Source organism: Acidobacteriota bacterium, assembly GCA_030697165.1.
GTDB lineage: Bacteria > Acidobacteriota > Vicinamibacteria > Vicinamibacterales > UBA2999 > 12-FULL-67-14b.
Genome location: JAUYQQ010000008.1, coordinates 351,030 through 408,700, shown reverse-complemented (window position 1 = coordinate 408,700; position 57,671 = coordinate 351,030). Strand labels below are relative to the sequence as shown.

General features: G+C 63.9%; 51 protein-coding genes and 2 pseudogenes (2 of these 53 cut by a window edge). 13 read left to right on the top strand and 40 right to left on the bottom strand.

All coding sequences use genetic code 11. The annotated features are described in order from the left end of the window. Positions 1–943 carry the 3' portion of a response regulator gene (locus Q8T13_08125; GenBank protein ID MDP3717712.1) on the top strand. 611 nt of this gene lie to the left of the window's left edge, so the window shows 943 of its 1,554 coding nt (coding positions 612–1,554); its start codon lies beyond the left edge, outside the window; the stop codon is at positions 941–943. 257 nt (positions 944–1,200) lie between these two features. On the opposite strand, the pseudogene Q8T13_08120 reads toward Q8T13_08125, so the two are convergent. The 3 genes and pseudogenes from Q8T13_08120 to Q8T13_08110 form a co-directional block, all read right to left on the bottom strand. Then, positions 1,201–1,902, bottom strand: a pseudogene (locus tag Q8T13_08120) (FliA/WhiG family RNA polymerase sigma factor). Between the two features lie 410 nt (positions 1,903–2,312). Beyond that, positions 2,313–2,510, bottom strand: a complete 198-nt coding sequence (locus tag Q8T13_08115) for a hypothetical protein (protein MDP3717711.1) — start codon at positions 2,508–2,510, stop codon at positions 2,313–2,315. 53 nt (positions 2,511–2,563) lie between these two features. Beyond that, positions 2,564–2,761 (bottom strand): helix-turn-helix domain-containing protein, encoded by a 198-nt coding sequence (locus tag Q8T13_08110; GenBank protein MDP3717710.1) that lies wholly within the window; start codon positions 2,759–2,761, stop codon positions 2,564–2,566. Between the two features lie 100 nt (positions 2,762–2,861). On the opposite strand from Q8T13_08110, the gene Q8T13_08105 reads away from it, so the two are divergent. Beyond that, entirely contained in the window at positions 2,862–4,301 is a 1,440-nt protein-coding gene (locus Q8T13_08105; protein ID MDP3717709.1) for a sigma-54 dependent transcriptional regulator, read from the top strand. 403 nt (positions 4,302–4,704) lie between these two features. On the opposite strand, the gene pgl is transcribed toward Q8T13_08105, so the two are convergent. Continuing rightward, positions 4,705–5,451, bottom strand: a complete 747-nt coding sequence (gene pgl / locus Q8T13_08100) for a 6-phosphogluconolactonase (protein ID MDP3717708.1) — start codon at positions 5,449–5,451, stop codon at positions 4,705–4,707. Positions 5,452–5,570: 119 nt separating this feature from the next. Between pgl and Q8T13_08095 the strand changes: the two genes are divergently transcribed. Both Q8T13_08095 and Q8T13_08090 read left to right on the top strand, forming a co-directional pair. Further along, positions 5,571–6,740, top strand: coding sequence for a hypothetical protein (locus Q8T13_08095; protein MDP3717707.1), 1,170 nt, complete (start codon positions 5,571–5,573; stop codon positions 6,738–6,740). Then, positions 6,740–7,081, top strand: coding sequence for a Dabb family protein (locus Q8T13_08090; GenBank protein ID MDP3717706.1), 342 nt, complete (start codon positions 6,740–6,742; stop codon positions 7,079–7,081). Before Q8T13_08095 ends, Q8T13_08090 begins: the two co-directional genes overlap by 1 nt. Positions 7,082–7,329: 248 nt before the next feature. Here Q8T13_08090 and Q8T13_08085 read toward each other — a convergent pair. The 5 genes and pseudogenes from Q8T13_08085 to Q8T13_08065 form a co-directional block, all read right to left on the bottom strand. After that, positions 7,330–7,521: pseudogene (locus tag Q8T13_08085) on the bottom strand (UDP-N-acetylglucosamine 2-epimerase). 43 nt (positions 7,522–7,564) lie between these two features. Then, positions 7,565–8,299, bottom strand: a complete 735-nt coding sequence (locus Q8T13_08080; GenBank protein ID MDP3717705.1) for a hypothetical protein — start codon at positions 8,297–8,299, stop codon at positions 7,565–7,567. A gap of 58 nt (positions 8,300–8,357) precedes the next feature. After that, complete coding sequence (locus Q8T13_08075; protein MDP3717704.1) at positions 8,358–9,323, bottom strand: GDP-L-fucose synthase; 966 nt, start codon at positions 9,321–9,323, stop codon at positions 8,358–8,360. Between the two features lie 11 nt (positions 9,324–9,334). Beyond that, positions 9,335–9,673 carry a type II toxin-antitoxin system PemK/MazF family toxin gene (locus Q8T13_08070; protein ID MDP3717703.1) on the bottom strand — a complete coding sequence of 113 codons (339 nt, stop codon included), beginning with the start codon at positions 9,671–9,673 and terminating at the stop codon, positions 9,335–9,337. Beyond that, positions 9,663–9,893 (bottom strand): AbrB/MazE/SpoVT family DNA-binding domain-containing protein, encoded by a 231-nt coding sequence (locus Q8T13_08065; GenBank protein ID MDP3717702.1) that lies wholly within the window; start codon positions 9,891–9,893, stop codon positions 9,663–9,665. The genes Q8T13_08070 and Q8T13_08065 overlap by 11 nt, the downstream gene beginning before the upstream one ends. A gap of 77 nt (positions 9,894–9,970) precedes the next feature. Here Q8T13_08065 and Q8T13_08060 point away from each other — a divergent pair, with 77 nt between their 5' ends. After that, positions 9,971–10,126 (top strand): hypothetical protein, encoded by a 156-nt coding sequence (locus Q8T13_08060; protein ID MDP3717701.1) that lies wholly within the window; start codon positions 9,971–9,973, stop codon positions 10,124–10,126. On the opposite strand, the gene Q8T13_08055 is transcribed toward Q8T13_08060, so the two are convergent. The 26 genes from Q8T13_08055 to rpmH form a co-directional block, all read right to left on the bottom strand. Then, entirely contained in the window at positions 10,123–11,160 is a 1,038-nt protein-coding gene (locus Q8T13_08055; GenBank protein MDP3717700.1) for an N-acetylneuraminate synthase family protein, read from the bottom strand. The genes Q8T13_08060 and Q8T13_08055 overlap by 4 nt on opposite strands. Positions 11,161–11,610: 450 nt before the next feature. Next, positions 11,611–12,645 (bottom strand): tRNA dihydrouridine synthase DusB, encoded by a 1,035-nt coding sequence (gene dusB, locus Q8T13_08050; GenBank protein MDP3717699.1) that lies wholly within the window; start codon positions 12,643–12,645, stop codon positions 11,611–11,613. A 93-nt stretch (positions 12,646–12,738) separates the two neighbouring features. Beyond that, positions 12,739–13,230 carry a UpxY family transcription antiterminator gene (locus tag Q8T13_08045; GenBank protein MDP3717698.1) on the bottom strand — a complete coding sequence of 164 codons (492 nt, stop codon included), beginning with the start codon at positions 13,228–13,230 and terminating at the stop codon, positions 12,739–12,741. Position 13,231: 1 nt separating this feature from the next. Next, positions 13,232–14,311 carry a peptidyl-prolyl cis-trans isomerase gene (locus Q8T13_08040; GenBank protein ID MDP3717697.1) on the bottom strand — a complete coding sequence of 360 codons (1,080 nt, stop codon included), beginning with the start codon at positions 14,309–14,311 and terminating at the stop codon, positions 13,232–13,234. 46 nt (positions 14,312–14,357) lie between these two features. Continuing rightward, positions 14,358–17,975, bottom strand: a complete 3,618-nt coding sequence (gene mfd, locus Q8T13_08035) for a transcription-repair coupling factor (GenBank protein ID MDP3717696.1) — start codon at positions 17,973–17,975, stop codon at positions 14,358–14,360. Positions 17,976–18,176: 201 nt separating this feature from the next. Beyond that, positions 18,177–18,635 (bottom strand): D-glycero-beta-D-manno-heptose 1-phosphate adenylyltransferase, encoded by a 459-nt coding sequence (gene rfaE2 / locus Q8T13_08030; protein ID MDP3717695.1) that lies wholly within the window; start codon positions 18,633–18,635, stop codon positions 18,177–18,179. 105 nt (positions 18,636–18,740) lie between these two features. Then, the gene (locus Q8T13_08025) at positions 18,741–20,111 is read right to left on the bottom strand and encodes an ABC transporter ATP-binding protein (GenBank protein MDP3717694.1); all 1,371 of its coding nucleotides are present in this window, start codon (positions 20,109–20,111) and stop codon (positions 18,741–18,743) included. A 119-nt stretch (positions 20,112–20,230) separates the two neighbouring features. Further along, entirely contained in the window at positions 20,231–21,025 is a 795-nt protein-coding gene (locus Q8T13_08020; GenBank protein MDP3717693.1) for an ABC transporter permease, read from the bottom strand. Positions 21,026–21,130: 105 nt separating this feature from the next. After that, entirely contained in the window at positions 21,131–21,544 is a 414-nt protein-coding gene (locus tag Q8T13_08015) for a F0F1 ATP synthase subunit epsilon (GenBank protein MDP3717692.1), read from the bottom strand. A gap of 82 nt (positions 21,545–21,626) precedes the next feature. Continuing rightward, the gene (atpD, locus tag Q8T13_08010) at positions 21,627–23,081 is read right to left on the bottom strand and encodes a F0F1 ATP synthase subunit beta (GenBank protein ID MDP3717691.1); all 1,455 of its coding nucleotides are present in this window, start codon (positions 23,079–23,081) and stop codon (positions 21,627–21,629) included. A gap of 95 nt (positions 23,082–23,176) precedes the next feature. Continuing rightward, positions 23,177–24,052 (bottom strand): ATP synthase F1 subunit gamma, encoded by an 876-nt coding sequence (gene atpG, locus Q8T13_08005; GenBank protein ID MDP3717690.1) that lies wholly within the window; start codon positions 24,050–24,052, stop codon positions 23,177–23,179. Positions 24,053–24,144: 92 nt separating this feature from the next. Next, the gene (atpA, locus tag Q8T13_08000) at positions 24,145–25,677 is read right to left on the bottom strand and encodes a F0F1 ATP synthase subunit alpha (GenBank protein MDP3717689.1); all 1,533 of its coding nucleotides are present in this window, start codon (positions 25,675–25,677) and stop codon (positions 24,145–24,147) included. Between the two features lie 85 nt (positions 25,678–25,762). Continuing rightward, entirely contained in the window at positions 25,763–26,308 is a 546-nt protein-coding gene (gene atpH, locus Q8T13_07995) for an ATP synthase F1 subunit delta (protein ID MDP3717688.1), read from the bottom strand. Next, the gene (locus tag Q8T13_07990) at positions 26,305–26,847 is read right to left on the bottom strand and encodes a hypothetical protein (protein MDP3717687.1); all 543 of its coding nucleotides are present in this window, start codon (positions 26,845–26,847) and stop codon (positions 26,305–26,307) included. Before Q8T13_07990 ends, atpH begins: the two co-directional genes overlap by 4 nt. A 130-nt stretch (positions 26,848–26,977) precedes the next feature. Continuing rightward, positions 26,978–27,403, bottom strand: coding sequence for an ATP synthase F0 subunit B (locus tag Q8T13_07985; GenBank protein MDP3717686.1), 426 nt, complete (start codon positions 27,401–27,403; stop codon positions 26,978–26,980). Positions 27,404–27,556: 153 nt separating this feature from the next. Beyond that, positions 27,557–28,603 (bottom strand): selenide, water dikinase SelD, encoded by a 1,047-nt coding sequence (selD, locus tag Q8T13_07980; GenBank protein ID MDP3717685.1) that lies wholly within the window; start codon positions 28,601–28,603, stop codon positions 27,557–27,559. Between the two features lie 113 nt (positions 28,604–28,716). Then, positions 28,717–29,607 (bottom strand): ParB/RepB/Spo0J family partition protein, encoded by an 891-nt coding sequence (locus Q8T13_07975; protein ID MDP3717684.1) that lies wholly within the window; start codon positions 29,605–29,607, stop codon positions 28,717–28,719. A gap of 30 nt (positions 29,608–29,637) precedes the next feature. Beyond that, on the bottom strand, positions 29,638–30,423 hold the full coding sequence (locus tag Q8T13_07970; protein ID MDP3717683.1) for a ParA family protein: 786 nt from the start codon (positions 30,421–30,423) through the stop codon (positions 29,638–29,640). A gap of 170 nt (positions 30,424–30,593) precedes the next feature. Further along, positions 30,594–31,253, bottom strand: coding sequence for a class I SAM-dependent methyltransferase (locus Q8T13_07965; GenBank protein MDP3717682.1), 660 nt, complete (start codon positions 31,251–31,253; stop codon positions 30,594–30,596). A 66-nt stretch (positions 31,254–31,319) separates the two neighbouring features. Beyond that, entirely contained in the window at positions 31,320–33,164 is a 1,845-nt protein-coding gene (mnmG, locus tag Q8T13_07960) for a tRNA uridine-5-carboxymethylaminomethyl(34) synthesis enzyme MnmG (GenBank protein ID MDP3717681.1), read from the bottom strand. Between the two features lie 201 nt (positions 33,165–33,365). Next, the gene (mnmE, locus tag Q8T13_07955; protein MDP3717680.1) at positions 33,366–34,763 is read right to left on the bottom strand and encodes a tRNA uridine-5-carboxymethylaminomethyl(34) synthesis GTPase MnmE; all 1,398 of its coding nucleotides are present in this window, start codon (positions 34,761–34,763) and stop codon (positions 33,366–33,368) included. An 80-nt stretch (positions 34,764–34,843) separates the two neighbouring features. Then, positions 34,844–35,287: a KH domain-containing protein gene (locus Q8T13_07950; protein MDP3717679.1), complete on the bottom strand. Its 444-nt coding sequence runs from the start codon at positions 35,285–35,287 to the stop codon at positions 34,844–34,846. Between the two features lie 10 nt (positions 35,288–35,297). After that, a complete protein-coding gene (gene yidC, locus Q8T13_07945; protein ID MDP3717678.1) occupies positions 35,298–37,067 on the bottom strand; it encodes a membrane protein insertase YidC in 1,770 nt (589 codons plus the stop codon). Between the two features lie 47 nt (positions 37,068–37,114). Next, complete coding sequence (gene yidD, locus Q8T13_07940) at positions 37,115–37,336, bottom strand: membrane protein insertion efficiency factor YidD (GenBank protein MDP3717677.1); 222 nt, start codon at positions 37,334–37,336, stop codon at positions 37,115–37,117. Next, positions 37,333–37,719 carry a ribonuclease P protein component gene (gene rnpA, locus Q8T13_07935; protein MDP3717676.1) on the bottom strand — a complete coding sequence of 129 codons (387 nt, stop codon included), beginning with the start codon at positions 37,717–37,719 and terminating at the stop codon, positions 37,333–37,335. Before rnpA ends, yidD begins: the two co-directional genes overlap by 4 nt. 75 nt (positions 37,720–37,794) lie before the next feature. Continuing rightward, entirely contained in the window at positions 37,795–37,959 is a 165-nt protein-coding gene (gene rpmH, locus Q8T13_07930; GenBank protein ID MDP3717675.1) for a 50S ribosomal protein L34, read from the bottom strand. Between the two features lie 251 nt (positions 37,960–38,210). Between rpmH and dnaA the strand changes: the two genes are divergently transcribed. The 5 genes from dnaA to Q8T13_07905 all read left to right on the top strand — a co-directional run bounded on the left by dnaA (position 38,211) and on the right by Q8T13_07905 (position 47,017). Next, entirely contained in the window at positions 38,211–39,620 is a 1,410-nt protein-coding gene (gene dnaA / locus Q8T13_07925) for a chromosomal replication initiator protein DnaA (GenBank protein MDP3717674.1), read from the top strand. 302 nt (positions 39,621–39,922) lie between these two features. Then, on the top strand, positions 39,923–41,032 hold the full coding sequence (gene dnaN / locus Q8T13_07920; protein MDP3717673.1) for a DNA polymerase III subunit beta: 1,110 nt from the start codon (positions 39,923–39,925) through the stop codon (positions 41,030–41,032). Between the two features lie 94 nt (positions 41,033–41,126). Next, positions 41,127–43,727, top strand: coding sequence for a DNA topoisomerase (ATP-hydrolyzing) subunit B (gyrB, locus tag Q8T13_07915; GenBank protein ID MDP3717672.1), 2,601 nt, complete (start codon positions 41,127–41,129; stop codon positions 43,725–43,727). A 66-nt stretch (positions 43,728–43,793) separates the two neighbouring features. Further along, positions 43,794–46,325, top strand: coding sequence for a DNA gyrase subunit A (gene gyrA / locus Q8T13_07910; protein ID MDP3717671.1), 2,532 nt, complete (start codon positions 43,794–43,796; stop codon positions 46,323–46,325). Beyond that, positions 46,322–47,017 (top strand): hypothetical protein, encoded by a 696-nt coding sequence (locus tag Q8T13_07905; GenBank protein ID MDP3717670.1) that lies wholly within the window; start codon positions 46,322–46,324, stop codon positions 47,015–47,017. Before gyrA ends, Q8T13_07905 begins: the two co-directional genes overlap by 4 nt. Here Q8T13_07905 and Q8T13_07900 read toward each other — a convergent pair. The 4 genes from Q8T13_07900 to rsmI are packed head-to-tail and all read right to left on the bottom strand — an operon-like array spanning position 47,004 to position 53,542. Then, on the bottom strand, positions 47,004–49,307 hold the full coding sequence (locus Q8T13_07900; GenBank protein ID MDP3717669.1) for a UvrD-helicase domain-containing protein: 2,304 nt from the start codon (positions 49,305–49,307) through the stop codon (positions 47,004–47,006). The two genes, Q8T13_07905 and Q8T13_07900, sit on opposite strands and share 14 nt — an antisense overlap. A 5-nt stretch (positions 49,308–49,312) precedes the next feature. Beyond that, entirely contained in the window at positions 49,313–51,154 is a 1,842-nt protein-coding gene (gene glmS, locus Q8T13_07895) for a glutamine--fructose-6-phosphate transaminase (isomerizing) (protein ID MDP3717668.1), read from the bottom strand. Between the two features lie 56 nt (positions 51,155–51,210). Further along, the gene (gene glmU, locus Q8T13_07890) at positions 51,211–52,644 is read right to left on the bottom strand and encodes a bifunctional UDP-N-acetylglucosamine diphosphorylase/glucosamine-1-phosphate N-acetyltransferase GlmU (protein MDP3717667.1); all 1,434 of its coding nucleotides are present in this window, start codon (positions 52,642–52,644) and stop codon (positions 51,211–51,213) included. Continuing rightward, a complete protein-coding gene (gene rsmI, locus Q8T13_07885) occupies positions 52,637–53,542 on the bottom strand; it encodes a 16S rRNA (cytidine(1402)-2'-O)-methyltransferase (protein ID MDP3717666.1) in 906 nt (301 codons plus the stop codon). Before rsmI ends, glmU begins: the two co-directional genes overlap by 8 nt. 158 nt (positions 53,543–53,700) lie before the next feature. On the opposite strand from rsmI, the gene Q8T13_07880 reads away from it, so the two are divergent. Further along, positions 53,701–55,359 carry a DUF885 domain-containing protein gene (locus tag Q8T13_07880; protein ID MDP3717665.1) on the top strand — a complete coding sequence of 553 codons (1,659 nt, stop codon included), beginning with the start codon at positions 53,701–53,703 and terminating at the stop codon, positions 55,357–55,359. A 3-nt stretch (positions 55,360–55,362) separates the two neighbouring features. Further along, the gene (locus Q8T13_07875; GenBank protein MDP3717664.1) at positions 55,363–55,701 is read left to right on the top strand and encodes a zinc ribbon domain-containing protein; all 339 of its coding nucleotides are present in this window, start codon (positions 55,363–55,365) and stop codon (positions 55,699–55,701) included. 43 nt (positions 55,702–55,744) lie between these two features. Here the strand turns inward: Q8T13_07875 and galU are convergent, their stop codons facing one another. Continuing rightward, complete coding sequence (galU, locus tag Q8T13_07870) at positions 55,745–56,629, bottom strand: UTP--glucose-1-phosphate uridylyltransferase GalU (GenBank protein MDP3717663.1); 885 nt, start codon at positions 56,627–56,629, stop codon at positions 55,745–55,747. Between the two features lie 50 nt (positions 56,630–56,679). On the opposite strand from galU, the gene serS reads away from it, so the two are divergent. Beyond that, positions 56,680–57,671, top strand: partial view of a serine--tRNA ligase gene (gene serS / locus Q8T13_07865; GenBank protein MDP3717662.1) — the 5' portion only. It continues 295 nt past the right edge of the window; 992 of the gene's 1,287 nt are visible here — the first part of the coding sequence; the start codon lies at positions 56,680–56,682; its stop codon lies off the right edge, out of view.

The window sequence follows — 57,671 nt, the reverse complement described above, 5'->3', positions numbered from 1 at the left end:
ACGCGCCGCCCGCATTGTGCGCAACCTGCTGACCTTCGCGCGCAAGCGCCAGACCACGCGCGCCATGGTGGACCTGAACCAGGTGGTGCGCGAAACGCTGGCGCTGCGCGCCTACGAACAGAAGGTCAACAACATCCAGGTGGTCGAAGCGCTGGCGAGCGGCTTGCCCGACGTGTTTGCCGACGGCCACCAGATCAAGCAGGTGCTGCTCAACCTCCTCATCAACGCCGAGCAGGCCTGCCTCGGCGCCCACGGCCGCGGCACCATCGTCGTGCGCACCTCGCACGATGCCGATCGCGGCTCCGCCGTGCTCGAGGTGAATGACGATGGGCCGGGGATTGCGGAAGAGCGGCAGGGACGGGTGTTCGACCCGTTTTTTACGACGAAGGAGGTGGGACAGGGCACCGGCCTTGGGTTGACCGTCGCCTACGCGATTGTCAACGAACACAGCGGCCGCATCTGGCTCAGCTCAAGCGGCGTGGGTACCTCGTTCTTCGTGGAGCTGCCGGTGAGCGGCCAGCACCTGAACGCGCCGGCCGCGCGCGCGGCGCAGCAGCCGATCTCGCTCGAAGCGTTCAAGGGCTTGCGCGTGCTGGTGGTGGAAGACGAGCCGGCGCTGGCCGTGGCCGTGTCTGAAGCGCTGGAGGATGCCGGGTTCACCGTCGATCGCGCCGGCGACGGCGAAGAGGGCCTGACCCGCCTCACCGAAGCCAGTTACGACCTGATCGTGTGCGACCTGAAGATGCCGCGCATCGACGGCATGCAGTTCTATCGCGCGATGGCGGCGGCGACGCCGGCGCTGGCGCGGCGCGTCATTTTCGTGACCGGCGATGTCGCCGGCACCGACGCGGAGCGTTTTCTCGAAGAGACCGCGTGCCGCTGGCTCTCCAAGCCTTTCAGGTTGGGCGACTTGCTGCGCGCCGCCCGCGACACGTTGTCCTGATCGACGACCAATACCAATCCCGCTCGCTTCTGAGCCGCATGCGACACGCGCGTATCGGATTCGGGTAAAGAGGCTTTTGCCATTTTGGGTTTCATGATCGCGGCAGCCCCGATCCCTGATCCCTGATCCCCGATCCTTGATCCCTGATCCCCGATCCCTGATCCCTGATCCCCGATCCCTGCCTCGAACGCGGCAAACGCCGCCTTGAGCGCCGCCGAGGCCGCGATCGGCGTGCTCTCGGCGCCCAGGGCGTCGCGCAACCGCTTGATGGCGCGCGCGTGCAACTGCGACACCCGCGATTCGTTGACGCCGAGCTCGGCGCCAATGTCCTTCATGGTCGCTTCGTTGTAGTAGTAGAGCGCGATCACGCGCTGCTCGCGTGCCGGCAGCGTGGCTATGGCGTTGCGGACGCGGCCCTTTACTTCGTCGCGCTCGTACTGCAGGTCGGGGCGCTCGGGTTCGGCCGGCACCATCACCGCGGGCAGTTGCGATTCGTCCACGTTCTCGGCGCTCGAGAAGGGCGAGGTCGATTCAATGGTGTTGATGCGCACGATCGTCTTGCCCAGGCGCTTTTCGTCGGAGCCGATCTCGTTGGCCAGGTCGGCCAGCGAGGGCTCGTGACCAAGCGTCTTGCGCAGCTTCTCGCGCGCGGCCTCGAGCTCGCGCCGCACCCGGCGCACCCCGCGTGGCCAGGCGTCCTTGCGTAGCGCGTCGATCATGGCGCCACGAATACGCCGTTCGGCGAACGTCTCGAACTTGATGCCCCGCGAGTCGTCAAACCGGTGGGCCGCGTCGATCAGGCCGATCACGCCGTCCTGGACCAGGTCGCTCAAGTCGATCGAGTGCGGCATGGTGGCGGCCATGCGCCGGGCCAGGGCTTCCACAAAGGGGATGCCGGCTTCGACGCGCGGATTGGCTTGGCCCGCCGTAGGATTTGCGAGGGCGGATGGGTCAGTCATCGGGGTCATCTCAAGAATCTCCGTTGCCTGCCCTAAGGCAAAGGTGATGCCTGAGCTGTGTCAGGGTGGTCAGCAGCGTGCAGGCTGCCAGCGCTACCGTGCTAAAGACCTTTAATTGCAGTGACTTACACGCATCTGCCCAAGCCGGCATTGTCGAAACTGCGTCTGGTTACACTGCGATCGGCGCCAAAATAATGGCGTTTTACCCGAGCAGTCGGTCATAGAATTGGCGGGCAAAATTTATTTGGTACAGGCACTTACGGTTTTGGTGGATTTGACGAATTTGGGAAGTTGGGTCCAGCAGCGGCTGGACCTCTGAGGGAAGCTCCGGCTTCCGCCTTCGCCAAAGGCTACGGCGGGACAAGAAAGCCGGAGGCTACATCGGAAGGCTACTGGCTACTGGCTACTGGCTATTTGGGATCGGCGACCGTCTGGCGCAGCTCGCGCGAGACGGCCATGGCCTGGAGCGCGGCGCTCACGACCTGCGACGCGCGCGCCTTCTGCGCCGCGTCCTGCGCCTTGGTCTCGAGCAACTCGGCGTGCGCGAGTATCACGCCGAGCTGATTGTTCAGCCGGTGGAGGAGTTCACGAGAATCTTCTCCTGCCATTGCTTGCCTTTGCTCTATCAGGGGCGTTTCGTAGAGGCGCACGTCAGTGCGCCCTACGCCACGGCATTCGGGCTGTTCGGATGCTTGGTGCCATCCGGCTCGCGCCACAACGTATCCACGAAAATCCGGATGCTGCCGCCGGCGGTTCGCAGGTACTCGACCTTGTTCGCCGCGATCCAGTTGTAGATCGTGCGCCGGCTGACACCGACCATCTCGCACGCCTTCATGATGCTGACTGTTTGCCGTTCCACTGGGGTTGCCTCCACAGGGTTGTATCGGACCTTGCCAGCGTGAGATTAGGCGCGCAGCCCTTGACACCTGCGTGCAACCCCGTCAATATTCTGACAATCCATGGCGCACCTGCTGCTCGTCGATGACGAAGAATCGCTGAGAAGTGTTGTAGCAGAACGACTTACGGACCACGGCTTCGACGTCGTCCAGGCCGCCGACGGCGAGTCGGCCCTCAAGGCGCTCGACGGCTTTGCCTTCGACGTCATCGTGTCGGACATGCGCCTGCCGGGCGTGGACGGCCGCCAGGTCATCGACGCCGCCCTCACCCGCTACCCCGGCATCGTCGCCATCGTCGTCACCGGTTACGGGACGGTGAAGGACGCGGTGGACGTCATCAAGCGCGGCGCCGCTGACTTCATCTCCAAGCCGTTCCAGTTCGATGAGTTGTTGCACGTGCTGACCAACGCGCTCGAACAGAAGCGGTTGAAGAGCGAGAACGCGTACCTGCATCGGCAGTTGGACGAGCGGTTCGGGCTGGGGTCGATGGTGGGCAGGAGCGCGGCCATGCGCGCGCTGTTTCAGCTGATCGAGACGGTCGCGCCGACCGCGGCCACTATCTTGATCAACGGCGAAACGGGAACCGGTAAGGAGATGGTCGCGCGGGCGATTCACCAGACCAGCCCGCGGCATCGCGAGCGGTTCGTCGCCATCAACGTCAGCGCGATTCCCGAGGCGCTGCTCGACGCCGAGTTGTTCGGCCACGTGCGCGGCGCGTTCACGGGCGCCGTGGCCATGCGGCAGGGCCGGCTCGAGCAGGCCGACAAGGGCACGCTGTTCCTGGATGAAGTGGGCACCATGCCCATGGCGCTGCAGATGAAGATGCTGCGCGTGCTGCAGGAGCGCGAGTTCGAGCGCATTGGCGACAACCGTACCGTCAAGGTGGATGTTCGCATTGTCGCGGCGACGAATGCGGACCTGCTGAAGATGGTGAAGGACGGGACGTTCCGCGAGGACCTGTACTACCGCCTGAACGTGATCGCCGTGCAACTGACGCCGCTACGCGAACGCCCTGACGACATCCCGCCTCTGGTGCAAAACTTCCTGCGGAAGTTTTCTGATCGGGAACCGGGAACCGGGAACCGGGAGTCGGGCGGTTCGCGACTCCCGACTCCCACCTCCGCTAAAGCTTCGGCGGACAGGCCCGACTCCCGACTCCCGACCGTCTCTCAAGAAGCCATGAGACGTCTAATGGCTCATCCCTGGCCCGGCAACGTGCGCCAACTCGAAAACGCCATCGAGCGGGCGCTGGCCATGCTGGGCGGCCGCACGCAGATCGAGGTGGCCGACCTGCCGCCCGACCTGCAACTGGCGGAGCCGGAAACCGTCACGCCGTCGGTCGACCTGCCCGAGGGCGGCATCGACCTGCCGGCGATGATCGCGCAGATCGAGAAGGGCCTGATCGATCGCGCCCTGGCCCGCACGGCGCAAAATCGCGGCGCCGCCGCCCGTTTGCTCGGACTCAAGCGAACAACCCTCGTCGAAAAACTCAAGCGCATGTAGAGGCGGGTCTTCAGATGTGGCGTCCGGCTTTCTTGTCCGCCGAAGCCTTGGCGAAGGCGGAAGCCGGACCATTGAGCACACAAAGTGAGGGCATCGCCGGCGGCGGCCGCTCGTCATTCGCTTCCGTGCTCTCTTCGCGACGGCTATCAACTCGCAGCTCAGGGCGGGCTACGTTCCCCTTCGCAGCGAGTTGTCAGTAAGTAACCTGTCCGCCGGGCTCTGCCCGGCTCTCGCCGGCTACGTTCGCACTCCAGCGAACGACGAGCGGCCGCCTCCGGTAGGCGGTGAGCATCACGCAGCGAGGGCGTCGCTGCGAAAAAAGAGTACTGACGGTGCGTTTTATTGAGCGCTACCCAGCGAATTTTTTCGCAGCGATGCCCTCGCTGCGTGTGCGAACTGATGCTCAGCTGCGTCGGATCACCTGGTCCGTGAATACCGTCACATCCTTCGCCTGCTGCAGCAACAAATCCACCGGCGTCGTGCGCTGTGTGCGCGACAACGCGGCTTGCAGCACGGGCAGCTTGCGCGGACCGACGGCGATCAGCCAGACCTTCTTGGTGCGCAGCACGAACGGCAGCGACAAGGTGAGCCGGCGCGGTGGGGGCTTAGGCGCGTCTTCGACGGCGACCACGCGCAGGTCGTCGACCATCAGGGCGCGATGGCCTGGGAAGAGCGAGCAGATGTGGCCGTCTTCGCCGACGCCCAGCAGCGCCAGGTCGAGGCCGCCGCTCTTCAGCTCGCGCGCGAGGACGGCGTCGTACTTCATGGCGGCGGTGCCCAGGCTCGACATGCCGGGGCGGTCGAGCGAGGCATCAAAGGCCATCCGAAACGCTTTCGGGGCCTTGTCGCCGAGCGGGTCCAGCAGCATCCGCTGGGCGACGCCGTAGTTACTGTCGGGGTCTTCGGGCGGCACGGCGCGCTCGTCCGCCCAGAACAGCGAGATGCGCGACCAGTCCACGTTGGCGTTTTTCAGGGCGCCCAGGAAGATCAGCGCGGTGGTCCCACCAGATAGAGCGCACGTGCGCGTGGCACCCCCCACATCTTCCTTGTCCGCCGTAGCGCCCTGCGCGGAGGTGGAACCAGCCCAGCGTTCGAACGCCTCGGTCAGACGCGGGCGCAACTCGTCGATCCGGGCGACCACCAACTCCATTCCGAGTTAGCATACTTCGTAGATCATTCGATCGGTCACCCGTTCACCAGATCGCGAGATCGCAAGATTCGATCGTCAAATCACCAAATCACCAAATCACCAGATCGCGAGATCACCCCATGCCCCCCCGCTACGTCTACTGGACCATCATCGTTGACGGCCAGCCAACCGCCTTCCGGTCCGGTTCCCTCGAAGACATCATGCCGACCTTCAACCGCTTGAAGGAGAAGCAGCCGAACGCCGAGCTCAAGTGGTTCCAGAATGGCCAGCTCTGGCCGTCGCGCCACGACGCGCAGGACTTCATGCGCGCGCGCGGCGAGCGCGGCCGCGCCAAGGATCCGCGGCAGTCCGCCTCCGCTGAAGAACGCCCCTGGAACGCCAAGCCGGAGTGGAAGACCCGCTCGACGTTCTCAGCGAAATCCGACAAGCCGCGCGTGAATCGCGACACTCCCGCTGGTGAGCGCCCCGCGTGGGTCCCGAAGAGCGCTGCACCGAAGAAAGATGTAGCCTCCGGCTTTCCTGTCCGCCGTAGCCTTGGCGAAGGTGGAAGCCGGAGTTCGGGCGACAAGCCGGCGCCCCGAGCCTCAAGCTGGGGCGAGGGCGAAGACAGGCCCGCCGGCCAGGCCCGTAGCGACCGCAAACCCGAGTGGAAGCCCAAGGGCGCGTTCAAGCCCAAGGAGGCCGGTCATGCCTCCGGCTGGGGCGAGAAGCCTGGTTGGAAACCGAAGGGCGACGCGGGCGGTAAGCCCGAGTGGAAGCCGAAGACACCAGGAGGGCGGCCCTTTACGGGCCGCCGTGAAGAGACGTCGTCGGCTGATAAACCCGAATGGAAACCTAAGGGCACGTTCAAGCCCAAGGAAGAAGGCCACCGGCCTCCCCCCTACGCCAAGGCTACGGGGGGCAAGTCCGCGCGCGATCAGGCGCGTTCGTCGTTCCGTCCCAAGTCGTTCACGCCCAAGGTCGATGATGGGCGCACGCGAGCCTCGCGCGTGCAGAGCCGCAACGACAAGCTCGAATGGCAACCGAAGGGTTCCGCCCCTCGCCCTGACGGTCCCAATTCTGGCTTCGCCAAGAGCGATCCCGACGCGCCGAAACGGAAATGGGTGCCGAAAGCGGACTACAAGAAGTCGCTCGGCATCGAGGCCAAGCGTGACGACAAGTGGCGTCCGGGCGGCGAGCACAAGGACCCGAAGCAGAAGTACAAGGACGCGAAGAAGGCGAAGTGGACCAAGTTCAAGGCCAACATCCGCGCCCGCTCGACCAAGCCGCGTAAGCCCAAGGACGAGTAGTGATTGCTCATGTAGTGCTGCTGAAGCTCCACACCTCCTTGAGCTCGGACGATCGCGAAGCGCTGCTCGAAGCCATGCGCGTCGCCTTCACCGGCATCCCCGAGATCAAGCGCGTACGCATCGGCAAGCGGATCCTGATAGGCCGGGGCTATGAAACACAAATGGCCGCGCACTTTGAGTACGCGGCCATCATCGAGTTCGATTCCGAAGCGGAGCTACGCGTCTACCTGGACCACCCTCAGCATCAGGAGCTCGGCCGGCGCTTCTTCGAGTCGGCCGACGCCGCCCTCGTCTACGATTACACCCTGGTCGACGCGGAGCACGTCAGGGACTTGGTGTAGATAGCGGCCCTCACGGGGCGCGGGCGGTTGTGGTAGAGCTATATTGACCTTGTATTTATGGCACTGAAATCCATAATTACAAGGATGATAATCCGGCGCGTGGGCCATCGCCTGAAGGAACTGGTCGACAGCTATCCGGCTGTTGGCTGGCGGTGTGGAGCAGCCTCTGCGGGTCGCGCCCGATCAGCGTGTTCGAGCCATGGGTGATCGTGACGGGCCGTTCGGTGTTGTCACGCACCGTCAGGCACGCGGCGCTCGAGCAGTTGCGCCTCCATGCCGACCATGATGGCCGCCGTCTGCTGCGCATGCGTGCCGGAGCCCACGTTCAGGTTGACGTCCGGCACCGGCAACTCCAGTTGGGTGAACAACCGGCCCGACATGGCCTCGTCGTCGTGTTGTCCGGTGTGGACCAGCGCTTGCGCCACGCCGGGGATGCTCATGTGGAGATCAGGCGGCGAACCCGACCGGGTTCGGGTGTTGGCTTCACGCGTCAGGGTTCTCGCCGCCGAAGGCGCGCTTGATCGTGCGCAGGATCCCCGGGTTCTTGCGCACATCGTCCAACTGCTCGAGCAGCGCCAGTGCTTCCGAAATGGTCGAGACCGGGCGGACGCCCAGGCGCTTGGCGCCGGCCGGCACATCTTTCATGTGGCCGTGCCACACCAGGATCACCTTGGCTTTTGATTCCACCGCGATGTCGAGGCAGTTCTCGGGGCGATCGTCCACGAACGCGTCGAGGTGCAGCGCGTCGGCGATCTTGCCGCGCGAGCGGTGTACCACCATCACGCTGGGATAGCGAAAGCCGTGCGCATCGAGCCAGCGTTGCGACTGCAGTTGCGTCATCTCGCCGGCCGTTGACGGCCGCGTCGTCAGGAAGATGATCTCCCACTGCCGTTCCGAGGCGAGCTTGGCGATGCGGGCGATAACCCCGGGCTCGAGCTCGGGAAGCGTCGTCCAGAAGTTCGCGATTTTTTTGACGTGATCCCATAGCTGCATCTGCTGGCGCGCCGTCAGGTGCAGTTCGTCCATGGCCAGCGTGCCGGTGCTGTCTTCGGGCTCCGGGGCCACGGCGCCATCGGCACCCGCGGGGCTGGCCGGCGCCCGTTTGTACGCCGACTTGGCGAGCGTTTCTTCGCCGAACAGCTTCAGCGCCTCCACGTGGAGCGCGGAGTACATGTCGGCAACGGTGCCGTCGAGATCGAATCCAATTCTGAGCGGCATCTACATCTTCCCCAGAAGCACTTTAGGCACCTTAGGCACGTTAGGCACGTTAGGCACCTTAGGCACTTTGCGTTACTCCCCTTGCCTGTGCGTGGTGTTGCAGAAACCAATCGTAAGTGCCTTCAATGCCTTCGCCAAGCGACGTGCGATGGCGCCACCCCAGCGCGTGCAACCGTGAGACGTCCAAAAGCTTCCGCGGGGTCCCGTCGGGCTTGGTCGTGTCGTAGACGATGGTGGCGGTAGGGTGGACGATGCGGCAGACGAGGCTGGCGAGGTCGGCGATGGAGATTTCCTCGCCGGTGCCGACGTTCAGGTGCATGGCGTCGCTGTAGCGTTGCATCAGGAACACGCAGGCGTCGGCCAGGTCATCCACGTGCAGGAACTCGCGACGCGGCGAGCCGGTGCCCCAGATCGTCACGTCCTTGCGCCCTTCCACTTTTGCGCCGTGGAACTTTCGGATCATTGCCGGCAGCACGTGCGAGCTGGTCAGGTCGAAGTTGTCCCTCGGCCCATACAGGTTCGTCGGCATGGCCGAGATGAAGTCGCTGCCGTACTGCGTGCGGTACGCCTGGCACAGCTTGATGCCGGCGATCTTCGCGATCGCGTACGACTCGTTGGTAGGCTCGAGCACCCCGGTCAGCAGTGCTTCTTCGGGCATGGGCTGCGGAGCGTTGCGTGGGTAGATGCACGAGCTGCCGAGATACAGCAGTTTCTTCGCGCCGAACAGGTGTGCCGAGTGCACCACCGTGGCGTGAATCATCATGTTGTCGTAGATGAACTCTGCGGGCCGCGTCTGGTTGGCCATGATCCCGCCCACCGTGCCGGCGACCAGGTAGATGAACTCGGGGCGGTTGGCGCGGAACCAGTAGTTCACCGCCGCCTGGTCGCGCAGGTCCAGTTGGTCGCGCGTCGCGGTCAGGATGGTGGTGTAGCCGAGGTGTTCGAGACGGCGGACGACGGCCGATCCCACCAGGCCGCGGTGGCCTGCCACGAACACTCGCGAATTGGGTGTCATCTCTGCCATTGGGGAACCGTCTACCACGCTAACATTTGCACAAGTGCCGCCTTGGCGGTTGCGGCATCTGCATGGCTCAGCCGGCCCAGCACGCCGCGTATCAACTGATTATCTAGCGTGAACAGCTTCCAGCGAATAACCGAGGCGGCGGGCAGTCCGGCGGCGTCCAGGTCGCCGATCGGGCAATCAAGTGGCCACGGGGCGTGGGTCGCGGAGGTGATCATCGCCATCACCGAGTGACCGGAAGGCTGGTTGAAGGCTGCGGTTGCTGAAACGACCAATGCCGGCCGGTTTTTCGAGGTCTGGCGATCGGTGAAGGGAAAGGGGACGCGGACCACGTCCAGGGGTTCAAAGGTCACTGTAGGCCGCCTCGTCCTCCTGGCTCGACCATTCGCCTAACGTGCCCTCGACGCCCCGCAAATAGGCGAGATCGAGGGGTTCGACGCGGCGCACCGTGGCACCGCCCTTGTCGTCGGTCTCCCAAAGCAGCAGGTCACCTGGCTTGATCTCGAGCGCCACGCGGACCTCCTGCGGGATGGTCGTCTGGCCCTTCGCCGTCACTTTAGCAATTGTTGACATGCCGCCTCGGTAAGGATGCCTTACTTCCTTACATTACTACGATCCTTCATCTTTGCCCTAACGACAATAAAGTCAGGGTGAGCCCGGCGGTGACGGTGTCGTTCGCCGACCTGGCGCGCATCGAGCGCGAGACCCAGAAGCGGTTCATTATCGGCAAGGCCATCGCGGTGGAACTCGCGGCCGGAGCCGGAGTCATCCTGGGGATGTTCGCGATTGCGATGCAGATGGATTAGTAGTCGTTCTCCGAAAGATGGGTGTCCGTTGGGATGTCGCGGGTGGCGGTCTTGCCGAGCAGCTCTTCGTAGCGCTCTGCCGGAATGGCGCCCGTGCCGGGGCGCTTCACCCACAGGTTCTGCGTGGTAAACGCCTCGCCGGCCTTGACCGGCTGAATGGTGACCACCGTCGCGAACGCGAAGTCCATGGTCACCTGCTCTTCCTTCACCGGCCCCTTGGTGCCGCCCAGTTCTGCGTGCAGCGTGTGCGCGGCCTCGATCAGCTCGCGGCAGTGCACTTCGTCCATCGAGCAGACGATGTCGGGACCCACGCGGTACATGTGATCGGTGAAGTGGCGCTCGACGATCGAGGCGCCGAGCGCCATGGCGCCAATGCAGGCAATGTTGTCGGTGGTGTGATCCGACAGGCCGATCACCACGTTGGGGAACGCCTTACCCAGTTCCACCATGGCGCCCAGGCGCACCAAGCTCGGCGGCGTGGGATACAGGTTGGTGGTGTGGAGCAACGCGCACGGCGTACCGGCCTGCTCGAAGATAGCAACGGCCTTGGCCACGCTCGCGATGGTGTTCATGCCCGTGCTGAGAATGGTGGGCTTGCCGAACGAGGCAATGTGCTTGAGCAACGGGTAGTTGTTGCACTCGCCCGATCCGATCTTGTACGCGGCCACGTTCATGCGTTCGAGGCGATCCGCCGCCGCGCGCGAGAAGGGCGTGCTCATGAAGACCATGCCCTTCGACTCGACATACGCCTTCAGCGCCCGCTCATCGTCTTCAGACAGCGCGCACCGCCGCATGATCTCGTAGATCGAGACGGTGGCATTGCCCGGCACCACCTGCTTCGCCGCCCCGCTCATCTCGTCTTCGACGACGTGCGTCTGGTGCTTGACGACTTCGACCCCGGCGCGCGCTGCGGCATCCACCATCTCGCGCGCCACTTCGAGGCTGCCCTCGTGGTTGATGCCAATCTCGGCCACGACAAGCGGCACATGTGCGGGGCCGACCTTGCGGCCGCCGATGGTGATTTCTAGGGTCACGGTTGATTGATTCTATCGCTGAGGCGTCGCGCGTGGGGGTATGGCTCTCCGTTCGCTCTCCCTCGCCGGTCAAATCTCCCGCGGCGCATTAAGCGCAGAGCGAAGCATATAGTGCAAAGCAGACGCCTGCGTAGCCTCTGGTCGATTTGTCGGTCAAAAGCGCTTCGTCGGCTCAGTCGAACGCTCACTGCGAGCCACACCCCCACGCGCGACGCCGTAACCATCGGCGGCCGGTCGCTGTTCGCTGGAGCACGAGCGGAAGTCGGCGGGAGCCGGGGCGATCGATTTTTGTTTGGACAGAGGGTATCAAGGGCGCCCCGGCGGGCAGGTTTGTTACAGACAACCTCGCGGCGAAGGCGAGGAGCGTCAGTCAGGCCTGAGCTGCGAGTTGTCAGCCGTCTGGAGCGAGTGCGGAGGCGAATAGCGACCAGCCGGCGCGGCGCAGTCCGCCTAAAGGCGGACACCACATCTGAAGAAGTTGTCGATGAGCGTTTCGACTTCGGCGATCGACTTCGCCGAGTTGATGCCGATGCGGAACTGCCCGCCGCCCTCGAAGCCCTTGGTGTACCACGTGCACAGCGCGCGCAGTTTGTTGACCACCCACCGTTCCTTGCTGGCCTCGGCCCGCGGCGGAGTCGATTGCACCACCAGGTGGCGAAACCCCTCCTGCTCGCCCTTCTCGTCGGCCAGCAGCAACTGCATGTAGTCGAGCAGGAACTGGCCGCGCTCTTCGTCCGTGATCTGGCGGGCCGGGCGCCCGGCCATCAGGTCGCGCGCCTGGGCGAGAATCCACGGGTTGCGCAGCACGCCGCGGCCCACGAAGACGCCGCTCACGCCACTCTGCATGCGGGTCACGATGTCTTCGGGCTCGACGCAATCACCCGACCCGAACACCGGAATACTGACCGAGCGGGCAATGCCGGCAACGACGTCCCAGTCGGCGGAACCGCTGTAGCTTTGCTTCGCGGTGCGCCCGTGCACAGCAATCGCCGCCGCCCCCGCCGCTTCCACGCGCTTTGCCAACTCCGGCGCGTTCACCTCCCCATCGTCCCACCCCTTGCGCATCTTGACGGTGACGGGGATCTTCACCGCGCGCGTCATGGCGGCAATGATCTCGGCGGCGTGCTGCGGTTCGCGCATCAGGCTGCAGCCGGCGTTGTGCTTGGCGATTTTGGGGACGGGGCAGCCCATGTTCACGTCCACGATGTTCGCGCCCATGGCTTCTACGACGCGCGCGGCCTCGGCCATTTTCGCGGGCTCGCCGCCGAAAATCTGGATGGAGACCGGACGCTCTTCTTCGGTGTACTCGGCGTACTCGAGCGTGCGATCGATGCCGCGAATCAGGCCCTCGCTGCTGACCATTTCCGACACCACGAGCCCGCAGCCGCCCTGGCGCTTGACCAGGCGGCGAAACGCCGTGTCGGTCATGCCCGCCATGGGCGAGACGACAAACGGTGAGTCGAGTTCGATGTTGCCGATCTTCATGTCAGTAGCCAGTAGTCAGTAGCCGGTAGCCAGATGCCAGATGAACTCATGCCTTTCTGGCTACTGGCTACTGGCCTCTGGCTACTTCAAGAGTCAGTACGGTTTGACATCCGACGCGTCGACTTCGACAGCCACGGCCTGGCCAATCAAATCCACCGAGAGCACGAGCCGCGCGTGGGCGCCCTTGCGGACCAGGCGGCCGACCACGCCGCGCAGCGGGCCGTGCGTGACCTTCACCATGTCCCCTTCCTTGATCAGCGGAACGGGATCGTACGCCAACTCGCTTTCGACCAGCGTGCGGATGCTCTCGATTTCCTCATCCGGGATCGACGACAACATCCCGTTGTTGCTGATGATCTGGACGACGCCGTCAACCTTCAGGACGCCGATGCGTTCGTCGGGGACGAAGCGGGCGAAAACGTAGCCGGGGAACAACGGCCAGTCGATCTTCTTCTTGCGATCTTTCCAGTGGCTCCACTTGCCGATGGTCGGCAGGAAGACCTCAACGGATTTCTTGAGGAGCTGGTCGCGGACCTGTTTCTCGTGCCGCGACCGCGTCCACAGCGCGAACCAACTGGGATCCACGTTATTGCGTAACGGTACCGCGAAGGGTCTTGATGCCGATGTCGTAGGCCTTCTTCAGGTCGTCGTTTTTCCAGTCGATGATGGCCTCGCCGCGCAGCCGTTCGAGAAACTTGTCGAACTCGACCTTGCGCTTGTCGTTCGCGATCTTGTCGGCAATCTCGTTCTTGGCGTCGTCGAACGGCTTGGTGGTGGAATCCTGGAGCTTCTCGATCTTCACCACCTGGTAGCCGCGCGCGGTGCGCAGCACGGGCGTCACGCCGCCGTCCTTGAGGCCGGCAATGGCGTTCTGCAGGTCTTCGGAGAGGTCGGTCCTGCTGAGCGGGCCGACCAGGCCGCCGTTGGCCTTGGAGCCCGAATCGGAGTACTCGGCGGCCAGGCGCGGGAACGGCTCGCCGGCGATAATCTTCGCGCGCACCTCTTCAGCCTTCGCCTTCGCGTCATCGTCCTTGCCGACGTTGATGCCCTGCGGATCAACGGGCACCGCCACGGTGATTTCGCGCAGCGTCACCTGCGGGGTGGTGCCGAACTCGTTCTGGTGGCCGTCGTAGTAGGCCTTGAGCTCGGTGTCGGTGACCTGCAGCTTCGACATCACTTCCTGCTGCTGCACACGCTGCACGAGCGAGGTGCGTTCGAGCTGCCGGCGCAGGTCGGCCATGGTCATGCCTTCCTGCTTGAGCGCCGCGGTCAGCGCCTCGTCGGACTCGATCTTGTTCTCTTTCTTGATGTTCTCGAGAATGCTGTTGAACTGCTCGGTCGACATCGTGAAGCCGAGTTCCTTGCCGCGCTGCACGACCAGCAGCTCGTCAACCGCATCGACAATCACCTGCGGCGTCACTTCGGTCAGCGCCTTCTGCAAGGCCGCATCGCTGTCGGGGCGCAAGTTCGGATTCAACTGCCGCAGCGCGGCAACCTGCCTCTGCTCGAGCTCGGTCTTGGTAACGATTTCGCCGTTCACCTTGACGAGCACCTGTTCGAGGATGGTTCCTTCGACTCGCTGGCTGCCGGCCTGGCCGGCAACCCGCTCGCTCAGGACAGGTCCCACCAATGCCAGAAACACCGCCACGGTCGTGGTTTTCTTCATATGACTAAACATCAATTCTAGCGTGGAAAGGGGAGGTGCTCCCCTTTTACGGTTCGCGTAAGTCCTCAAGAAACTCCGTCACCCTAGCTAAGACTCCGTCCGGCGCCCGGGGGTCTTCGGGGGCCGTCTTCAGGATCTCGGCCTTGGTAAAGCCGGGGGTCACCTCCCCGGCAGTAGCTCTGGCCGTCCACCAGGCCGGCGCACGCTTGGGCTTCAAGATGGGCTTGGGGCCTGGGGCTTGGGCCTTGGGCCCGGTTCCCGACGAGGATTGCCCTCCCGACGGGCGGTTCCCTCCCGACAAGCTTTGCCCTCCCGGCTGGAGCGGTGCCGCCCGAAGGTCAAGTTTCACAGTGCTGGGCGGCAATAGCGTCAGATTTGCACGTTCCTGCACCATCCCGATCAGGCGCATCGGGTCCACCTTGGCCTTCTCGCGGAACTTGAACACCACGAGCGGACCGTCGCGGTCCACGGTCTCGATGCCGAGGTTGTCGGCCAGCACCCGGATGCGCGCGAAGTCGGCGAGGTTCAGCACGGCCGTGGGCGGCGGGCCGTAGCGGTCGCGCACCTCGTCCACGTTCTTCGCAATCTCCTCTTCGGAGCGCGCGCCGGCCATGCGCCGGTAAATCATCAGGCGCTGGTTCATGTCGGGCACGTACTGGTCGTCCAGGCGGAAGTCCACCTTCAGGTTGACCGTCGCCCGCACATCGTCTTCGAGATCCTCGCCCTTCAGCTCGCGGATGGTCTCTTCGAGCAGCTTCATGTACATCTCGAAGCCGACCGCGTCGATGGTGCCGCTTTGCTCGCCGCCCAGCAGGTTGCCGGCGCCGCGAATCTCGAGGTCGAGCGCCGCCACGCGGAAGCCGCTGCCCAAATCGCTGAACTCCTTCATGGCGGCCAGCCGCTTGCGGGCCACCGGCGACAGCGCCTCTTCAGGCGGGATCAGCAGGTAGGCATACGCGGCGCGATCGCTGCGGCCGACGCGTCCGCGCAACTGATAGAGCTGCGACAGGCCGTACCGATCCGCGCGGTTGATCACGATGGTGTTCGCGTTGGGGATGTCGAGGCCGTTTTCGACGATGGTCGTTGAGAGCAGGACGTCGCACTTGTGGGTCATGAAGTCGAGCATGGCCTTTTCGAGCGTGTCCTCGGCCATCTGGCCGTGACCCACCACCACGCGCGCCTCGGGCACCAGGCGCTGAATCAGGTTGCCCATGGAGTAGATCGACTCGACGCGGTTGTGAACGAAGAACACCTGGCCGCCGCGCGCCAGCTCGGCGCGGATGGCGCGGGTGATCACCGCGGAGTCGAATTTCACCACGTTGGTCTGGATCGACAGGCGATCCTTCGGCGGCGTCTCGATCACCGACATGTCGCGAATGCCGACCAGCGACATGTTCAGGGTTCGCGGGATAGGTGTCGCCGTCATGGTGAGGACGTCCACCTTCTTGCGCATCTGCTTGATGCGCTCCTTGTGCGCCACGCCAAACCGCTGCTCCTCGTCCACGACGAGCAAGCCGAGATCCTTGAACTGCACGTCTTTCGACAGCAGACGGTGGGTGCCGACGATCACGTCGAGGCGTCCGGCAGCCAGGGCCTCGAGGGTTTCCTTGATCTCGAGCTTGGTGCGGAAGCGGCTGACCATGTCGATCTTCGCCGGGAACGCCGCGAATCGCTCGGTCAGCGTCTTCAAATGCTGCGCCGCGAGCACCGTCGTCGGCGCCAGGAACGCCACCTGCTTGCCGTCCATCACCGCCTTGAACGCCGCGCGCATGGCCACTTCGGTCTTGCCGTAGCCGACGTCGCCGCACAGCAGGCGGTCCATGGGCGTGGGCGATTCCATGTCGCGCTTGATGTCGGCGACCGCCGTGGCCTGATCGACAGTGAGATCGAACTCGAAGGCGCCTTCGAACTCCTCCTGCCAGTGCGTGTCGGCGCTGAACGCGTGGCCCGGCACCGCCTTGCGCGCGGCATAGAGCTTGAGCAGCTCTTCGGCCATGTCGCGCATGGCCTTCTTGACCTTGCTCTTGGCCTTCTCCCAGGTCTGGCCGCCCAGCCGATCCAGCGGCTGGCTCGCCGCGCCGGTGTACTTCTGGATCAGGTCGAGGCGTTCGACCGGCACAAACAGCTTGGCGTCGCCGTGATACTGGAGTTCCAGGAATTCCTGGACGATGTCGCCGCCGCCGACGGAGATTTGCTTGAGGCCGATGAACTGGCCAATGCCGTGGTCGACGTGGACGATCAGGTCCTTGACCTTGAGGTCGCGCAGGTCCGAAAGGAACGTCGCGGCCAGCGAGCGCTTGCGGCCCTGGGCACCCTTGCGCCGCTCCTCTTCGAAAATGTCGGTCTCGACATACATCCGGAGGGCGACGGCTTTAGCCGTCGCCTCGTCGGTGCCCGTCCGAATCGAGAACCCGCGCGACAGCCATCCTTCGGCGACCAGCACCGCGCCGGAAACGACGTCCCCTGCCTCGGTGGCCATCACCGCGCGGACGTCGTAGTCGCGCAGCAGCTCCACGGTTCGCTCGGCGCGGCCGTGCGTGCCGGCCACGAACACCACGCGATCCCCGCGCTCGAGCGCCGCGCGGACGTCCGCCACCCAATCGGCAATGCGTCCATGGAACGACGCCACCGGCTGCACCGATAGCTGCGTTCGGAGGGCGGGGACTTCAGTCCCCGCCGCAGCGTCGTCGTCCAGGCCCAGCTCCTCGATGATGCTCGCACCGGAAAGGGCGGACTCGACTTCCGGCCATGAGACCATCAATTCCGACGGCTGCGCCTTGAGCACCGCGGCGCCCTTCGCCGAACGCTCTACCGCATCCGCGTACGAAGTCTGCAGCTGTTCCCACGCCGTCTCGATCTGCTTCTGCACATCGGCGGGTTCGGCCACGAAGATGCTGTGGTCGCGCGTGGCGCGGACGTAGTCGAACACCGTGGCGGTGCGGCCGTCTGCTTCGCGCACCGGCACCAGGCCGAAGCGGTCGAGCGTTTCGACCGACCGCTGCGTGCTGGGGTCGAAACGGCGGATCGACTCGACCGTGTCGCCAATGAACTCGATGCGAACCGGCAGGTCGTCGCCGGCCGGGTAAATGTCGAGAATGCCGCCGCGCCGCGCGAACTCGCCGTGCGCATCCACTGGATCCGCCGGCTCGTAGCCGCCGGCCACCAGGGTGTTGGCCAGCGCCTGCGGATCGATGTCGATGCCCGGCGTGATCTCGTACGATGCGAGCAGTAGGACCGTCGGGTCGGTCAGCCGCGGCAGCAGGGCCGACGCCGACGCCACGATGACGCGGGCCTTCGACGTGGAAAGGGCATGCAGCGCCCTGGCGCGGGCGGACGCAACCTTGAGGTGCGGCTGGAAGCCGCGATAGGGATCAACCTGGGGTGAAGGGAACGGCAGTACCTGCTGTTCGACCATGGCATCCGCCGAGCCTTCGAGCGCGCCCAGGAAGAAGCGGATGTCGCTGACCGCGGTCTCGATGTCGGCGTCGTTCGGCACGACGTGCAGCACGACACCGTCGCGCAAACCCCGCGCCGCCGCCGCCACCGCCATGGCCCGTACAGGGGGCGTCGCACCACTGATGCGCCGGGAGGGGGTGGAGAGGCCACTTTGCCCGAGAACCGAAATCAGCAGCGACCGTAACGCGAGTGACGGAGCGCTAGACATGCACGAACTAACCTTGCCGAACTATTGATTATAGCTTCCCGAACATGACGGGAGGGCACTCCTCGTCGGGAGGGCACTCCTGGTCGGGAGCGTCATGCGGCGGTGGGGTGCTCCTGCAAAAAAAGAGTACTGACGGTGCGTTTAATTGAGCGCTACCCAGCGAGTTTTTTGCAGGGGCAGCCCTCCGCTGCGTGGTGCGACTCACCCGCGAATACGCTCGACGATGGCGGTCGTGGAGTAGCCGGGTGCCAGGGCGATACGGACGACTTTGCCGCCTCGAGCTTCGACAACATCCCTGCCGACAATGGCGTTCTCGCCCCAGTCGGCGCCCTTCACCAGGATGTCGGGCTGCAGGGCGCTGATGATGGCGTGCGGGGTGTCTTCGTCGAATACCACCACCGCGTCCACCGATGCCAGCGCGGCCAGGACTTCGGCGCGCTCGTTCTCAGGATTGATCGGCCGGCCGGGCGCCTTGTCGAGCGCGCGGGTCGAACGGTCGCTGTTCACGCCGACGATCAGCAGTTCGCCCAGGGCGCGCGCATCGCGAAGGTAGCGGACATGGCCGGGATGGAGGAGGTCGAAGACGCCGTTGGTGAAGACGACGGTTTGTCGCTCGCTTCGCGCACGGCTTACTAGAGCCTGTGCCTCGCTCAGGGTCATGACTCTAGTATCCAGATGCCAGATGCCAGATGCCAGAAGAACTCTTGTCTTTCTGGCTACTGGCTACTGGCTACCGGCTACTGGCTACTGGCTACTGGCTACCGGCTACTGGCCTCTGAACGTAATCCCGCCGCCGAAGGTCCAGCGATGCGCCGGCCGGTAGATGCCGACGTCCCTGATCTTCGACTTCACGCGGAAGGTGTAGAGCAGGCGGTGATAGTCGTACGGGTAGCCGTCGGCCTTGTGGGCCGCCAGGTCGAGCCGATACGTTCCCTCCACCAGGTCGAGGCTGTCGATCTCGAACGTCACCGCGCCCTCGCCGTCGATCGCGGACGGCTGAAACTCCTCGAGGTTGGTGTTGGTGCCGTACACGCACACGCCGTCGGCATTGAACAGGCCGAGGCCAAACACGAAGTCGGTGATCGGCTCCTTGGCCGTCACGGTCATGTGCACCGTGATGGCGTCGCCACTCTGGAACACGTGACCCGACTCGCCGTCGGGGCCGCTGATCGAGACGTCCGTGATCTCGATCTCGCGCGTACCCCATCGACCTTCGGTCGCCTTGAACCCATCGCGGTTCGTCTCCGCATCGTCCACCGGGTTCTGCGGGGCCTCTCCGGTTCCCGGTTCGGACGTATCGGTCGGACTGAAGTCCGACCCTACGGCCGGTTCCGAAGCTGTCGCGGCCAGGCGCGCGGACTCTGCTTTGGCCAGCGAGTTCTCTTCGCTGTCCTCGACGTTCATGACGTACGCGGCGACCACCTTCTTGGGGTCGCCCTCGCCCTTCGATACGCCCTTGTCGAGCCAGTGCGCTTCGTCGCAGAACTTCTCGACCAGGTCGAGCGAGTGGGTAACGAGCAGGATCGACTTGTTGCGACGGCGGAACTCCGAGAACTTGTCGAGGCACTTGTGGGTAAAGCCCTGATCGCCGACCGCCAGCACTTCGTCCACCAGCAGCACTTCGGGATCCACGTGGATGGCGACCGCAAAACCCAGGCGCATATACATGCCCGACGAGTAGGTCTTGACCGGGGCGTCGATGAAGTCCTGCATCTCGGCAAACTCGACGATTTCGTCGAAGCGCCGCATCACCTCTTTCTTGCTGAGGCCCAGCATGATGCCGTTGATGAAGATGTTCTCGCGGCCGGAAATCTCGGGGTGGAAGCCGGCGCCAAGCTCGATCAGCGCCGAGATGCGGCCGTCAACCTTGACCTCGCCCTCGGTGGGCCGCGTGATGCCGGCCACGCACTTGAGCAACGTGCTCTTGCCCGAGCCGTTGCTGCCGATCACGCCGTAAGTGCAGCCCTTCGGCACCGAGAACGACACGTTCTTCAGCGCCTGAAACGTCTCGTCCGGCTTCAGGTCGCCGAGGAGGCTGCCGTCGAGCAACGCCGACTTGAGGGTGGCAAACTGCCGCCGCCGCGCGTAGCGCCGGTAGACCTTCGAGACGTTGATGACGTCAATGGCGGGCTTCATACAACCACGAAGGACACGAAGGGAAGAACCACGAAGGACACGAAGTCACTATTGGAAGACCCCAAGACGAGGTTCCTTCGTGAGCTTCGTGGTTCACTTCGCGTTCTTCGTGGTTGCATTCAGACCTCTTCGGCAAAGCTGTCCCGCAACCGATCGAACACGAAGTATCCCGCAAAGAACACCATCACCGACAAGACGCCCAGGGCCAGCAGCCATTTGTAGTGGCCGTGCGGGCCCGGGAAGAACAGCACCTCCTGATACGAGATCATCAGGTGCGTCATCGGATTGAGGTTCAGCCACCACCGCAGGTCTTCGGGCGCAGTCAGCATCGGGTAGATGATCGGCGTCGAGAAGAACCACAGCGTCAGCAGGTTGCCCAGCAGGTCCTTCACGTCGCGGAAGTGGACCGTCAGCGCCGACAGGAACAACGCCAGCCCGGTGGTGAGGACCAGCTGCACCAGCACGATCACGGGGAACCAGAGCAACTCCACCGGATCCACGGGGCGCTGGTAGTAGATGATGAACGCCGCGAGAATCGGCAGACCCAGGAAGAAGTGCACCATGTTCGCCAGCACGGTGACGATCGGCAGCACCTCCGCCGGGAACATCACCTTCTTGATCAGGTTGCCGCCGGCGATCAGCGTGTTCGAAGACTCGAGCAGCGATGACGAAAACCAGGTCCACGGCAGGATGCCGCAGAACATGAACAGCGCGTACGGCTCCATCTCGGCCGGGTGAATGCCGACCAGCACCTTCGTGAACACGAAGGTGTAGATCAGCAACAGCATCAATGGATTGAAGAACGACCAGAAGAACCCGAGGACCGAACCCCGGTAGCGCGCTTTCAGATCGCGGACCACCAGCGTCTGGATCAGGCCGCGAAACCTAAAGAGCTTCTGGAGGTTTGAAAACATGAATGGGAACAGCAGAAGTATCCAGTATCCAGTAGCCAGATGCCAGAGGAGACAAGAGCTCTTCTGGCTACTGGCTTCTGGCTACTGGCTACTGGCTACTGGCGACTACACCCGCCGGCGGCTCTCCGCCTGCAGCTGTTGCAGGGTCTGGAGTAGCGCGAGCCTGGAGCGTTCCCAGTCGATATCGTGGGGCACGGCGCCCAGCTGCTCTTCCGCGCGCTTCATGCCGGCCTCGGCCCGCGCCTGGTCGAGGTCTTCGGCACGCTCGGCAACCTGCGCCAGGATCGACACCTTGTCGGGCAGCACTTCCACGAACCCGATCGAGACGAGCAGGCTGTGCCTCTCGGCACCTTGCCGGTACCACATGGCGCCCGTGCGGAGCGCCGTGAAGAACGGCGTGTGCCCGGGCAGCACGCCGAAGTCGCCCTCGACACCAGGCAACGACACCTCGTCCACCTCGTACGACATCGAGTGGTCGGGCGAGACGATGTGAAGGGTTAGCTTGCTGGGTAATGCCATCTGCGCCTTTCAGTATCCAGTAGCCAGTAGCCAGATGCCAGAAAGACAAGAGATCTTCTGGCTACTGGCTACTGGCCTCTGGCTACTGCTTCAGGGTTTTTGCCTTCGCGATCGCTTCGTCGATCGTCCCGACCAGGTAGAACGCCTGCTCGGACAAGCCGTCGTGCTTGCCTTCCGCAATTTCCTTGAAGCCGCGGATGGTCTCTTCGATGGTGACGTACTTGCCTTCGAGGCCGGTGAACTGCGAGGCGACGAAGAACGGCTGCGACAGGAAGCGCTGGATCTTGCGCGCGCGCGACACCGCCAGCTTGTCTTCTTCAGACAGCTCGTCGATGCCGAGAATCGCGATGATGTCCTGCAGGTCCTTGTAGCGCTGCAGAATTTGCTTCACCTGGCGGGCGACGTTGTAGTGCTCGTCGCCAATGACGCGCGGGTCGAGAATGCGCGAAGACGAAGCCAGCGGATCGACGGCCGGGTAAATGCCGAGCTCGGCAATCTGGCGCGACAGGTTGGTGGTGGCGTCCAGATGGGCGAACGTCGTCGCCGGCGCCGGGTCGGTGTAGTCGTCGGCGGGCACGTAAATGGCCTGCACCGAGGTGATCGAGCCCTTCTTGGTCGAGGTGATGCGTTCCTGCAGCGCGCCCATTTCCGACAGCAGCGTCGGCTGGTAACCGACGGCCGACGGCATGCGGCCGAGCAGCGCCGACACTTCGGAACCCGCCTGCGTGAAGCGGAAGATGTTGTCAATGAACAGGAGCACGTCCTTGTTCTCGGCGTCGCGGAAGTACTCGGCGACGGTCAGCGCCGACAGGCCGACGCGCAGGCGCGCTCCTGGCGGCTCCGTCATCTGGCCATAGACCAGCGCGGCGCGGCTCTTCGACATGTCTTTCATGTCGATCACGCCCGACTCCTGGAACTCGAGCCACAGGTCGTTGCCTTCGCGGGTGCGTTCACCAACGCCCGCGAACACCGACACACCGCCGTGCTTCATGGCGATGTTGTTGATCAACTCCATGATGATGACGGTCTTGCCGACGCCGGCGCCGCCGAACAGGCCGATCTTGCCGCCCTGCAGGTACGGCTCGAGCAAGTCGATGACCTTGATGCCGGTCTCGAACATCTTCAGTTCGGTGGACTGCTGCTCCAGTGTCGGAGCCGGCCGGTGAATGGGCCAGTGCTCTTTCGCCTTGACCGGCATGTCCGGGAAGTCGACCGGTTCGCCCAGCACGTTCAGCACGCGACCGAGCGTTTCGGGACCGACCGGCACCGAGATCGGCGCGCCGGTGTCGATCACGCTCATGCCGCGCTGCAAGCCGTCGGTCGGCTTCATCGCGACCGTGCGCACGCGGCCCTCGCCCAGGTGCTGCTCGACCTCGGCGACGATGTCCACCTTCTCGCCACCCGATGAGCCATCGTCCACGATCCGGACGGCGTTGTAGATGGCCGGCAGGTGCCCGCCCTCGTACTCGACGTCGATGACGGGTCCGATGACCTGGATGACCTTGCCGACTTTTTGATCTGCTGCTGCTGTAGCCATATGTTTTCTCGCTCGTTCGTTCGGAGGGCGGCGGCTTTAGCCGCCGCCGGATCAACAGCGACGGCTAAAGCCATCGCTCTCCGAACGTCGAAGGTCTATGTCGCTTGAGCTCCCGAAACCACTTCAATAATCTCGCGCGTGATGGCGGCCTGACGGACCTTGTTCATGTACAGGGTCAGGCGATCGACCATTTCCTTGGCGTTGCGCGTCGCGCTGTCCATGGACTGCATGCGCGCCGCATGTTCGGCGGCCGACGATTCGAGCAACGCGCGCGACACCTGCACCGCCACGTGCATCGGCAGCAGCGTGTTGAGCAACTGCTCGGGATCGGGCTCGAACAGGTAATCCACCGACTGCTGGACCTCCGCGGACGCCACGTGGAGTTTCGGGATCGGCAGCAGCTTTTCGATCACGACGCGCTGCGAGATCACCGACTTGAACTCGTTGTAGACCAGGTAGACCGAGCTGATGTCGGGTCCCATGAACTCCTTGATCGCGGTCGCGGCAATTGCCTGCGCGTGCGACCACTGGACGTTCTGGAACAGGCCGACTTCCTCGTAAAGCACGTCGAAGCCGCGACGCAGGAAGAAGTCGCGGCCCTTGCGGCCAACGAGCGCCATGGCGACATCGCGACCATCCGGTGATTTCGGAGTGTCGATCGAGAACTGCAGCGCCGCCTTGGCGACGTTGGTGTTGAAGCTGCCGCACAACCCGCGGTCCGCGGTGATCACGATCAGCAACGTGCGCGCGGCCCGTGGATCGTCGTTCAGCAGCGGGTGCTTGGTCGAGTCGGTGCGCGTCGCCAGGTTATTGAACACCCGGAGCATCTCCTGCGCGTACGGACGGCCGCGGAGAATGCGCTCCTGCGCGCGGCGCAGCTTCGACGAAGAAACCATCTTCATGGCCTTCGTGATCTGCTGCGTCGACTTGACCGCCCTTACCCGGCGGCGGATGTCTAACAATGACGGCATGTTGTGTGCGCCGCGCAATAGTAGCCAGATGCCAGATGCCAGATGCCAGAAAAGACAAGCGTCCTTCTGGCTAACTGGCTACTGGCTACTGGTTACTTCGCGAGAGCTCCCTTCATGGAAGCGAAATGCTCTCCAAACTCTTTCAGCGCCGCATTCAAGTCGGCCTTGAGCGCATCGTCCAGCTGCTTCTTCTCGCGGATCGCCTGCAGCACGTTGCCGAAGCGGGTCTGCATGAACTTGACCAGCTCGTCCTGTGCGGCGCCGACATCGGCGACGGCGATCGGGTCGAGGAAGCCGTTGACGCCGGCATAGAGAATCACGACCTGCTGCTCAACCGCCAGCGGCGCGTACTGCTTCTGCTTCAGCACTTCGACGAGACGGGCGCCGCGATTGAGCTGGTTCTGGGTCGCCTTGTCGAGGTCGCTGCTGCCGAACTGCGCGAAGGCCGACAGCTCGCGGTACTGCGCGAGGTCGAGACGCAGGGTGCCGGCGACCTGGCGCATGGCCTTGATCTGGGCCGCGCCGCCGACGCGCGACACCGAGTTGCCGACGTTGATGGCCGGCCGCACGCCCTGGTTGAACAAGTCGGCTTCCAGGAAGATCTGGCCGTCGGTAATCGAGATGACGTTGGTCGGGATGTACGCCGACAAGTCGCCGGCCTGGGTTTCGATGATCGGCAAGGAGGTCAGCGAACCGCCGCCCAGCTTGTCGTTCAGCTTCGCCGCTCTCTCCAGCAGGCGCGAGTGCAGGTAGAAGACGTCGCCGGGGTACGCCTCGCGGCCGGGCGGACGGCGCAGCAGCAGCGAGATTTCGCGATACGACTGCGCGTGCTTCGAGAGGTCGTCGTAAATCAGCAGCGCGTGCTGGCCGTTGTCGCGGAAGTACTCGCCCATGGCCGTCGCCGAGTAGGGGCTGATGTAGAGCATGGGCGCCGGGTCCGACGCGGTCGCGGCGACCACGATCGTGTAGCGCATGGCATCGGCTTCCTCGAGCGTGCGCACGACCTGCGCCACCGTGGACTGCTTCTGGCCGATGGCGTTGTAGATACAGATGACGCCGGTGTCCTTCTGGTTCAGGATGGCGTCGAGCGCGACCGCGGTCTTGCCGGTCTGGCGGTCGCCGATGATCAGTTCGCGCTGGCCGCGGCCAATCGGCACCATGCCGTCGATCGACTTGAGCCCGGTCTGCATGGGCTCGCGCACCGACTGGCGGTCAACCACGCCGGGCGCAATGCGCTCGATCGGCGACAGCTTCTTGGTGAGGATCGGACCTTTGCCGTCGATCGGCTGGCCGAGCGCGTTGACGACGCGGCCGAGCATTTCTTCGCCGACCGGCACCGAGATGATGCGGCCGGTGCGCTTGACGGGATCGCCTTCCTTGATCACCGTGAAGTCGCCCAGCAACACCGTGCCGACGCTGTCTTCTTCAAGGTTGAGGGCAATGCCGAACACCCCGTGCGGGAATTCGAGCATCTCGCCGGCCATGGCGCGCTGGCAGCCATGCACCTTGGCAATGCCGTCACCCACTGACACCACGGTGCCGGTCTCGGCCACATCCACCGCGACGGCAAAACTGCCAATCTGCTCGCGGATGATCTTGGAAATCTCGTCGGCTTTTATGCTCATAACGTTTCTTGTCGTAGCCAGATTCCAGTATCCAGATGCCAGAAAGGCTCAGTCCTTCTGGCTACTGGCTACTGGCTACTGGCTACTACTGTTTCCCTTCAGCGAGCTGTACTCTCAGGCGAGCCAGCTGTGTTCTTACGCTGCCGTCGTACACCGTGCTGCCGATCGTCGCGACCACGCCGCCCATGAGGGCGGGGTCAACGCTGACCGACAGGTCCACGTTCTTGCCCGTGACCTTGCTGAGGCTGCTGACCAGGGCGGCGGTCTGCTCCGGCGACAGCGGCGCGGCACTGGTAACGTCGGCGCGCACAATGTTCTGGTGCGCGTGCAGGCGCGCGCGGAAGGCCGCCACCATCCCGGGCACCAGGCTGAGTTTCTGTGACAGCGCGAGCACCATCAGCATCTTGCGGAGCGGTGGCGCGGCCTCGAGCTTGTCGGCGATGGCGCCGATCACGCTCTGGCGTGCCTCGTCTGGCACGCCGTGGCGCGTCGCCTGGTGCAGCAGTTCGTGATGCTCGTGCATGACCTCGGCCAGCACGGTCAAGTCGCGATCGATCTTCTCGAGGTCGGTCTTCTCTTGCAGCGCGACGTCGAACAGCGCCTTGGCGTAGCGATTGGCGGAAGCGCTCATGAGCGGTCCTTCACCTGGGTCAGGTACTGATCCACCAGTCGCGCCTGATCGGCGGCCGTGATTTCTTTCTTCAGCCGCTCGGTCGCCAGCTGCACCGACAGGTCGGCGGCGTGCTCGAGAATGTCTCTCTTGGCGAGACGCACCTGCAAGTCGATCTCGCGGCGCGTCTGCTCGAGCAGGCGTTCGCGTTCGGCGTCGGCCGCCGCGGCAATGCGCTTCTCTTCGGAGACGATCTCGTCGGCGCCGCGCGCGCGCAGCGCCGCCAACTCACCGGGCAGCGCCTGCAGCTTCTGTTCGACCGCCGCGAGCTGCGCTGTGGCCGCGGCCTTGATCTCGGCGGCCTCCACCAGGTCCTTGCGGATGGTGGCGCTGCGGGTGGCCAGGTACTCTTTCATCGGGCCGTTGCCGAAGTAGTAGATCACGCCGACGAAGATGATGAAGTTGGCGACCGGCCAACCCATGTGCAGGATCATCTCGCCGATGCTTTGATTGCCGCCGCCTTCTGCCGCCAACGCGGGGGCGGCGAACATGGTCGCCATCGCGAAGAGCATTGCTGACACACGCTTGCCGCGCCGAAGCTCGCCGATGGTCCTGAGCGAAGGCGGGAGTTTGCGCTTTAATTCACAAGCGGCGAGGAGTGTGGTCTGCACTTCGGGTCCCTGCTTGTGACTAGGAGGCGCGGCCGAGGACGCGGGTGACGATTGCGCCGGCCAGGTTGTTGGCATCGCGGTCGAGGGTTTCGCGCGCGGCCTGTGATTCCTGCTGCACGCGTGCGGTCGCGGTCTTCAATTCCTGTTCGACGGTGGCGCGCGTGGCCGTCAGCAGCGACGCGCGCTTGTCGAGCGCGGCCTTGCGCATGTCGTCCATCTGGCCGTACACCTCGGCGCGGGCCGCGTTCAGTTTCAAATCGTATTCAGCGGCCGCGGCGGTCGCCTTGTGCGAGGCCGACTCGGCGAGCTCGCGGGCGCTGCGCACGGCGGTGCTGCGCTGGTCAATGACCTGCAGGATCGGCTTGAACACCAGGCTGTTCAGCAGGTAGGTGCACAGGAGCAGGAACGCGACGACCCAAAGGGTGGTGATGTCTGGTGTTAACAAACGGTTAATCGTATCACGCGGAAACTAGGGTGCCTAGGGGGCCTTGGGTGCCTGAGGTGCCTGAGGTGCCTAGGGGGCCAACGGTGCCTAACGGTGCCAAAAGTGCCCAGGTGCCAGGCGGGCCAGACTCTTGTTTTTGGGCAAACGACAAAATTACCTGATTCTAAGCCGCCAACCGCCTTCAACCTCGACCGATCCTACGAAACAAGCTGGAACGCCCGCCTTCGTCAACAGGGTCAGCGCCTGGTCGGCCTGAGAGGGGTCTAACGACAGGAACAAGCCTCCGGAGGTCTGGGGGTCGAAGACCAGGTCCCGGAGCTCATCGGTAACGCCCGGACCGAACTCGACCCCAGCTGCGAAGTGCTCGCGGTTGGTGGCCATACCGCCCGACTTGTTGGCGGCCACCATTTCGAGCACCCCGGGGATCAGCGGCAAGGCGGCCGCATCCAACTCGAGGGTCACGTGGCTGGCGGCGGCCATCTCCGACCCGTGGCCGGCGAGGCCGAAGCCGGTGATGTCGGTACATGCATGCACGCCGTCCAGGCCGGCAATGGCTTCGGCGGCGGCCTTGTTCAGCGTACGCATGGACGCGACGGCGTGCTCCACAACCTGCTCGGGCGCGCGGCCGAACTTGGTCGCGGTGCCGACGATGCCGGTGCCGAGAGGTTTGGTGAGGATTAAGCGATCGCCCGCCCTGGCGCCGGCGTTGGTGAGAATGCGCTTCGCATCGACCGCGCCGGTGACCGAATAGCCGAACTTGATCTCGCGATCCTGCACGGTGTGCCCGCCAAGCAGCGCCACGCCCGCTTCGCGCAGCTTGTCGAAGCCGCCACGGAAGATCTGCGCGATGTCGTCGGTGTGCAGGCCGTCTTGCGGAAACGCCGCAATCGCCAGCGCGGTGAGCGGGCGGCCACCCATGGCATAGACGTCGCTCAGCGAATTGGCCGCGGCGATCTGGCCGTAGAGATACGGGTCGTCCACGATCGGCGTGAAGAAATCGACCGTCTGCACCAGCGCCGGACCACTCTCCCACGCGTACACACCGGCATCGTCCGCCGTCCGGTAGTCAACCAGGATGCGTGGATCGGTTTGAACTGGTATGCCGCTCAGGACCTGAGCGAGCTCGCCCGCGGCGAGTTTGCTCGCTCAACCAGCGCAGCTGACCATCTCGGTCAGCCGGCGCCTTTGTTGTTCAGTCATCAGTGCTCCAATGCAACCACGAAGGGCACGAAGTCAAACCACGAAGGACACGAAGAATTCCCGGTAAGAAGCGGTTTCGTGTTCTTCGTGATTTCTCTTCGCGTCCATCGTGGTTATTTTTTCTCCGTCAGGTACTCGTAGATCCGCTGCAGCTCTGTCTCGTTGGTAAACGAGATCGCAATTGTGCCGCCCTTGCCTCGCCGCTTAATCTCGACCGGCGTGCCGAGCGACAGGCGCAGCTGCTCCTCCGCGGCGCGGACGTGCACGTCCTTCTTCGGCGCGGCCTTCTTGTCGGGCTCCGGTTGCTTGCGCGCGAGTTCGTGCTTCACGAGCGCTTCGGTTTCGCGCACCGACAGGCCGCGCGAGACGACGTCGCGGGCCAGGCGGCGTTGAGCCCCGTCGGCTGGCAGCGCGACAATCGCGCGCGCGTGGCCCATCGACAGCGCGCCCGAGGCGACGTTGGCGCGCACCTCGTCGGGCAGCTTCAGCAGGCGCAGGTAGTTGGCGACGGTCGCGCGGTCCTTGCCGACCTGCTGCGCAATGTCCTCCTGCTTCAGGTGAAACTCGTCCACCAGCCGCTGGTAGCCGGCGGCGGCCTCCATGGGGTTGAGATCCTCGCGCTGGATGTTTTCAATCAGCGCCATCTCGAGCAGGCGTTTCTTGTCGCCGCCCGCGATCTCCTTGATCACGACCGGGACCTTGGTGAGCTGGGCGCGTTGGGCGGCGCGCCAGCGGCGTTCGCCGGCGATGATCTGGTAGCGATCGCGCGCGGTGCCGGTGCTCGGCAGCTTGCGCACGACGATCGGCTGGATCACGCCATTGGCGCGAATCGACTGCGCCAGGTCGTTCAGCCGCTCGTCGTCCATCTGGCCGCGCGGCTGGTAGTGGTTGGGCTCGAGCAGGTCGATGTCAACGTCGAGCGACGCGCGGGGCGTGGTGAGGGCGTCGGTCGCGTCGGGAATCAGCGCGCTCAGTCCCTTGCCGAGGGCGGGTCGTTTGTCCATGGCTAGCTTTCGCTCTTCAAGTTTGGTCTTCTATGTGAGTTCAGAGTTGTTCTTGTCGAGCAGTTCGGTCGTGAATGAGAAGTACGCTTCGGCGCCGCGCGACTTGGCGTCGTAGGTGACGGCGGGCAAGCCGTGGCTGGGGGCTTCGGCCAGGCGCACGTTGCGCGGGATCACCGTGCGGTAGACCTTTTCCTTGAAGAACTCGCGGACGTCGCGGCCTACTTGCTGGCCCAGGTTAGTGCGCTCGTCGTTCATGGTGAGCAGCACGCCTTCGATGTCGAGCGCGGGGTTGAGCGAGGCGCGCACGCGGCGCATGGTGCCGACGAGATCGGCCAGGCCTTCGAGGGCGAAGTACTCGCAGTGCAGCGGGATGAGCACGCGATCGGCGGCGACGAGCGCGTTCAGCGTCAGCAGTCCGAGCGACGGCGGCGAGTCGATGATGATGAAGTCGAACTGGCCGCGCAGCGGTTCGAGCAGGCGCTGCAATCGGCGCTCGCGATCCTCGAAAGCAATCAGTTCGATCTCGGCGCCGGCCAGTTCGCGATTCGCGGGGATCAACGACAGGCCCTCGACGCCGGTCGGCACGATGAAGCTCTGCGGCGTCTCGCCGTTGGTGGACGTGAGCGCTTCGTAAACGGTGCCGCTCTCGGCGCGTTCACCTTTTTTGCCGATGCCGCTCGTGGCATTACCTTGCGGATCGCAGTCAACGAGCAGGACGGTGCGGCCGGCAAGGGCGAGCGCGGCCGCGAGGTTGATTGCCGTGGTGGTCTTGCCGACGCCGCCTTTCTGGTTGGTGACGGCGATGATCTTAGCCATTGTTGGTCTTTAGCCCTAAACAGATCCTTGTCGGGTTTGGAAGTAGAGAGTAACACGGGTTCAGGGGTTCACAGGTTCAGGGATTCAGGGGTTCAGGGGTTCAGGGGTTCGAACCTTGTGAACCTTGTGAACCCCTGAACCTTTGAACCCGTGAACCTCTGAAACCCGTGTTAAACCCTGGTTTTGCTGAGAACCACCAGCTTGCTGCGCAGGGCATCCACAAGTGGGTAGCTGGCCATCCACGCCAGAGGCGGTGGCGGTTCCGTTTCAACAGTGCTCGTGCCCGATCCGCGGAACAGGAAGATCTTTCCGCCAGGACGAAGGAACGCCTGCAAGGTCAGAAGGGTCCGAGTCTCAATCCGAACGGCGCGCACCGACACCAGGTCGAGCGCCTCGTGAAGCTCCGCACGCGGCAGCAACTCCTCGAAGCGGGCGGTTTCGACTTCGGTCTCGCGAAGACCCAAGGTGCGGACGGCCTCCCGGAGGAACACGGCTTTCCGCATCTTCACTTCGACCATCCTCACGTGGAGGATGGGACTGGCCAGCTTGAGCGGAATGGCCGGGGAGCCGCCGCCGGAGCCGGCATCGAGCAGCGTCCGCGCGTTCTCTGGGACATAGCGCGCCGCGACCACCGGCTCGATCAGGAGGCGATCAATGGCTTCGTCTTCCCCGCCAGGTGTGAGCCGAAACGCCGTGAGGTTGATCTTGGCGTTCCACTTCGTCAGGAGCTGGTAGTAGGTTTCAAGGCCGTCCGCGAGGGACGGCTCGAGCGTGATGTCGGCCGCCCTGGCCCGCCGCTTCAGCCTTTCCCGAAACTCACGATTGGCCACGACACATTGAACAGGAGATCAGGAGATCAGGAGTACTAATTTTTCTCCTGGCCTCTTTTCCTCCTGTTAGAAGCGGTGCAGGTAGGCGCCAACCACGGCGACGGCGGCTGGTGTGACGCCGGGGATGCGCTGGGCCTGACCGAGGGTTTCGGGGCGGGCTTCTGAGAAGCGCTGGACCATCTCGCGCGAGAGGCCGGGGACGCGCTCGAACGGGAACGCTTCTGGAATGCGCCGGCGCTCGGCATGCTGCGCCCGCGCCACGGCCTGGTCCTGTCGCTGCAGGTATCCCTCGTACTTCACGGTCGTCTCGACCGACGAGACATCGAGCAACTCGTCCATGGTCGTCGTCTCCACGGCAACCTCCCCGCTGGTCATCAGGCCCCTCAGGGTGAGTTCCGGCCGCCTGAGGGCCTGCGAAGCGGGCATACGGGCGCCGCCCTGGACTCGCACCCAACTGCGCTGCAGGCGGTCCACGTTGAGGTCGTACCGGGCCTTGCGCCCACAGAAGCGCTCCCACCGGCTGTCGTCGACCAGGCCCAGGTCGCGACCCTTCGGCGTGAGCCTCAGGTCGGCATTGTCGGTCCGCAGCAACAAGCGGTACTCGGCCCTGGAGGTGAACATCCGGTACGGCTCGAGACAGCCCTTGGTGACCAGGTCGTCGACCATGATGCCCAGGTAGGCCTCGTTGCGGCCCAGCACGAGCGGCGAACCGCCGGTCACCGACTGCGAAGCATTAATGCCCGCCAGCAGGCCTTGGCCGGCAGCCTCTTCGTAGCCCGAAGTCCCGTTGATCTGTCCGGCGAAAAAGAGGCCGCTCACCTTGTGGGTCTCGAGCGACGAACGGAGCTCCGTCGGCTGGACGAAGTCGTACTCGACCGCGTAGCCAGGCCGCAGCATCTCGGCGGACTCCAGCCCTGGCAGAGCCCGAATCAGCTCCCGCTGGGTCTCGGCCGGCAGGCTCATCGAGAAGCCGTTGACGTAGATCTCCTCGACGTCCAGACCTTCAGGCTCGAGGTAGATCTGGTGACGCTCCCGATCCGGGAAGCGCATCACCTTGTCTTCGAGCGACGGGCAGTAGCGAGGTCCAACGCCGGCAATCTGGCCGTTGTACAGCGGGGAGGCGTCGATGTTGTCGCGGACCAGCTGGTGGACCCGATCGGTGGTGTGCAGCAGGTGGCAGACGGCCTGATTCGAGGGCGGGTTAGTGGCGGTGAACGAGAAGGGAAGAGGCTCGGAATCGCCGTGTTCCACGTGGAACACGCCCCTTTCCTCACCGCCGGTGAAGTCAATCGACTTCCGCGCCAGTCGCGGCGGCGTCCCGGTCTTCAAGCGTCCCCAGCGGACGCCGAGTCCCTTGATCGATTCCGCGAGGTCCCTCGAAGGTGGCTCGTCCGCCCGACCGGCTGGCCGCTGCTCACGGCCGATGTGAATCAAGCCGTTCAGGAACGTTCCTGTCGTGATCGCCAACGAGCGGCAGCGGAAGACACGTCCATCCTCAAGCGCCAGGCCGGAAACGCGTCCAAGATCGACAATAATTCGACCGGCCCGGCCGATGATCCAGTGAATATTCGGCTCAGCTTCGAGGGCCGCGCGCACCCAGGCGGCGTAACGCGGCTTGTCGGCCTGCGCCCGTGGCGACCATACCGCCGGCCCGCGGCTCCGGTTGAGCAACTTGAATTGTATGCCCGTAGCGTCGATTGCGCGGCCCATCAATCCGCCTAGCGCATCGATCTCTCGAACCAGATGTCCCTTCGCCGTCCCGCCCACGGCCGGATTACAGGGCATGTGCGCCACCGTTTCTCGACTGAGCGTGCACAGGCCGACGCTCCGCCCCAACCGCGCCGCCGCCCACGCCGCCTCGACGCCGGCATGCCCGGAGCCGATGACTATTACATCTAATTCACTTATCATTTACAGCAGTTCAATCACAAAATGTTCAAGCCCGAGGGTTCAACCACGACGGTTCAAACACGGGGGTTCAACGGGTTTCAGGATAACCCCCGAACCGGCGTCCTTGAACCCTCGTGATTGAACCCTCGTGATTGAACCTCCGTGATTGAACCTCCGTGATTGAACCGTCGTGGTTGAACCGTCGTGGTTGAACCGTCTAACCTACTTCCCGATGCAAAACTTCGCGAAGATGTGACGGAGCAGGTCGTCACTCGTGCGGCGGCCGGTGATCTCCTGCAGCGCGTGCGCCGCTTCCTGGAGATCGAGTAGCGGAAACTCTTCGGAGACCTCGCCCTCGAGCGCCTCGGTCGCGCGCAAGATCGCCGCGCGCGCTCTCTCGAGCAGCGCGGTGTGGCGAACGTTAGTAACGGCGGGCTGATCGCGTTTCTCAGGCGACCCCAAGAAAGGGCTGCCGCCACTAGCAGAGCTCAGCATGCCCGCGATGGCAGTGATCAGATCGTCGATTCCGGCGCCCGTGCGGGCCGAGATTGCGACGCCAGGTTCGGTGACGACAGCGGCGAGATCCGATTTATTCAGCACCACGACGCGCGGCAGGTTGGCCGTCTCGTCGAGGATGCCACGGTCCTCGGCCGTCGTCTCTCGCGAGCGATCGAGCACCACCAGAACCAGATCGGCCACGCCGAGCGCGTCTCGCGTGCGCGCGACGCCTTCCTGCTCGACAACGTCGCTGGTTTCTCGCACGCCGGCCGTGTCGACGAGCGCCAGCGACAACCCGCCGATGTCGGCGCGCTCGGTCAGCATGTCTCGCGTCGTGCCTGGAATGGCCGTCACGATTGCGCGGTTGGTGTTGAGCAGCGCGTTGAACAGGCTCGACTTCCCCACGTTCGGCGCCCCGACAATCACCACCTGCGCGCCTTCGCGCACCAGGCGCCCGCGGGCGGATTGCTCGAGCAACTGCTCGATCCGCGCCGTGACCGCTGCCAGTGACGCGCGGGCCTCGGCGGCGCCCACAAAGTGGTAACCCTCGTCCGGGAAATCAAGCGACGCCTCGAGCTTCGCTATTACGTCAAACAGGTCGCGCTCGATCGCGCCGATCGCGGCGGTCAGCGTGCCCTCGAGCTGATCGAACGCCGCCCGCGCCTGCAGCGGCGTGACCGCGTCAATCAGATCCGCGACCGCCTCGGCCTGGATCAGATCCAGCTTGCCGTTCAAGAACGCGCGCAGCGTGAACTCTCCCGGCTCGGCCAGCCGCGCCCCGCCGTCCATGGCGCGGCGAAGGATAGAAGAAAGGACCACCGGGCTGCCGTGGGCGGAAATCTCAATCACGTCCTCGCCCGTATATGAGCTCGGTGACGGGAAGGACGTAACTACGATTTGATCCTGGACGGTAACGGGTCGGGAGGGCGCCTCCTGTCGGGAGGGCACTCCTGGTCGGGATAACTTGGCGAAGGTGGCGTGGCGGGGTTTGAAGGGAGCCTCGCGGCCGACGAGTTCGCCTGCCACCCGAGCGGCGTCGGGACCGCTAATCCGAATGACACCAAGGCCGCCGCGACCCGCCGGGGTGGCGATGGCGACGATGGTGTCTGAGGTGGAGAACATTCGGTAGCCAGTATCCAGTAGCCCGATGCCAGATGCCAGAAAGACACGAGCTTTCCTGGCTACTGGTTTCTGGCTACTGGCTACTTCACCGAAATAATGACCGTCTTCTCGAAGGCGTCGCCGATGCTCTCGGACGTCACCTTGTCGACCTCGGCCACCGCGAGGTGGACGATGCGGCGTTCGTAGGGGTTGAGGGGCCCAATCTCCTGCGCCAGGCCGCTGTCCTTGGCCTTGCCGGCCAGGAAAATCGCCATCTGCTTCAGCTCATCGTCCTTGCCCTTGCGGTAACCCATGCAGTCGACCACCAGCCGGCGGCCTTCGGCGGCCTCGTGCCGGTAGATGGCGGAGACGATGTGCTGCAGCGCGGCGAGCGCTTCTCCCTGGCGGCGGATCAGCACGTTGCCGTCTTCGCCGTTCAGGTTGATGCGCACGCCGTCGGGCATCTCTTCGGCCGAGGCCTCGAGCTCAAGGTCCATCGCGTCGACGACCTTCTGGACGAATTCGGTGATGTCACTGGTTGCCATAATCAGTCCGCTATTTTGCGATCTTCCTTGCCGGCGCGCCAATCAAATAGTTGGTCGCGTACTGCTGCCCGATGGTCCACACCGTGCTGACCAGCCAGTAAATCACCAGGCCGCTCGGGAACGACAGCGACATGAAGGTGAACATGATGGGCATGAACATCATGATCTTCTGCTGGGTCGGGTCGGCCGTGGTCGGCGTCATCTTGGTCTGCCAGAACTGCGCCACGCCCATCAGCACCGGGGTGATGAACAGCGGATCGGGCGCCGACAGGTTATGGATCCAGCCGAAGAAGTGGGCGCCGCGAATCTCGATGGCCACCGACAGCATGGCGTAGAACGCAAACAGGAACGGCATGGTCAGCAGCATGGGCACACAGCCGCTGGCCGGGTTCACGCCCCTGGTCTTGTACAGCTCCATGACCTCGGTGTTCATTTTCTGCCGCTCGGGGTCGGTAATCTTGTATTTCGCGTACCGCTCCTGGATTGCCTTCATCTGCGGCTGCAGTTCCTGCATCTTCTTCATCGACACCACGCTCTTGTGGCGGAGCGGGAACATCGCGAGGTTGATCAGGATGGTCAGGACGACAATGGCCCAGCCCCAGTTGCCGACGTAGCTGTGGACCCACTGCAGCGCGTTCAGCAGCGGCACCGCGAGCCACGAGAAGATGCCGAAGTGAATGGAGCGGACCAGTTCGGTATCGACCGCCCTGAGGTCGTTGAACGCCTTCGGGCCGAAGAAGAACCGCGACGTCTCCCGCGCCGACTGGTAGCGCACCGCGTAGGTCATGTAAGTGGCAATGCGCCCCGGCTCGCTCGCGACGGGCACGTTGACCGGGGCGTAATCGATGCGAAATGGCACCGGCGAGGCCTCGTTCAGCAGCAGCGAGGCAAAATAGTGGTCCGACACGCCCGCGTAGCGGAACGGTGCTTCCTGTGAGCCCGCGGCGGTAGGCGCCACGCGCTCGACGTCGCCGTCCGTGTAGATCATGGGCTGGGCGGGCACCACGGTGCTCGGCGAGAAGAACGACGTCGGCGGCCGGTTCGCGATCTCGTCACCGAGCCCGGCGCCCCAATGGATCGACGGGTTCAGCCGCGCCTGGCCCAACTGCACCACGGTGCTAAACGTAACAAGGTAGCCGGCCGGCTCGAGGGTAAAGGACTTGGTGACGCTCAAGCCGTCGGAGGCCGACATCTCGAACGTCAGCGTCTGCGCCGCCGAGGTCGCATCGACGTTGCCAGGGACGCTGACCTTGTAGAGGGCGCTGTTGATGCGGTCGGTGACGGCCGGGTCATCCACGACGAGTGAGAAGGGCTTCACGGCATCGGGACCAATGCCCTGCGGCACGAGGTCGAGCGGCGTGCCGTCTTCGTTGCGATACTCCTTCAGCACCCAGTGCAGCAGGCGGCCACCGCGGTTGGTGAACGTCGCGCGCACGGTCGTGGTCTCGACCACGATCTCGCGGTCGGCGGTTTCGCCGACAGTGACAGTGGGGCCCAAGGGTGTCGCATTACCCGCGGCTTCAACCGGAGCCGCGCCAACCGTCGGCGGCTGCGCCGCGACGGCGGCAGGCGCCGACTGGTTGCTCGACTGCGTAAGGGCGGCCATGCTCCCAGGCGCTGGAGTCCCGGGGGCTTGGGCCTGCCCCGCGGTGCCCGGGGCTTGCCCCGCCGAAGCGCCGGGGGTTTCCGGCGCGGAGGCGGGAGGCGGCATCACAAAGCGCTGAAACAGGAACAGCACCAGGAATGACAGGGTTATCGCGATTAAGACTCTACGTTCCATGGGGACTTAAATGATCTCGTGGTCTGGTGACTTGGTGATTGGATGATTTAGTGTGGAACCGGATCGTAGCCGTGACCGCCGAACGGGTGGCAGCGGCACAGCCGCTTCGTGCCCAGCCAGCCGCCGCGGACCACTCCATGGCGTGTGATCGACTCGGTCATGTAGTCGGCGCAGCCAGGCATGTAGCGGCAGCTGCCGGCAAAGAGCGGCGAGAGCACGATCTTGTATACGCGGATCAACGCAAGCGCGATGCGCGCAGACCTAGTCATGCCTTGCCTGCCCTGAGCGAGCTCGCGTCAGGCAAAGCCGGACGCGGGCGAGTCGAAGGGACCCTCGCCAGCAAGGAAAGGAACTCGGTCTCGACACGAGCATAGGGGGCTTCGAGCATTTCACGACGCGGCACGACCACCACGTCGACCGCGCCGGCCGGCTTATGGTGACGAAACAGCTCGCGGGCCAGCCGCTTTGCCCGGTTGCGCTCGACCGACGCCCCCATCTTGCGGGTCGCGGCAATGCCAAGACGCGCCGGTCCAGCCTCGCGCTCCCTCGTGAACATGGTCATGAGGCGGCCGGACCGCTTAAAACCTGTCTTGTAAATGAGTTCGAAGTCGGCCCGCTTGCGAACATGCTCGGCTGGTAAGAACCTGGCCATCGCGTGGCTGGATTGGGGCCTGTGGCTTGGGACCTGGGCTTGAAATGTTCAAGCCTCAAGCCCCAAGGCTCAAGCCTATTTTTCGTCTGAAACCGTGAGCCGCTTGCGGCCCTTGGCGCGGCGGCGCTTTAGAACCTGCCGGCCGTCCTTGGTTGCCATACGAACCAGAAAGCCGTGCGTCTTCGCTCGGCGCCGGGTATTTGGTTGAAACGTACGCTTGCCCTTCTTAGATCTCGCCATATTCTCCTCCGCCTACGCGCCTTGCGCTCCGGCGAGACCTCGCCGAAGCTGTCCACTAGAAGCAGCGAAGGCGGGTCGGTCGAACCTACGATTATGTTCCGCTAACTCCTTCCCTGTAAAGGGTGTTCACCATGCTAGAGTGAGCGTTCGTCGAAGGGACCTCCCGGGAGATTTCCACACCTGTGGAAAAGCTTGTGGAAAAGCCCCGCAGTCCGTAACGATAAGTCCTTTATAATCAAGTTCTTGCAGTGATGCCCAGCACGACGATATGGGACCAGGTCCTCAGTCGTATCGAGGATCAGGTCGGCCGGCATAGTTTCTCGACCTGGTTCAAGCCAACGACGCTGCTGGCCGATGCGGGCCAGACCCTTTCCATCCGCGTCCCGAACCTCCTGTTCGTCGAATGGCTGCCCAAGCACTACTCGGTCGTGCTGGCCGAGGCCATGCGCGAGGTCGGCCGTCCCGACGCCAAGCTGGTGTTCGTGCCCGATGGGGCGGGCCAGGCGGGTGGGGCAGGTAAGGCGGGTGAGGCGGGTGTCGTCACGCCAGGCACCCCTTCCTCCTCCGCGTCCAGAATCCCGGTGGAAAAGGAGGAGTTGCCTCCACAGGTTCAGGTGATGAGCCACGAGGCCGAGCCGCTGCGCGCCGGCAGCCTCATTCCCCGCTACACCTTCGACACCTTTATCGTCGGGCCCTCGAACCAGTTCGCGCATGCGGCTTGCCGGGCGGTGGCGGAAACCCCATCACGGTCGTACAACCCGCTGTTCATTCACGGCGGCGTCGGCCTGGGCAAGACGCACTTGATGCACGCGATCGGCCACTACGTGGTGCAGCACCATCCCGGGCTCGTGCTCACCTATATCTCGTCCGAACGGTTCATGAACGAGATGATCAACGCCGTCAGGTTCGATCGCATTCTCGACTTCCGATCGCGCTATCGCAGCGTGGATGTCCTGCTGGTGGACGACATCCAGTTCGTGTCGGGCAAGGAAGGCACGCAGAACGAGTTTTTTCATACCTTCAATGCCCTGCACGACGCGCAGAAGCAGATCGTGATCAGCAGCGACCGCCCGCCCCATGAAATCCCGGCGCTCGAGGAACGCCTGCGCTCGCGCTTCGAATGGGGGTTGATTGCCGACATCCAGTCGCCCGACCTCGAGACGAAGGTCGCCATCCTGAAGAAGAAGGCCGAAGGCGAAGCCTTGCAGTTGCCCGATCACGTGGCGATGTACATGGCGACGCGCATCAAGTCGAACATCCGCGAACTCGAAGGGTCGCTGATTCGCCTGATTGCCTATGCGTCGCTCACGAGCAAGCCACTGACCATCGAACTGGCCCAGGACGTGTTGCGCAACGTAATCGATCACGACGAGAAGGCCGTGACGATCGAGCAGATCCAGAAGTTCGTGGCCGAGTACTACCAGATGAAGCCGGCCGAGATCCGCTCGCGCAACAACTCAAAGTCGGTGGCGATGCCGCGGCAGATTGCGATGTACCTGTGCAAGGCGCTGACGCACGCTTCGCTGCCTGAAATTGGCCGCAGCTTCGGCGGCAAGCATCACTCGACGGTGATCCACTCGATCAAGAAGGTTGAGGAAATGCGGAAGAAAACGCCTGAATTCGACCAGCAGGTGAAGAATCTGTTGGACCAATTCAAGTAACCGGTAGCCAGTAGCCAGTAGCCAGAAAAACTCTCGTCTTTCCTGGCTACTGGCATCTGGAATCTGGCTACTGACGAGTTTTCCACAACCTCAACTGTGCAAGGTTTGCGGATGGCTGCGGATTGGGCGAAAGCCCCCTGTTGCCGCGTCCGGCAACCCGCATGTTACCCACAGAAATATTCACAGTTTAAATAATTGGAAAATAAGGGTTTATACCCGCTGGAAATTTCGTAAACAGGACCTACTTCCTGTATACTTTATTGTCTTCGCCTTTTCTCTAATTCTAAGAAGGTAGCCGCGCTATGGAACTGGTCGCCAGGAAAGCCGATCTTGTGCGGGAACTGCAATTTTTTCAGCAGATCGTCGAGCGCAAGAACACGATTCCAATTCTGGCGAACGTGCTGCTCGAAGCATCGGGCAACGAGGTAACGTTGCTCGCCACCGATCTCGAAGTCGCGCTACGCAGCCGCTGTGAGGCTGCAGTAGGCAAGCCTGGCGCGGTCACGCTGCCGGCCAAGAAGTTCTACGAGGTGGTGCGCTCGTTGCCGGACGGCGACGTCAACATCGAAACCGACAAGGGCGGCACCACCGTCAAAGTTTCGGGCGGGCAGTTCAGCTCGAAAATGCCGACGCTACCCCGCGAAGACTTTCCGAGCCTGCCCGAAGCCGGCGGCGGCGCCAAGGCCACCATCAAGGGCAAGTCGCTCAAGCAGATGGTGGCGTTGACACAGTTCGCCATCACCGGTGAAGACACGCGTTACTACCTGAACGGCGCGCAGTTTGTGTTGCGGGCTGACAGCATGACGTTTGTGGCCACCGACGGCCACCGCCTGGCCCTGGTCAACGTGAACCATGAGGGCGCCAAGGGCGACGACATCAAGGCGATCCTGCCGCGCAAGACGCTGGCGGAACTGGGCCGCCTGCTGGCCGACAGCGACGTGGATGTGAAATACGAACGCGGTGAGAATCACCTGTTCTTCGAGATCGGCCCGCGCCTCCTGATCTCGCGCATGATCGACGGCCAGTTTCCCGCCTACGAGAAAGTCATTCCGAAGGGCAACGACAAGCACATCGAGTTCGAGCGCGACCGGTTGACGCAGGCCGTGAAGCGCGTCGCCATCCTGTCGAACGAACGCTCGCGTGCCGTGAAGATGATCCTCGAGAAGGGCAAGGTCGAGGTCACCTCGAGCAGCCCGGAGTTTGGTGAAGCGCGCGAGCCCATTCCCGTCGAATACAACGGGCCGTCGCTGACCATCTGCTTCAACGCCCAATACGTGCTCGACTTCCTTGCCGTCGTCGAATCGGAAGTCGTGGCGCTCGAGCTGAAGGACGAAGTAAGCCAGGCCGTCATGAAACCCGTTGGGGCCGATGGCTACGACTACACCTACGTCATCATGCCGATGCGCGTTTGACGCGTAGGTGACGCGTAGGGTCGGACTTTAGTCCGACCGCAACGGGCGCACTAAAGTGCGCCCCTACGCAATAAGTAGATAACACCGATAAAAAATGTCCCAGACGGATCAACCGGAAAACCAGGCAGGCCTCGGCGGCGCAAACGGCAACGCCAGCAACGGGAACGCCGACTACGGCGCCGAAAGCATCAAGGTCCTCGAAGGTCTTGAAGCGGTCCGCAAGCGCCCGGCGATGTACATCGGCTCCACGGGGCCGGCCGGCCTGCATCACCTCGTCTACGAAATCGTCGACAACTCGATCGATGAAGCGCTGGCCGGGTACTGCACCGAGGTCAACGTCACGATTCACCTCGACAACTCGGTCACGGTGATCGACAACGGCCGCGGCATTCCCACCGACATGCACGAGAGCGGCCGCCCGGCGGCGGAAATTGCCCTCACCGTGCTGCATGCCGGCGGCAAGTTCGACAACAGCAGCTACAAGGTGTCGGGCGGCCTGCACGGCGTCGGCGTGTCGGTCGTCAATGCGCTGTCGGAGCGTCTCGAACTCGAGATCTGGCGCAACCACCAGACGCATCAACAAAGCTACGAGCGCGGCAAGCCGCTGACCGACCTGGCCGTCACCGGCACCACGCAGCGGCGCGGCACCAAGGTCACGTTCAAGCCCGACGCGCAAATCTTCGAGATCACCGAGTACAGCTTCGACACGCTGGCCCAGCGCCTGCGCGAGCTCGCGTTCCTGAACGCCGGCCTCACCGTCACCCTGGACGACGAGCGCGACAGCGGCAAGAACCATCGCTTCCACTACGACGGCGGCATCATGTCGTTCGTTGAGCACCTGAACAAGAACAAGGGTGTAATCAACGACAAGGTGGTGTTCATGCACGGCATGCGCGAGGGCATCGACGCCGAGATCGCGCTGCAGTGGAACGACGGCTACAACCCGGTTGAGTTCTCGTTCGCCAACAACATCAACACCCACGAAGGCGGCACGCACCTGTCGGGCTTTCGCGCGGCGCTCACGCGAACCGTGAACGCCTACGCGAACAGCAACAACCTGGTGAAGGACCTGAAAGACGCGACCATCAGCGGAGACGACATCCGTGAAGGGATGACCGCGGTCATCAGCGTCAAGATTCCGAACCCGCAGTTCGAAGGCCAGACCAAGACCAAGCTCGGCAACACCGAGGTCAAGGGCATCGTCGAAGCGATCGTTAACGACAAGCTGGGGGCCTTTCTCGAAGAGAACCCGGCGATCGCGAAACGAATCGTTCAGAAGACCGTGGACGCGGCCAGGGCCCGCGATGCGGCCCGGAAGGCCCGCGACCTCGTTCGTCGCAAGGGCGCGCTCGACGGCCTGTCCCTGCCCGGTAAGCTGGCCGACTGCCAGGAACGCGACCCCACCCAGGCCGAAATCTACATCGTCGAAGGCGAGTCGGCAGGTGGTTCAGCCAAGCAGGGCCGTGATCGGCGCTTCCAGGCCATCCTGCCCATCAAGGGCAAGATCCTGAACGTGGAGCGCGCCCGGCTCGACCGGATGCTCAGCTCCGATGAAATCAAGACCATGATCGCGGCCCTTGGCTGCGGCATTGGCACCGACGATTTCGACATCGACAAGCTGCGTTACCACCGCGTCATCATCATGACCGACGCCGACGTGGACGGCTCGCACATCCGCACGCTGCTGCTGACGTTTTTCTATCGGCAAATGCCGATGCTGGTGGATCGCGGCCACATTTACATCGCGCAGCCGCCGCTGTTCCGCGCCAAGCGGGGCAAGTCGGAAACGTTCATCAAGGACGAGCGCGCGCTCGAAAGCTTCCTGGTGCATCGTGCGGTCGAATCGCGCGCGGTCCGTTCGGCCGACGGCGTGGAATACGCTGGCGCCGAACTCGAAAAGCTCCTGCACGGCATCATCGCCTACCGCAACGTGCTGTCGACCGTGGAGCGCCGCGGCCACGCCCGCGACGTGGTTGAAGCGCTGCTCGACCGCGACGCGCGCGACCGCGGGTTCTTCGAACAGCAGGCGGTCCTGCAGGGCGTGGCCGACCAGGTGACGACGCCGACGCGGGATGTGACGCTCGAGCGCGACGAGGAACATAACACCTGGAACCTGCGCATTGATGACCGAGCCACGGGCTATTCGCGCATTGACAAGATTGGCTTCGAGTTCGTGATCTCGGGCGAGTACCGCACGCTGGCCGCCAGCTACCGCGAGATCAAGAACGTGGTGCTGGCCCTGCGAAAGGGCCCGGTCGAAGTCCGAGTCCTCGCCGGTGGAAAAGTTGAAGAACCAGAAGAGACCGAGATAGTCGACGAGGGCCTCACCGGCGACGAGGCCGAGGCCCTCCAGGCGATTGGTCTCTCGCCCGCCAGTGCCAAAGGTGCCACAGGTGCCAATAGTGCCAAGGGTGGGCCTGTTGCCATTCGCTCGATCGACGAGTTTATCGAGCACTTCATCAGCCTCGGCCGCAAGGGCGTCGCCATCAACCGCTACAAGGGCCTCGGTGAAATGAATCCCGAAACCCTGTGGAGCACGACGATGAACCCGGAGATTCGGTCGTTGCTCCAGGTCCGCGCCGAAGACCACACCGAAGCCGACTCGATGTTCACCACGCTGATGGGCGACCAGGTCGAGCCGCGGCGCAAGTTCATCGAAGACAACGCACTGGATGTCAAAAACCTGGATATTTAGTAGCCAGATGCCAGATGCCAGAAAGACTGGCCTGGCTACTGGCTACTGGCTACTGGCTACTACTGAATGACGACCGAGCAGACGCGCACGCCCGTAAATATCGAAGACGAGATGAAGCGCTCGTACCTGGATTACGCCATGAGCGTGATCATCGGGCGCGCGCTGCCAGACGTCCGCGACGGCCTCAAGCCGGCGCATCGCCGCGTGCTTTACGCGATGAGCCAGATGGGCCTGGCCTCGAACCGCGCCTATCGCAAGTGCGCGAAGGTCATCGGCGAAGTCATCGGTAATTACCACCCGCACGGTGACCAGCCGGCGTACGACACGCTGGTGCGCCTGGCGCAGGACTTCAACATGCGCAAGACCCTGGTCGACGGCCAGGGTAACTTCGGCTCGGTTGATGGCGACCCGCCCGCCGCGTATCGCTACACCGAAGCCAGGCTCGAGGCCCTTGCCGAAAGCCTGATGCAGGATCTCGACAAGGACACGGTCGATTACGTCCCGAACTTCGACGAGACGACCACCGAACCGACGGTGTTTCCAGCGACCTACCCGAACCTGCTGGTCAACGGCTCGACGGGCATTGCCGTCGGCATGGCCACCAACATCCCGCCCCACAACCTGGGCGAGGTGATCGACGGCGTGATCTGGATCATCGAGAACACGTTGCTTGGGGCTGGTGAGGCTGGTCAGGCTGGTGGGGCGGGTAAGAGCTACAGTCGCGAAGAGAAGCTGAAAGAACTGATCCGGTTGATCCCGGGGCCCGACTTCCCCACCGGCGGCACCATTGTCGGCAAGCGCGGCATTCACGAGGCCTACCTGACCGGCCGCGGCTCGATCCAGGTGCGCGCCAAGACCGAGATTGAGACCACCAAGAAGGGCGATCGCCAGCAGATCATCGTCCACGAGATCCCGTATCAGCTGAACAAGACGCGGCTGCTCGAACGCATCGCGGAGCTCGTGCGCGACAAGGCGCTCGAGGGCATTTCCGACCTGCGCGACGAGTCGGACCGCGACGGCATGCGGATCGTGATCGAGCTGAAGCGCGGCGAAATTGGCGAGGTGGTGCTGAACAACCTCTACAAGCAGACCCAGCTGCAGCAGTCGTTCGGCATCATCACCCTGGCGATTGTCGCGGGCCGGCCGAAGGTGCTGAACCTGCTCGAGGTGATCGAGCATTTCATCGACTTCCGCCGCGAGGTGGTGCGCCGGCGCATTGCGTTCGAGCTGCGCAAGGCCGAGGCCCGCGCGCACATTCTCGACGGCCTGAAGATCGCCCTCGACCACCTCGACGCGGTGATCAAGCTGATCCGCGGGTCGAAGAACCCGCCCGAAGCCAAGAGCGGCTTGATCGAGCAGTTCGGTTTGTCCGAGATCCAGGCGCAAGCCATTCTCGACATGCAACTGCAGCGCCTGACCGGCCTCGAGCGCGACAAGATCCTGGGCGAACTGGCCGAGCTGACGGCACTGATCGCCAAGCTCAAGAACATCCTCTCCAGCCAGCCGCTGCTGTTGCAGATCATTCTCGACGAGCTGCGCGCCGTGAAGGCGAAGTTCGCCGATCCGCGCCGGACGATGCTGATCGAGGACGAGAGCGAGATCAGCATCATGGACCTGATCGCCGACGAGGACGTCGCGATCTCGGTCACCGACACCGGCTACATCAAGCGCACGCCAATCACCACCTATCGCACGCAGAACCGCGGCGGCAAGGGCCGGATCGGCATGCGCAAGCGCGACGAGGACGTGGTCAATCACCTGTTCGTCGCCTCGACCCACTCGTTCCTGGTGGTGTTCTCGGACCGCGGCCGCGCCTACTGGCTCAAGGTCCACGAGATCCCCGACGTCGGCGCCGACGGCCGTGGCAAGTCGGTGGCGAACCTGGTGCAGATGGAGGCCGGCGAGAAGATTGCGGCCATGCTCGCGATCAAGGAATTCGACGACACCCACTTCATCGTGATGGGCACGCGCAAGGGCACCATCAAGAAGACCGAGCTCTCGGCCTTCTCGAACCCGCGCGCCGGTGGCATCATCGCCATGGGCATCGACGAGGGCGACGCGGTCATCGACGTGCAGACGTCCGACGGCACGTGTGAGATCTTCATCGGCACCAAGGACGGCAAGGCGATCCGCTTCGGCGAAGACGAGGTCCGCGGCATGGGCCGCACCGCTTACGGTGTTCGCGGCATCCAGTTGCGCGAGGGCGACGAGGTGGTGGCCATGCAGGTCGCCAAGCCTGGTGGCACGCTGCTGACCGTCACCGAGAAGGGCTATGCCAAGAACACGCTGCTCGACGAGTACCGCGTGACCGGCCGCGGCGGCCTGGGCGTGAAGAACGTCGAAGTAACCGACAAGAACGGCCCCGTCGTCGCCATCACGCAGGTGCACGACAACGAGGAGCTGCTGGTCATTACCGAGCAGGGCAAGATTCTGCGCACCGCCGCCAACGAGATTCGCACCATCGGCCGCGCCACCCAGGGCGTTCGCCTGATGGACCTCGAAGGCGACGATAAGATTGTGTCGGTTGCATTGGTCGAGAAGGCCGAAGAAGAACCCACAACGCCACCCGAAGGCGCACCAGGAGATCCGCAATCATGAAGCTAGCCGCAGCGCTCTTGCTTGTTCCCGCGACGATGATGGTGGTTAGCTGCTCGCGTCCGCCGGAGCAGCAGTTCCTGAACCAGTATTTCCGTGCCGCCAAGGCACGCGACAACACGACCGTGGGCCGCATGGCCGCGGTGGTGATCGATCCCCGCACCCAGGGCTCGGTTGAAGACTTCGAGATCACCAGCGTCAGCGAGGAACGGCGGACACCGCTGACCTTCGCGCCGTTGTTCGAGGCGGCGGCCAAGGCTGACGAGACCGAACAGGCGTTCCTGAGGACGAAGATCGAGTACCAGAACGCGAACATCAAGATGATCGAGGAAGTCCTGAAGATCGAGCAGCTGAACCCGACGGCCAAGCTCACCCCGGCGCAGGAGAAGGTCAAGGCCGAGTGGGACAAGTGGCGCGAGGGCATTGCCGCCCACGCCAGGGCCACGGCGTCGGCCAACGCCGCGATCAAGGCCAGCACGGGTGTCGCCGAAGCGTCGTTGACGCAGCCGGGCCAACCGCCGCTCGACCCAAAGACGTTCACGGGCGAGACGGTCACGAAAGATGTGGTCGTCGCTGCGACGATGCGGTCGCCCGAAGGCACGGAGTCTCAGAAGACGCTGACGGTGACGATCGAGCGCGTGGTCGGCGGCGGCCGCGAAGGGCGTCAGATTATTACGAAGATCACAGGGCTGTAAGCTTCGCGTATTTCGCGCGAAGCGTCTTCGTTCCTACCGAGTTGAACCGGACGACCAGTTTCTGGTCGTCCTCCAGGTCCTCCACGCTCACCACGGTGCCTGAACCGAACTGCGCGTGCTTCACGCGCGCGCCAGGGCGGAGGCCCGGCGTCTGGTCTTCTTCCTCGTACTTGAAGTTCTGCGTCGGGACCTTCGCGTCATCGTCCTGGCGGCCAGCCCGATAGCCTGCGGCCGGCTGGCGGGGACGTCCGTATGGGTTGGCGCGATACTCCCCCCACTGATTCCCTCGAGAGCCCGATGAGTAAGACGAAGACACCGCGGGCAGGTCCTGCTCCACCAGATCCAGCGGAATCTCCTCGATGAACCGAGACGCCTCGGTGTTCTGATACTCGCCGAACACGCGTCGCCTGGCGGCGCTGGTGATCACCAACTGCTGTCGCGCGCGGGTGATGCCGACATAGAGGAGGCGGCGCTCCTCTTCCATCTCCGCCTCGTCATCTCGCGAGCGGGAATGCGGGAAGAGACCTTCTTCGAGGCCGGCCAGCACCACGGTCGGGAACTCGAGTCCCTTGGCCGAGTGCAGCGTCATCATCATCACGCGCGGGTCGATCTTGCCTTGCTCCTTGTCCACGTCCGAAAGCAGCGACAGCCGATCGACAAACCCGCCGAGCGAGGGCTCGTGCTCGCGCGACTCGTACTCGCGCGCGGCCGAGACCAGTTCCATGAGGTTCTCGATACGGCCTTCTGATTCTTCGCTGCGGTCTTCGCGCAGGTCGCGCAGGTAGCCGGACTGGTCGAGCACCTTGCCGAGCAGGATCGACACCGGCTCGTTGCGCGCCACCTCGGCCAGCGTGGTGATCATGTCCTTGAAGGCCGCCAACGACGCGCCCTGCCGCGACGACAGGCGCCGGCCCTCGACCCCGACCACCAGCTTGGTCCACAGGGAGTTGGTGACGACCGTGGGCGCCAGGCCCGCGAACAGCGGCGGCAGGTTGGCGTCTTCTTCCGACACGTCCACGCCTTCAAGCGCGTCCATCACACCCTTGCCAATGCCACGAGCGGGCGTATTGATCACGCGGCGCAGCGCCACATCGTCGTGCGGATTCAGGATCAGCTTCAGGTAACTGAGCGCGTCCTTGATCTCGCGGCGCTCGTAAAACCCGACGCCGCCGAGCACGACGTAGGCAATGCCCGCGGCCCGCAGTGAATCTTCAACCGCCCGCGATTGCGCGTTGGTGCGATACAACACCGCCGTCAGCGAGCGCGCATCGTCCTGGATGGCAGCCCGGGCGACCTTGGTGATGTATTCGGCTTCGTCCAGTTCGTCGGCGCCCCGGAAATAGCGGATCTTGGCGCCGCCCTTCTGGTCGGTCCAGAGCGCCTTTTCCTTGCGATTGCGATTGTTGGCAATCACCGCGGAGGCGGCCTTCAGAATCACTTCGGTCGAGCGATAGTTTTGCTCGAGGCGCACGATCACGGCCTCGGGAAAGTCGGTCTCGAAATCGAGGATGTTCCGCAGGTCGGCGCCGCGCCACTTATAAATCGACTGGTCGGGGTCGCCGACCACCGCCAGGTTGCGATGCCCGCCGGCGAGCTGCTTGATCAGCAAGTACTGCGGCCGGTTGGTGTCCTGGTACTCGTCCACCATGACGAACTTGAAGCGCCGGGCGTAGCGTTCGCGCACGGCGGGGGCCTTGTCGAACAGCTCGACGGTCTTCAGCAGCAGGTCGTCGAAGTCGAGCGCGCTCGCGTCCTTCAACGCCTTGAGATAGCCCTCGAACAACTTGCCGATCTCGCGGTCCTTGGGGTTCCACGTGCCGGCAAAGGTGTCGGGCCCTTCCATGCGATTCTTGGCGGCTGAAATGCGGCCCAGCACCATGCGCGGCTGATAGGCCGCGTCATCCATGTGGTATTCGCGCAGGAGCTGCTTGATCACCGACTGCTGGTCGGCGGAGTCGTAGATGGTGAAGTCGCGGCTGAGGCCAATGGCCGGGGCCTCGCGCCTCAGCAGGCGGGCGCACAACGCATGAAACGTCGACACCCACATGGCCCGGCAATCGGTGTCGAGCAGCTTCTCGACCCGCTCGCGCATCTCCTGCGCGGCCTTGTTGGTGAAGGTCACCGCCATGACCTCGTCTGGATGTGCCAGCCGCTCGGACACGAGGTAGGCAATGCGATGCGCGATCACACGCGTCTTGCCCGAGCCCGCGCCGGCGAGAATGAGGAGCGGGCCGTTCGTTTGTTGTACTGCTTCTTGCTGAGCAGGGTTTAGCGAGGAGAGAAGATCCAACCCCTCTATTCTACCGTGACACTCTTCGCCAGGTTCCTCGGTTGATCGACGTCGCAGCCGCGACGCACCGCGATGTAGTACGACAAGAGTTGCAACGGGATCGACAACACGACTGGCATTAACAGCGCACTGGTCGCAGGAACTGTGATCAGCGAGTCGGTGTCGCCCAGGATCTGTTGCAGCGTCGTATCGCCGGCCGTAGTCACGGCGATGATCGAACCGCCGCGCGCCTTGGCTTCCTGGATGTTGCCCTGCATCTTCTCGAACACGTGATCGTGGGTGGCCAGGGCCACGACCGGCATCTGCTCGTCGATCAGCGCAATGGGACCGTGCTTCATCTCGCCGGCCGGGTAGCCTTCGGCGTGAATGTAGGAAATCTCCTTGAGTTTGAGCGCGCCCTCGAGGGCGATCGGGTAATTGACGCCGCGGCCCAGGTAGAGGAAATCGGCCCGGTTGTGGAACCGGATGGCAATCTCCTCGACCTGTTTTGCCGTCTTCAGCGTGTCTTCCAGTGCCTGTGGCAGCTGCATCAACGCCTTGATGTGCTCGCACCGCTGCTCTTTCGTCAGCGTCTCGCGAACTTCGGCGAGGCGCAGGGCGAACAGGTACAGCGCCACGAGTTGGGTCGTGAAGGCCTTGGTCGAGGCGACCCCAATCTCCGGGCCGGCGTGAGTGTAAATGGTGCCTTCGGCCTCGCGCGTGGCCATGCTGCCGACGACGTTGCAGATGGCGAGGCTGCGGGCCCCCTTGCCCTTGGCCTCGCGCAGCGCCGCCAGCGTATCGGCGGTTTCGCCCGACTGCGTGATGGCCACGGCCAGCGTCTGCTTGTCGATGATCGGGTTGCGGTAGCGGTACTCCGAGCCGTAGTCGACTTCGACCGAGAGCTGCGCGAGTTCCTCGATCATGAACTTGCCGACGAGCGCCGCGTGCCACGAGGTGCCGCAGGCCAGCAGCGTGATCTTGTTGATCCCGCGCAGGTCGTCGGCCGAGATGGCCATCTCCTCCAGGTGGATTTGCCCGGAATCAAGCGACGCACGACCGAGCACGGTGTCGCGAACCGCGTGCGGCTGCTCGAAGATTTCCTTGAGCATGAAGTGCTTGTAACCGGCCTTCTCGGCCGATATCGGATCCCACAACACGCGGGTTGGCTTGCGCTCCACGGCCTTGCCGTCGAGTGTCTGGAACGCGACGCCGGCGGGCGTGAGGATGGCCATTTCTCGGTCTTCCATGAAGACCACGTCGCGGGTATGGCTGAGAATCGCCGGCACGTCCGACGCCACGAACGACTCGCCGTCGCCGATGCCCACGACGATCGGCGGGCCGTTGCGAACGGCCACCAGCTTGTTCGGGTCGTCGGCCGACAACAGGACCAGCGCAAACAGCCCGCGCACGCGCTTCATCGCGCGCAGCACCGCGTTCTCGAGCCCGTCGTCCCGCCACTCCTTCTGGACCAGGTGCGCCACCACTTCGGTGTCGGTCTCTGACTCGAACTTGTGCCCCTCGGCGACAAGCTCGCGCTTGATCTCCAGGTAGTTCTCGATAATGCCGTTGTGGACCACGACCAGGCGTCCGGTGCCGTCGCGGTGCGGGTGCGCGTTCTCCTCGGTGGGTCGGCCGTGAGTGGCCCACCGGGTGTGGCCCAGGCCGTACTCCCCCGCCAGCGGCTTGGCCTGAATCGCGTTTTCGAGGTTGATCAGCTTGCCGGCGCTGCGCCGGATGTCGATCTGGCCGTCGTGCACCACCGCGATACCGGCGGAATCGTAGCCGCGGTACTCGAGGCGGCGCAGGCCATCAAGAACGACCGAGACGACGGGCTTGGGGCCGATGTAACCAATGATTCCGCACATAAATTGAAGGGAGAAGGGAGAAGTCTGAGGTTAGAAGTCTTGCGACTTCTCACTTCCTACTTCGAGCTCTTCGCTTTCCTCTCAGAGACCCATCCCGCTTTGTTCTCCTGGCGAGCCCGGCCAATGCCTAGCGCGCCAGCCGGGACATTGGCGGTCACGGCCGAGCCTGCTGCAATGTACGAGCCATCTTCAAGCGTCAGCGGCGCGACGAGCGTGCTGTTGCTGCCGACGAACACGTTCTTGCCGATTACCGTCTGGTGCTTCTTTTCGCCGTCGTAATTGCAGGTAATGGTGCCGGCGCCGACATTTGTGGCCGATCCAATGGTTGCATCGCCGAGGTAGGCAAGGTGATTGGCCTTGGCGCCCTTGCCCATGGACGTCTTCTTCAGTTCCACGAAGTTGCCAATGTGGGCGTCTTCGCCGACCTGCGATCCGGGCCGGATGTGGGCGAACGGACCGAGAAACGCGCCGGCCTCCACTGTGGAATCCGTCACCACAGTGTGGTTACGCACACACACCCGGTCGCCGATGGTCGAGTTGACAATGCGCGAGCCGGAGTGAATCTCGCACGCCGCGCCAATCTTCGTGGACCCTTCCAGGAACACGCATGGGTGGATCACGGTGTCGGCGCCGACCACGACGTCACTGTCGACATAGGTGGTGGCAGGGTCAATCAGGGTGACCCCCGCGGCCATTAACTCTTCGTTCTTTTGCTGGCGAACCATGACACTGACCTCGGCAAGCTCTGTGCGGCTGTTGATGCCGCGAATCTCTTCCGCGCGCGCGACCGTCCAGGTGGCGACCGTGCGTTTGTGTTTCCGGTGAATCGCAACCAGGTCGGGCAGATAGTACTCGCCCTGGTTGTTGGCGGTGCCGATCGCGTCGAGGGCGCTGAAGAGCGACGCCAGGTCGAACGCGTAGATGCCCGAGTTGATCTCGGTGATCTTGCGCTGCGCCGGCGAGGCATCCCGTTCCTCGACAATGCGGGTGATGTTGCCGCCGGCCCGGACGATCCGCCCATAACCAAACGGGCGCGGCATGTCCGCGGTGACGACGGTGGCGGCGGCCTGCGACTGTTCGTGTGTCTCGATCAGCGACCGCAAGGTGGCGCCGGTCAGCAGCGGCACGTCGCCCGACAGCAACACGAGCACGCCCTGCTTGCCTTCCAGTAGCGGCCGCGTCTGCAGCAGCGCGTGGCCGGTGCCAAGCTGTTGCTCCTGAGTGACAAACTGCAAGGTCCGCCTAAAGGCGGACGCTACATTGGCGCCAATGTAGTGTCCGGCTTTAGCCGGACCGGTCAGTGCGGCCTTTACCTCCTCCGCACCGTGGCCCACCACCAGCGTGATGCTGGCTGGTTCAAGCGTATCGGCGGTCCGGAGCACGCGTTCGATCAGTGGGAAGCCGGAAATGCGGTGCAGGACCTTGGGGACCTGCGACTTCATGCGCGTGCCCTTGCCGGCGGCGAGCACGACGACGTGAATGTCAGCCACGAGTAATTTTGACTCGTTCCAGGGCGTCGTACACCACCTTTGTGGTTAGCCCAAGCTGTTCAGCCACCAGGCGGGCGGTGTCACGCTTAGACTCGCCCAGCCCTTTCTCTGTTAATTGACCAAACAATGTTGCGATATCCTCGTCCGTAGTAGCCATGGGTGCGTTTTGGGCCTTGGATCCGGGCGGCAGGACCAAAGTGAACTCCCCTTGCGGGGTCTCGAACCGGGCCAGAAGTTCGTCAGGAGTACCGAAAACGAACTCCTCGTGAATCTTGGTGAGCTCTCGCGCGACCATTATCTGGCATTTGACCAATTCACGAAGCTCCTCAAGGGTCTTCCGAAGCCGGTGGGGGGCCTCGAAGAACACCGCGGCCCGGTCCTGGCTGGCCTCAACCAGCGCCAGGAACCACAGTTTTCTGTCTTTTGCCTTAATCGGGGCAAAACCATGAAAACAAAATCCTTCAGACTTCATTCCTGACGCTGAAATGGCCGTCACCACCGCACTGGCGCCCGGGATGGGCTCCACCCTGAAGCCCGCCTCGCGAACGGCAGCCACCAGGGTCGCTCCCGGGTCAGAAACCCCCGGCGTACCGGCGTCTGTGACCAGGGCGATTGAATCCCCAGCGGCCAGGCGGGTCAGCAACCGGGCGACGCGTCCGCCCTCGTTGTGTTCGTGGACGCTCAGAACGGCGGTATCGATGTTGTAGTGCCGGAGGAGGTTGCCTGTGCGCCGGGTGTCCTCGGCCGCCACCAGCTGAACCGTTTTGAGGATTCGAAGGGCGCGAAGCGTGATGTCTTCAAGGTGGCCGATGGGCGTCGCGACGACATACAGGGTCCCCTTCGACTCGCGGCGCGGCCCTCCCGGGTCGCGCCACTCGCTCAGGACAGGGCCCTTCATCAGCCGCATTTTATTGTACCATTGCGAGATGGCCGCTTTCCCGTGATCGCGGCCGTCTTAGTGGAGCGTATCAGGGGAGTCGAAGGCCTCAACGATTGTGCTCACCGAAGGTACTGGGACCGTTCCGTAGGAACGGTCCATTCCGGATATCGAACCTGATGCACGCGGCTGAACCACTACCCCACTTCGTCGACGACTATCTCGCATATCTCTACGAGGTCCACCCGACCGGGGCGACCATGGACGGTGTTCACATCCATGACGACCTCTTAGAGGATTACCGTCGTACGGCCATCGACACCCACACGAGCGCGCTTGCCGGCTTCGCCCGGCGCCTCGATGGCATTCCCCACGCCAACTTGCCCCTACGCGAGCAGGTCGAGCACCAGATTGTTTCGGCCAACATCCGGGCGCGCCAGTTCGACCTCGAAGCGACGCGGCCCTGGGAACGCAATCCGCACGTGTACGCCGACACCCTGGCCTCGAGCCTGGCCGCCCAGGCCATTTTCACCTACGCCCCCGAGACCGACCGCGCGCGCCGCGTCCTGTCGAAATTGCGGCAGGTGCCTCGGCTCGTGCAGGCGGCCCGCGACAACATCAAGGACCCACCGGCGATTTTCGTGAAGGTCGGCATCGACACCTGGCGCGGCGCCATGGCGTTTATCGACACCGACTTGCCGCGCGCCTTCTCGAACGTTGACGATATGCACCTGCTCGGCGACCTCGCCGATGCCTGCACCGAAGCGGTGCAGACCATGGGCGCGTACGTCGCCGACCTCGAGAACGACATTCGGCCGAAGGCCAAGGGCTCGTTCCGGCTCGGTCGTGACAAGTTCGAACAGAAGCTGCGGCTCGAAGAGGGCATTACCCTGCCGGTCGATCGCCTGCTGGCGATCGCGACCCGCGAACTGGCCGCGACCCAGGAAGAGTTCCGCCAGCTGGCGGGGCGCCAGAACGGCGGCGACCCGATCGCCGTGTGGCGCAAGGCCAAGTCGCAGCACCCCGCCCCGGGCGCGCTGATCACGACCGCGCGGGAACACCTCGACGAACTTCACACCTTCCTGTCGCGCAACCCGGTCGTGGCGATTCCCGACAGCCCCGGCGTCGCCGTGGCCGCGACGCCCGAGTTCTTCCGCTGGTCGTCGGCCAGCATGTGGACGCCGGGCCCGTACGAATCCAAGCCCTCGCGGGCGATCTACTACCTGACCGACGTGGACCCGAAATGGGACGCGGAGCGCAAGGCCGAACACCTTCGCGACTTCAACAACCCGACGCTCATGGCCATCTCGATCCACGAGGTGTATCCCGGCCACTTCCTGCACTACCAGCACCTGCGCACGGTGGACTCGAAGGTCCGGCGCTCGACCATGTTCGCGCCGGCGTCCTACATGGAGGGCTGGGCCCATTACTGCGAGCAGATGATGCTCGAGGCCGGCTTCGGCAAGGGTGACCACGCCCTGAAGCTGGGGCAACTCGCCGAGTCGCTCGTTCGTCTCGCCCGCTTCATTGTCGGCATTCGCCTGCACACCGAAGACTGGTCGGTGGAGCAGGGGGTGCGGTTTTTCCGCGACGAAGCGTTCCTCGAAGAGGCCAATGCCCGCCGCGAAGCCGAGCGCGGGACCTTCGATCCGACGTATCTTGTTTATTCAGCAGGCAAGCTGATGCTGCTGAAGCTGCGCCGCGACTGGTACGAGCAGCAAGGCGGCAAGCCCTCGCTGCGCGCGTTCCACGATGCGCTGCTCGCCCAGGGCTCCGCGCCGTTCTGGGCGCTGCGGCGCCTCATGCTTGATGGGTCGTCGGACGTAGTGTTGGAGTAACGAATGCCGCTCTATGAGTATGAATGCACCGCTTGCGCGCACCGCTTTGAGGTGATCCAGAAATTCTCGGATGCGCCGATCGACCTCTGCCCCAAGTGCGGCGGCGCGGTCAGCAAGCTGTTCTCGTCGCCGGCGATCCAGTTCAAGGGCTCGGGGTTCTACCTGACCGACTACGGCCGCGGCGGCAAGAGCGACTTGGGCACCGGCGCGGCGAAAGAGTCGACCGCCAGCACGACGGCGGGCGAGACCAAGTCCGAGACGAAGACCGAAACGAAGACGGAAACGAAGACGGAAACCAAGGCCGAGACGCCCAAAGCCAACAAGCCCAGCACCACGACCTAACAGGAGCTCAGGAGATCAGGAGAAACATATTCTCTTGAACTCTTTAGCTCTTGTTAATGACCTGCGCCAGGTATTCCAGGAACGGCTTGGCGAGCTCGGGCCGCTTCATCGCAAAATACACCGTCGCCTTCAGGAACCCCAGCTTGTTGCCGGTGTCGTGGCGCACGCCGTCCACTTCATACGCGTAGATCGGCCGCGACTCCAGGAGCTTGCGCAAGCCGTTGGTCAGCTGGATCTCGCCGGACTTGTCCTTCGCCGTGTCGTGGAGGGCAGGGAAGATGTCGGGCGTCAGGATGTAGCGGCCGATGATGGCGAGGTCCGACGGCGCGTCCTCGCGGGCCGGCTTCTCGACGAGATCGGTCACGCGATAGACGCCCTTGCCGAACTCGGGTGCCGGCTCGCCGGCAATCACGCCGTAGTTCGAGACCTGGTCCATCGGCACGCGTTCGACCGCCAGCACCGGCCCGCCCGCCTTCTCGAACACCGCGATCATCTGCGCCAGCGCCGGCGGCTCCGCATCGATCACATCGTCTGCAAGGATGACGGCGAAGGGTTCGTTGCCGACGAGGGTTTCGGTGACGAGGACGGCGTGGCCCAGGCCGAGCGGTTCGCCCTGGCGGACGTACGAGACGTTGATCTGATCCGAGATCTTGCGGACTTCCTCGGCCAGCTCGCGCTTGCCGCGGCTTTCGAGAAAGGATTCGAGTTCCTTGGAGACGTCGAAGTGGTCTTCGATGGCGTTCTTGCCGCGGCCGGTGACCAGGATGATGTTGGGGACGCCCGAGTGGACGGCTTCCTCGACCCCGTACTGGATAGTCGGCTTGTCGACGAGGGGCAGCATTTCCTTGGGCTGTGCCTTGGTGGCGGGCAGGAAGCGCGTGCCCAGGCCGGCGGCGGGGAAGACGACCTTACGAACCGTGGAGCTCATATACCCTAGAATAGTTCACCGGCGGCGCTCGACGCGGCCTGAGACACCACATGCTTGACCCCATTTACGTTCGCGACAACATCGAAGCGGTTCAGCTGGGCCTGAGCAATCGCGGCCTCGACGCGAAGGCCGAGCTGCAGCAACTGGCGACCTACGAAACCCAGCGCCGGCGACTGATTCCCGCCATCGAAGGTCTGAAGCGCGAGCAGAACACCTCGGGCGACCAGGTGGCGCGGGCCAAGCGGCAGGGACAGGAAGTGCAGCACCTGTACGAGGCGAGCAAGCTGCGCAACCAGAAGATCAAGCAGATGGAAGTGGAGCTCGAGGCCGCCGAGCGCCAGCGCACGCTGATCCTGGAAACGCTGCCCAACCTGCCGCACGCGAGCGTGCCGGTGGGGAAGAGCGCGGCCGACAACGTGGTGGTGCGCACGTGGGGCGACCCGGCGCCGCTGGCCTTCGAGGCGAAGGCGCATTGGGACCTCGGTCCGCACCTGGGCATCATCGACTTCGAGCGGGCCACCAAGATCTCGGGTTCGCGCTTCGCGGTCCTGATGGGCGCCGGCGCGCAGCTCGAGCGCGCGCTGATCAACTTCATGCTGAACCTGCACACCAACGAGCACGGCTACACCGAGGTGCTGCCGCCGTTCCTGGTGTCTTCGTCCACGCTCTACGGCACCGGCCAGCTGCCGAAGTTCGAGTCGGACCTGTTCAAGATCGCAGGAGACTGGGATCTGTACCTGATTCCGACCGCCGAGGTGCCGGTCACCAATCTCTACCGCGGCGAGATTCTCGACGGCCGGCTGTTGCCGATGAAGTACACCGCCTACACGCCGTGCTTCCGCAGCGAAGCCGGTTCGTACGGCGCCGACGTGCGCGGACTGATCCGCCAGCACCAGTTCGACAAGGTGGAGTTAGTGAAGTTCGCGGCGCCGGAAACGTCGTACGACGAGCTCGAGAGCCTGACCGCGAACGCCGAACGCGTGCTGCAGCTGCTCGGGTTGCCGTATCGAACCATGGTGCTCTGCACCGGCGACATGGGCTT

Excerpts from the sequence above, each read along its gene's own strand:
- Q8T13_08115 (MDP3717711.1), bottom strand. The coding sequence starts at position 2,510 with ATGGCAGGAGAAGATTCTCGTGAACTCCTCCACCGGCTGAACAATCAG.
- Q8T13_08105 (MDP3717709.1), top strand. The coding sequence starts at position 2,862 with ATGGCGCACCTGCTGCTCGTCGATGACGAAGAATCGCTGAGAAGTGTT.
- pgl (MDP3717708.1), bottom strand. The coding sequence starts at position 5,451 with ATGGAGTTGGTGGTCGCCCGGATCGACGAGTTGCGCCCGCGTCTGACC.
- Q8T13_08095 (MDP3717707.1), top strand. The coding sequence starts at position 5,571 with ATGCCCCCCCGCTACGTCTACTGGACCATCATCGTTGACGGCCAGCCA.
- Q8T13_08080 (MDP3717705.1), bottom strand. The coding sequence starts at position 8,299 with ATGCCGCTCAGAATTGGATTCGATCTCGACGGCACCGTTGCCGACATG.
- Q8T13_08075 (MDP3717704.1), bottom strand. The coding sequence starts at position 9,323 with ATGGCAGAGATGACACCCAATTCGCGAGTGTTCGTGGCAGGCCACCGC.
- Q8T13_08065 (MDP3717702.1), bottom strand. The coding sequence starts at position 9,893 with ATGTCAACAATTGCTAAAGTGACGGCGAAGGGCCAGACGACCATCCCG.
- dusB (MDP3717699.1), bottom strand. The coding sequence starts at position 12,645 with ATGAAGATCGGCAACATCGAACTCGACTCACCGTTTGTCGTCTCGCCC.
- Q8T13_08040 (MDP3717697.1), bottom strand. The coding sequence starts at position 14,311 with ATGAAGAAAACCACGACCGTGGCGGTGTTTCTGGCATTGGTGGGACCT.
- mfd (MDP3717696.1), bottom strand. The coding sequence starts at position 17,975 with ATGTCTAGCGCTCCGTCACTCGCGTTACGGTCGCTGCTGATTTCGGTT.
- rfaE2 (MDP3717695.1), bottom strand. The coding sequence starts at position 18,635 with ATGACCCTGAGCGAGGCACAGGCTCTAGTAAGCCGTGCGCGAAGCGAG.
- Q8T13_08025 (MDP3717694.1), bottom strand. The coding sequence starts at position 20,111 with ATGAAGCCCGCCATTGACGTCATCAACGTCTCGAAGGTCTACCGGCGC.
- Q8T13_08020 (MDP3717693.1), bottom strand. The coding sequence starts at position 21,025 with ATGTTTTCAAACCTCCAGAAGCTCTTTAGGTTTCGCGGCCTGATCCAG.
- Q8T13_08015 (MDP3717692.1), bottom strand. The coding sequence starts at position 21,544 with ATGGCATTACCCAGCAAGCTAACCCTTCACATCGTCTCGCCCGACCAC.
- atpD (MDP3717691.1), bottom strand. The coding sequence starts at position 23,081 with ATGGCTACAGCAGCAGCAGATCAAAAAGTCGGCAAGGTCATCCAGGTC.
- atpG (MDP3717690.1), bottom strand. The coding sequence starts at position 24,052 with ATGCCGTCATTGTTAGACATCCGCCGCCGGGTAAGGGCGGTCAAGTCG.
- atpA (MDP3717689.1), bottom strand. The coding sequence starts at position 25,677 with ATGAGCATAAAAGCCGACGAGATTTCCAAGATCATCCGCGAGCAGATT.
- atpH (MDP3717688.1), bottom strand. The coding sequence starts at position 26,308 with ATGAGCGCTTCCGCCAATCGCTACGCCAAGGCGCTGTTCGACGTCGCG.
- Q8T13_07990 (MDP3717687.1), bottom strand. The coding sequence starts at position 26,847 with ATGGCGACCATGTTCGCCGCCCCCGCGTTGGCGGCAGAAGGCGGCGGC.
- Q8T13_07975 (MDP3717684.1), bottom strand. The coding sequence starts at position 29,607 with ATGGACAAACGACCCGCCCTCGGCAAGGGACTGAGCGCGCTGATTCCC.
- Q8T13_07970 (MDP3717683.1), bottom strand. The coding sequence starts at position 30,423 with ATGGCTAAGATCATCGCCGTCACCAACCAGAAAGGCGGCGTCGGCAAG.
- mnmG (MDP3717681.1), bottom strand. The coding sequence starts at position 33,164 with ATGATAAGTGAATTAGATGTAATAGTCATCGGCTCCGGGCATGCCGGC.
- mnmE (MDP3717680.1), bottom strand. The coding sequence starts at position 34,763 with ATGTTCTCCACCTCAGACACCATCGTCGCCATCGCCACCCCGGCGGGT.
- Q8T13_07950 (MDP3717679.1), bottom strand. The coding sequence starts at position 35,287 with ATGGCAACCAGTGACATCACCGAATTCGTCCAGAAGGTCGTCGACGCG.
- yidC (MDP3717678.1), bottom strand. The coding sequence starts at position 37,067 with ATGGAACGTAGAGTCTTAATCGCGATAACCCTGTCATTCCTGGTGCTG.
- yidD (MDP3717677.1), bottom strand. The coding sequence starts at position 37,336 with ATGACTAGGTCTGCGCGCATCGCGCTTGCGTTGATCCGCGTATACAAG.
- rnpA (MDP3717676.1), bottom strand. The coding sequence starts at position 37,719 with ATGGCCAGGTTCTTACCAGCCGAGCATGTTCGCAAGCGGGCCGACTTC.
- rpmH (MDP3717675.1), bottom strand. The coding sequence starts at position 37,959 with ATGGCGAGATCTAAGAAGGGCAAGCGTACGTTTCAACCAAATACCCGG.
- dnaA (MDP3717674.1), top strand. The coding sequence starts at position 38,211 with ATGCCCAGCACGACGATATGGGACCAGGTCCTCAGTCGTATCGAGGAT.
- dnaN (MDP3717673.1), top strand. The coding sequence starts at position 39,923 with ATGGAACTGGTCGCCAGGAAAGCCGATCTTGTGCGGGAACTGCAATTT.
- gyrB (MDP3717672.1), top strand. The coding sequence starts at position 41,127 with ATGTCCCAGACGGATCAACCGGAAAACCAGGCAGGCCTCGGCGGCGCA.
- gyrA (MDP3717671.1), top strand. The coding sequence starts at position 43,794 with ATGACGACCGAGCAGACGCGCACGCCCGTAAATATCGAAGACGAGATG.
- Q8T13_07905 (MDP3717670.1), top strand. The coding sequence starts at position 46,322 with ATGAAGCTAGCCGCAGCGCTCTTGCTTGTTCCCGCGACGATGATGGTG.
- glmS (MDP3717668.1), bottom strand. The coding sequence starts at position 51,154 with ATGTGCGGAATCATTGGTTACATCGGCCCCAAGCCCGTCGTCTCGGTC.
- rsmI (MDP3717666.1), bottom strand. The coding sequence starts at position 53,542 with ATGAAGGGCCCTGTCCTGAGCGAGTGGCGCGACCCGGGAGGGCCGCGC.
- Q8T13_07880 (MDP3717665.1), top strand. The coding sequence starts at position 53,701 with ATGCACGCGGCTGAACCACTACCCCACTTCGTCGACGACTATCTCGCA.
- Q8T13_07875 (MDP3717664.1), top strand. The coding sequence starts at position 55,363 with ATGCCGCTCTATGAGTATGAATGCACCGCTTGCGCGCACCGCTTTGAG.
- galU (MDP3717663.1), bottom strand. The coding sequence starts at position 56,629 with ATGAGCTCCACGGTTCGTAAGGTCGTCTTCCCCGCCGCCGGCCTGGGC.